This is a genomic window from Martinezella sp. CNPSo 3957 (assembly GCF_057784395.1).
In genome coordinates this window covers 400,394-456,791 of the sequence record NZ_JBXSOU010000001.1, presented here as the reverse complement: position 1 = coordinate 456,791, position 56,398 = coordinate 400,394, and the positions used below count along the sequence as shown (strand labels likewise).

Sequence of the window (56,398 nt, the reverse complement as noted above, 5' to 3'; positions counted from 1 at the left end):
TGGTCGTCCAGCCGGCATCGAGCAACTTCTGCAATGCCCCGGCGCTTGCCTCCCTCGGTCGGAAGACCAGAAGGTGGATGTGTTCGAGCGCTGCGCTGAGTTTTGGGTCCAGAAGATTTCGGCTCTCACCCGAAACCTCGTAAACGAGGCCCGGCTTGTCCTCACGCGATAGCGGGCCAGCCGGATAATGGCCGTATGGCCCGTGTGCATTGCCCCGATCTATTTCGGCGTCGATGACGGCAACGAGGGCGGAGCCATGGGGCTCATCCTGGAGTTTGGAAGAATAATAGCTCCTGATCGCGGCTGCCTTGTGCAGCCCTGCAACGAAGGCCGCGGCGGCGAAGCGCTCCGCCGGAGTGGCGCTTCCCCAATGTTCGGGTTCAAAAAGAGCCTCATAGCTCTTCTGCGCATTAAGGCGCGTCTCGGGCCGCTGCGCCCGAAGACCGTCAAGACGGGATCCTGGCTCTATCCCAGCGAGGAAGTCGATAATATCCCTGTTCTGCAAAGTCATGGTCGATGCCTTCTCTTCGGATGCTGCTATTCAGGCCTGCGCGGCGAAGCGACGTTCGTTCCCAGTGGCGCCTTGCGGCACCCAGCCGAGCGCGGGTGCGACATGAGTGGCGGTCAGTTCCAGTGAGCGCAGGATATATTCGTGCGGCGGATCGACGGAGTGCACCTGAAAGACCAGATCGGTGACACGCGCCAGGGCCGCATCTGCCTGAAGCGATTCAATAACGTCATCAGGGGTACCGACGTGGACGTCGAACGCTTTGATCAGGTCAGCCGTGGTTTCGCCCGGAATCGCAAACCCCGCTGCCTTGAAGTGCTCGACGATCCGCCTCAGGCCGAGATCGGCAAAATGAAGAGCTTCTTTTCTGCTGTCGGCGACAAAGAGGCTCCGCGAACCCAATATTCGCGGCTGTCGCCCGGCCGGCAGCGCTGAAAGATAGGCATCGATAATCGGGTTCTGCAGGTTAGAAAGCCTGGCGTCCGGTGTCTCGGGCGGGCGCGGCTGCGTCCTAGATAACATCAGCCCGTCGCCATCACGGCCGGCACGCAAGCCGCCGCCGACGGAAAATGTCGCCTGCCAGACATGGTCGCGCAGATGCGGCGCGGCGGGATAAAGGCGGTTGCCGCCCGTAAGCTCTCCGCCCGCCCAGGCATTGCGCACCAAAGCAAGATGATTGCCATAAACCTCCGTGCGCTGGCTGCTTTCCAGGCCGAAGGGAAGAAAGGCTTGCGGAGTGCCGCCAGTGCCGAAGCCGACTTCCAGCCGCCCATCAAGCAGGCTGTCGAGCACGGCGGTATCTTCGGCGACCCGGACAGCATTTTCCATCGGCAGCGTGATGACGCCGGTACCGAGGCGAATACGCGACGTCTGCGGGGCCAGGGCAGCAAGAAATACCAATGGCGCGGGCAAGCCGCCCTCATCGCCGTTGAAGTGATGCTGCGCCACCCAGGCGGAGTCGAAACCCTGTCTTTCGGCCTGGATGATCTGCTCGGAAACCAGCCCGTAGCGCGTTTTCGCATCTGTCTGATCGAGGACCCGGCTGAAGAAACCCAATCTCTTCGGTGATGTTAATGTATTCATGAGGATTATCCTGCACTGACGAGGGTCGGATCTGCTGCCCGCGGAAACTTTTTGCCCGGCACCGCATCGATCAGTTCGCGCGTGTAAGGGCTCTTGGGATTGCTGAAGACGTCTTCGACCCCGCCTGTTTCGACCAGCCGCCCACCGTTGAGGACCGAGACCGTGTCCGCGATCTGACGCACCACCGCAAGATCGTGGGAGACGAACAGATAGGTCAGTCCCAGCTCGCGCTGCAGTTCGTCCAAAAGATTGAGGATCTGCGCCTGCACCGTTACGTCGAGCGCGGAAACCGCCTCGTCGAGTACCAGGATCTGCGGATCGAGCACCAGGGCGCGCGCAATCGCCACGCGCTGACGTTGCCCTCCCGAAAGCGCGTGCGGCCGGCGTTGCAATAAGTCAGCCGGCAGTCTGACTTTTTCGAGAGTGGCCGCCACCTTCGCCAAGCATTCATGCCGGGGCAGCCGTTCGAAATTCAACAGTGGTTCCTCCACGATCCTTTCGATCGTCTGGCGCGGATCGAGCGAACCATAGGGATTTTGGTAGACGAGCTGGATCTTCTTGCGGAACAGCCTCAACGTTTCGCCACGCAGCGAGGACAGATCGAGCCCGTCGATCACGACCTGCCCGGAGGTCGGCCGCTGAAAGGCCGAAACGATCCTGATCGTCGTCGTCTTGCCGGAGCCGGATTCGCCGACGATCGCATGCGTGCTGCCGCGGCGAACACGAAACGACACGTCGTCCACCGCCCTGAAACGACCATCGCTGCCAGTACCGAAATCCTGCACCAGCCCATCCACCACGATGATATCGTCTGCCGGCGCGACGGATGCAATCGGGTGTGCCGGCGGGGCCTTCGACCGCGCATTCAACGATGGCGCGTCGGCGAGCAGACGGCGCGTGTAGCTGCTTTGCGGGTTTCTGAGAATATCGGCGGTGCGTCCTTGCTCCTGAATGCGGCCATGCTGCAGGACGATCAGCCGGTCGGATCGATCGGCGGCAATCCCGAGATCGTGGGTCACCAGAAGGACCGCGGTGCCATATTCGCGTCTCAGATCGTCGATCAGATCGAGTATGTGCCTCTGCACCGTCACGTCCAGTGCACTGGTGGGCTCGTCGGCGATGATCAGCGAGGGCTTCAGCGCGATGGCGATCGCGATCAGCACACGCTGACGCATGCCGCCGGAGAGTTCATGCGGATATTGCCTGGCGCGCAGTTCCGGCTGGCTGAGACCGACACGCTCCAGCAATTCGACTGCCTTGGCTCTAGCGGCAGCACCGGATGCCCGGCCGTGGACCGTCAGGATTTCGGCGACCTGCTCGCCGATCGTCCTCACCGGATTGAGCGAATTACCTGGGTCCTGCGGCACGAGGCTGATGATGGAGCCGCGAATGCCATCCAGCCGCCTTTGCGGCCAGCCGGCAATGTTCTCGCCGTTCAGGCGAACGGTTCCCTGCTGGAGCAGCCCACCTTCAGGCAGGAGGCCAATGAGAGCTTGCGCCGTCGAACTCTTGCCGGAACCGGACTCCCCGACCAGTGCGACGACCTCACCGGCGCGAACCTCAAAGTCAATATCGTGAACGACCGTGCGCAGGCCGCTCCTGTCGCGATAGCCTACCCTAAGGCCTGCAACATCGAGGATCGGCGCACCTTTTTCCGCAATTGTTCCAATGATTGGAGCCGTCATTTCCCGATACTCCCAAGCGCTCGGCTGATACGGTTGATGGAAATGACGACCAAGACCACGACAAGGCCGGGCGCTGCCGTTAGCCACCAGGCGGTTGCGATATAATTGCGTCCTTCGGCAATCAGCAGGCCCCACTCCGGTGTTGGCGGCGGTGCGCCGTAGCCGAGAAAGCCGAGGGTTGCGAGCTGCAGGATGGCCCAGCCGGCCTGCAGCGCCGCAAAGGCGATCACCGAGGTCAGCGAATTCGGCAGGATGTGGCGCCAGAGGACCTTGAGGAAAGTGCCACCACTGCCGAAGGCGGCCTCGACATATTCGCTTCGGCGCACGGTGACGACTTCGGAGCGGACCAATCGGGCAAATTTGGCGATCAGCGTGCAGCCGACCGCGATCGCGGCGTTGACGGTGCCGAATCCAAGCAGAACGATGATGCTGAGCGATAAAAGCAGATCCGGTATGGACAGCATGACATCGACCAGCCTCATGATGACCGTCTCGATCCTGCCGCCGAACGATCCGGCAAGAAGGCCGAGCGTCGTGCCGGCCACAAGCGCGATACCGACGGCGGCAAGCGCGCCCGAAAGCGAATGCACGGCGCCATAGACGATGCGGGCATAGAGATCGCGCCCGAGCGAATCCGTCCCTAGGAGATGAGCGGCACTCGGCGGCCGGAGATGTTGGCCGGGCAGGCCCTGTATGGGATCATAGACCGTGAAAATGCCAGGGACGAGCGCCCACAACACAGCCAATGCAAGAATGAGGCAGGCAAGGACGAGACCAGGCTGTATGCTCGGCAGCTGCCACGCAGCGCTGGCGTCCTTGCGAATATCGGCAGTCACCGTCACGGACGATGCTCTTTCTCCCTGGCTTGGCGCATCCGGTTCGGCATGCCGTTGCGCGGGTTCGATCCTTGCCATCATGCCGCTCCCAGTTTGATTTTCAGACGGGGATCGAGCACGGGATAAAGAAGATCGACCACAAGATTGATAATGACGAAGGCGGTTGCTGCAACGACGACGATTGCCTGGAGAACGGCGACATCCTGGCTGTCCACCGCATGCTTCGTAAGCCCGCCGATACCATTGAGGCCAAAGACCGTTTCGGTGATGACAGCGCTGGCGATCAACTCCCCGAACAGCAATCCGGCAACGGTTAAAACCGGCAGCAGCGTGTTCTTGGCGACGTGCCGCCACAGGACCTTGGCATGCGAGAGGCCTTTGGCTCGCGCGACGGGCACGAATGGCCTCGTCAGGACTTCATCTATGTTCTTCAGCAGGATTTGCGCCAGCGGAGCGGAAATCGGCACCGCGACGGTCAGGATAGGCAGGAAAAGACCTTCCCAGGGTCCGGGATTGATGACCGGAACGAGGCGGAGCCGGAAGGAGAATATCTGAATAAGCATGATGCCGAGCCAGAAGGTCGGCACCGATATGAACAGCGACGGTATGGACTGGATCAGGCCGCGCAGCCAGGCAAAGCCGGAAAGATTGCAGGCAATCGCGATTAGAACGGCAAGAAGCGTCGCCACCGCAAAGCCCAATGCTGCAAGCAGCAGCGATGGCGGCAGGTTGGTGGCAAGCAGTGAGCGCACAGGAACGCCCGCCTGCAGCGAATAGCCGAAATCACCCGTCAGGAAGCTCCAGACGGCATGGAGATATTGGTGCAGGAACGATCCGTCGGCGCCGTAAGCCGCCCTGATATCGGCAAGCTGTTCGGGGCTCAGTCCGTAATCCGGGTTCTGGAACTTGATCAGCACCGCGTCGCCCGGCAGCGACTGCAGCAACACGAACGAAACGGTGAAAGCCGCCCATAGGACGAACAGTGCCTGCCCGAACTTCGATAATATGTATCTTGCCATGCCAATACCACGTCTTCGCGTCGGGAAGGCCCGGCACCACGCCGGGCCAGCCCCATTTTTATCAGTGTTCAGCGAGCCAGGTGCTGTAGAAGGATGGGCGTCCCACGGCTTCGAATGCAATTCCCTTCACGTAAGGCGCGCCGGCAAAAACCTGCGGCTCCTCGAAGAAGGGAATGACATAGGCCTGATCGAGCAGATATTCCTGCGCCGCCTTGGCCGCCGCCAGGCGTTTCTCGCGATCCGTCTCGGAGGCGACGGTTTCCAGGATGCCGTTCAGCTTGTCATCCGAGAAACTCGCCTTAGTATTGAGGCCACCCTTCTGCAGCAATGCATCGCGGTTCTTGGGGTAGAACTGGCTCTTGATGACGTCGGGATCGGCACGGCCGACTTCAGCGACGACCAGAGGCGTCTTTGCCGGATCGACATTGTCGGTCACCAGATTTCCCGAGGTGCCGGCAAGAACCTGCAGCTTGACGCCGAGCTTGGCCCATTGCTGCGCGACGAGCTGCAGCACGGCCTTGTTCTGTGGCTGGGGCAGGGATTCGTAGACTGCAAGCGAAAGCGGCTTGCCATCCTTCTCGCGAACGCCGCTCGCGCCCTTCTTCCAGCCTGCTTCATCCAGGAGCTTTTCAGCAAGAGCCGGATCGTAGGTCAGCTTCGACGACAGATCCGCGTAGCCGGCCGCAGCCGACGAAATGACCGATTTCGCTTGCGGATAATTTGCCGAAAACAGCGTGTCGACGATTTCCTTGTTGTTGGTCGCATGCAGGAGCGCCTGGCGAACCTTGAGATCGGCAACGAGCGGATTGTCCGGCCGGAAGGCGACGCTGTCGTTCACGCCGCGGGTCGGCGCCGCATAGATCGCGAAACTCTGGTCGGAGACCTGCTTCTCGTCATAGGCCTGCAGCTGACGGATGAAATCGGCCTGGCCGGAAAGCAACGCGCCGATGCGCACGCTGTCCTCGCCGGTGATGATGTATTTGATGCCATCAAGATAGGCCCGGCCCTGATGCGCCGGCTTGCTCGGACCCCAGTTGTAGTCTGTCCGCGCCTTCAGCGAGAGCTGCTTGCCGAGCGTCTCGCTCTCGACGACGAAGGGGCCGGACCCGATGATCTTCGTCGCATCGCCAAGCTGGTCGAAGGGGAGCGCCAGCGTCTTCAACGAGACCAGGCCGGATCCGATGACGGATGTTCCCTGTAGAAAACCCGGAGATGATTTCTTGAAGTAGAACTTGACCGTATAGGGATCGACGACTTCGCTATGATCGTAATTGTTGATGACTTCGGAAACCGGCTGTTTCAGCTCCTTGTTGCCGAGGCCGAACGTATCGTAGTTCTTTGCGACAGCGGGGGCATCGAGCGGGGTGCCATCGGAAAAGGTCACGCCTTTACGGATCTTGAACGTATATTCCGTCGCCGCGTCGTTGACCGTCCAGGATTCGGCAATCCACGGCTCGATATCGAGCGTCTTCGGGTTTTGATAGGTCAGCTTGTCGGTGATCTGGTTGAGAATGCCGCCGTTCGGATAGAATCCGCCTGCCGGCGGATAGAGGTTCGTATGCGCCTGTTGTTCGAGATAAATCAGCGTGCCGCCTTTGACCGGCTGGTCATCGGCAAATGCCACCGGCGCCGCCAGTAGCCACACGGTCAGTAAACTTGCCGCTTTGAATTTGGCTTTGATGCCCATTGTGTAAGCCTCTGTAGGATAATGCGCATCAACCTATGGCAAACCCCCATCTATCTATAGAATTAATATTCTAATTTCGGCGTAAGTCGGGAAACGAACGCGACTATATTTTCGGGTTGAAGGGCCAGTCGGGCGGCTTGATGGGACAAGTATCCGCTAAAAATGAGCGGGCAATATTCGCGCATTCAGAAACGCCTCCGCAATCCAATGCGCTTCTACTCCTCAATACCCTTCAACCTTTTCTATTAGAATTGTTTTCTCCTACGGCCCGACTATTTGGCATTGCCGAGAATGGCTTGCCGCACCTACTACGCATATAATCCACTAAAATAATGGACTAATCGAACTTGGAACGCCTCCGATCGTTCATTCGGAAGAATCGATTTCAACGGGTGATGAAAATGACCAGACAGGTGATTGAATATGCCGGCATTCCGGTAGGCATCGTCGTTCCGGACAAGGGCGCGCTAAAGTTCATCGCAGTCAAGTTTCATGTCTATGATCTCGATGGCCAACATTTTGCCGCCGCTTCGGACGTACTGCGAGCCATCCATCGATTGGCGTCCGCGTCGACCGGCGACCTCGACCGCGCTGCATAAAGGAAGGCATATCATAAGCAGGCTGCATCTCTTCTTTCGGCTCTCCGCACAACGCGACGACCTATTTTCATGCCTTAACCTATCTCCATACAGAGAGTCCTCCATATGGCTGTTACTGCCCAACCTCTCATCCTCGATCACGCCGTCATCGGCGTTCTTGACCGGCTGGACGAGGCTGCCGCAATCTATCGCAAACTCGGCTTTGCGCTGACGCCACGCGGCTACCATACGCTGGGCTCCATCAATCATCTTGCCGTGTTCGGCGAGAACTATCTGGAGCTGCTCGGATTTCCGCCTGACGGTGACGGGAAACGCGCCGATCTCTGGTCTTATCCGGTCGGTTTGAACGGGCTTGCCTTTCGAACCACCGATGCGGCTGCTCTGCAGCGCGAATTGGGCGATGCCGGCAAACCCGTCACCGAATGGCGTGATTTCTCGCGCCCTGTCGACGTTGGAGGCGTAGAGAAGTCAGCCAGTTTCCGCACCTTCCAGATCGGCAAAGAGGCGATCTCCAACGGTCGCTTCTTCTTTTGCCAGCACAATACGCCGGAACTGGTATGGCAGCCGGGGGATCAGAGCCACCCCAACGGTGTTCTTGATATCGTCGATGTCTTCATCGTCAGCCGCGCTCCCCAGACGCTAACCGAACTGCTAGGCGGATTTGCCAATACCGTTGCTCCTGAAATCACCAGGGACGGCATTGCAATTCAGGCCGGCACCGTCACACTTCATATTCTGTCCGAGGCTGATGCTGCCTCCCGGTTCGGCTCGTCCATTCCGGCAGATTTTAACGGCAACGAAAGAAAAGTGGCGCTCGGACTGAAGGTGCGATCGCTTGAAGCAACCGCAGACGTGCTGGCGCAAGGAGGCTTTTCGCCTCGCACCTTCGAGGGCGGCCTGCTCGTTGATGCCGATGCCGCCAATGGAGTAGCGCTTTGGTTCAAGGAGTAGAAGAGCCGGTGCATACTTGAGGGTGGCGCACAAATAGTACGGCAGAAGCTCCCGAACGGCGGCAACTGAGATGCCGGTATCCGGCATTGCGATCGTTCAGCGCTTCGATATCGAAATCAATGCAAGGAACTCCACATGGCCAATCAGCCCGTCACCACCCGTATCGTGCTTGCCTCCCGTCCCGTTGGAAAACCGGTGGCGGCAAACTTCCGGCTTGAGCGGGAAACCTTGCGAGATCTCGACGAAGGCGAGGTTCTTCTGCAGATCCTTTATCTTTCCCTCGACCCCTATATGCGAGGTCGCATGGACGACGCGAAATCCTATGCCGCGCCGGTCGAAATTGGCGGCGTGATGGAAGGTGGAACCGTCGCGCGCGTCGTCAAATCACGCAATACGGAGTTCACGCCGGGAGACATCGTCCTCTCCCATTCCGGCTGGCAGAGCCATGCGATCTCAAACGGCGCGGGATTGCGCAAGCTGGACCCGAATGCGGCGCCGATCTCGACGGCACTCGGCATTCTGGGAATGCCGGGCTTTACCGCCTATGCGGGGCTGCGCAATATCGCACGACCCAAAGCCGGAGAGACATTGGTCGTTGCCGCTGCAAGCGGCGCGGTCGGCTCGGCCGTCGGGCAGATCGGCAAGATCTTTGGTGCAAGGGTGGTCGGCATCGCAGGCGGGCCGGACAAATGCCGCTATATCCACGACGAGCTTGGTTTCGATGCCGCGATCGATCATCGCGCGGACGACTTTCAAGCCCACCTTACATCGGCTTGTCCGAACGGCATCGACATTTATTTTGAAAATGTCGGTGGACACGTCTGGAATGCCGTGTTTCCACTGCTGAACGATTTCGCGCGCGTGCCAATCTGCGGACTGATCGCGCATTACAACGAAGACCCGTCCACTTCGCGCGGATCGGACCAATTGCCCGCGGTAATGCGCGCCATCCTCAGAAAGAGCCTGACCATCCGGGGTTTCATACAGCGCGAATTCGCCGATCAGCGCCCTGATTTCTATCGGGAAGCCGGGAAATGGATATCCGAAGGGCAGCTCAAATATAAGGAGGATATCGTGGACGGGCTCGAAAACGCTCCGGAAGCTTTCCTTGGCCTGCTAGAAGGACGGAACTTCGGTAAACTGGTCGTGCGTGTCGCACAGAGCTGACCACCAGCCGTCAGTCGGCGCATATCGGTCCTTCACCGCAATCTCTCCGAAATGGCCTCGGCGACCTTTCTTGCCTGCACACGAATATCCGGCACGGCGGTAATTTCCCAGAATTGGCCCGCAGTCAGCGCGCCAACGGCATAGATGATCGCTTCGCTGCCGCCCGAACCAGGGATGCGCGAGCGAGCATCGACCACCAGTCCAAGACGAAGCGGGTCTGCCTCGACCAGGCCTTGGCGCTGCATCTCCTGCAGCAATGGAGAATGGGCGATGCCTGCCCGCTCCATGCCGGTGCAATTCACGATCCAATCCGCCTCAATCGATGCGGTAGAGCTCTCGCCGCGCGGCCGGTAATGTACGGTCAAAGCCTTGGTTTTCTCGACATTCTGCAGATAGCCGGCGTGGACCGAAACCTGGCCGCTTTGCAGCATCGTCTCAAACCTCCGGAACACATCCGGCGCAACCCGATGACGATGAATGTTCCACCATGGCAACGCATGGCGCAAAAAGCGGCGGCGCTCGGCCTCCGGCAATCTCGACCAGAGAGCTTGCGTTTTCGGGCGCAAGCCATCCATGACTCTGCGCCAGTCCCCCGCATCTTTGCTTTCGCGACGGAGAACATGCAGGAGTTCACTCATCCTCGTGGGCAAGGCTCCGACGTCGATCTCGACCGCTGGCTTCGGATGACTGACGTGATCGTGCGGAACCAGACCCCGCCGCGACAACACGATTATCTTGCCGGTGAAACCGTGGGCAGACAGTGCCAAGACCTGATCGATCATCGTCAATCCTGAACCCAGGATACAGACCGTATCGGTCTTATTGACGCGCCTCAGCCATGACAGTCGCCATGGATTTTCGATGATGTGGGAGCGCAGGCCGGCGGGCAATCCGGTCAAATCGAAGGGCAGTTGGGCATTCCCCACTCCCAGACAAAGCACGACGCTTCGCCCGGCGATCTCATTGCCGTTGTCCAAAATAAAACCGAGCGCGGAACCGTAGCGCTCAACGCATCCGGTCGCCTTGGCCTTGATGAAATCAACCCGGCAACGCCGTTTCCGGTTGCGCAGCAGAGCAGCCAAACTGTCGCGAATATACAGGCCATAATCCTGCCTGGAGGCGAAATCTCCCGCATCCAACGGTCGCTTATGCTCCCGCAGCCAGTCGACAAAAGCATTCGGCCGGTCTGGGAAGAGGCTCATACGGCCGGCGGGCACGTTCAAGCGATGCAGATAGAGCTCGGTGCGATAGGCGGTTCCGCGGCCAAATCCGGGATCGTCTCCGACAATGGCGATAGACGCAGTTTCGGGAAGCAGTTCCACGAGGTTGCAGACGGTGGAGATGGCCGAAAAGCCGGAACCCACGACAACGGCATCATAGATCATGACTTGCCTTCTTCAATTTCGGGCGCTGCGGGAATTGCCAATAACTTCCTTTCGTCCGATTTAGGGCGGATGGATTTCGATCCAACATGCGACGATGGCTTGCCGGGAGATATCGAATGTCGCCCTACCTTCTTCCGCTCGTGACACGGCCGCGCGCCTGGCACGCTTTCCCGATAGGGCAAGACATTATCTATAAATCTCATAGATTAAAAGAATGGGTTTCCGCCGCCTTCCAGTGAAGGCAAATGAATTTCTTTGTCCTGCAGGTAGCTCTCCCCAGCGGCCGGCAGCGCATTTTCTTAGCCGCTTATTGTTCCAATGAAGGAACTCTGGGTGCCGACATGAGTTGGGGTCTTTCTTTCAAGGAGGATAGAGACATGCAAGTGAACGCAGCAATGACACGTGACGTGCGCGTCGCAAATCCCAACCATTCCATTCGCGAAGCTGCGACCATGATGGCCGATCTCGATGCCGGCATTATCCCAGTCGGCGAGCATGATAGACTCGTGGGCATGATCACGGACCGCGACATCGCGGTACGCGCAGTCGCGCAAGGGAAAGGACCGGAGACCAGGATCGGCGACGTGATGTCGGCAGAAGTCAAATATTGCTTCGAGGACGATGACGTCGATGATGTGATGATGAACCTGGGCGATATTCAGTTGCGGCGGCTACCCGTTCTCAATCGGGACAAGCGGCTGGTCGGCATACTCTCACTTGGCGACATTGCCGTTTCCATGGAGGACGGATCTGCCGGCCTTGCGCTTGCCGAAATATCCAGGCGCGGAGGAGCGCATTCGCAAAGCCGAACCGGCAATGAGTGAAGGAGTGACGCGATGTCTGCATTAAAAACAACGACGGATCACAGGCTGATCCGCCAATGGGTGGAATAAAGAGGCGGAAACCCATCCCGCGTGAAGAACGCTGGGGGCGATGGCGGCCTTTTGCGGATCGATTTCGGAGAGCCTTAGAAAAACCTGAAGGAAATCGGCTGGGACGAATTCTTCCGGATCTTCGACGAGAACAAGCTGGTATTCCTCCATCAGGAATAGACGGAAAACGTTCGCCCCACCCAGCCGGCCGAAGCTCTTGCGAACGCAGTGCGATTCGCGTCGTTGCCTGACGTTCGAGAGCCTTGCCCGTTCAGTAGGAAATTCGCCCATCGACGATCGGCGATGATCCTGAGGAAAGTTGTTGTTTCAACACCTGTCTCGCATCATCGCTGATGATCGACATGGGAGCTGCGACCGCGACTTTCGCCGCCGAGCCCGCCAGATCTGCGGTGCGCACGGCCGCCATGCCCACTCTATCCGCAAGCGAAACCTGTCCGGCGTCCAACGATTGCCCCGCCAGCCGCCGCCCTAGCAGCTGGACCATGTCGCGATTGTCCGCAAAGGTATTGTGGCCCAGCGCGTCGTCGGGCTTTACGGCGCTCGTATCGACGACCGTGATCCCGAGCTTGGCCAAGTCTGCCGCATAGGGTGTCGAATCGAAGCTGCCGACCCGATTGACACCACCGGAGAGCCATTGCGAAACCTGTAATGCCTTGTCCTTGGTTGAGGAAAAGATCGTGAAGTGCGGATGCTGCACGCCCATCTCGATCATCTGGCGGCGGAATACGTCGATATCGATGTCAGGCGATGCGAGGATGACATTCTTCACCTTTGACGGAATTGTCTTGTTGCGCATGGCAACGCCGCGCAACGCTTCCGCCGTCAACCATGATCCCATGGAGTGGGCAAGGATCGTCACCTCGCCGACATCGGGGCTTTTGGCAGCCTGCAGGATCATGTCTTCCAACGCCCGTCGCGAGAAATTCGTGCTTTCCTTGTCGTAGAGATAGTCGAAAACGTTGCCGCGCGAGGGCCAGGTGAAGAGGATCGGTGCAGCATCCGTTCCGGAATCATGCATGATCTGCGCGAAGCGGAAGACGGCGTCGGCATAGGTATTGTTGAAGCCGTGCACGAAGATGACGACCTGCCGCTTGGCATTGCGGTTCTTGCCAAACCACTCGAAAATGTTGCGCTCCGATGCCACCTTTCCGACCTTGAGGACAGCAAACTCCTTTTCGGGATTGGCCGGTACATGCGATGGCCATTGCACTTCGCCGATCTTGCGATTTCGATCGGGAGGAATGGAAACGACGATATCGTTGAGAGAAATCGCCGTTCCACGTTCGCCGGAATAAAGCTCACCTGGTTTGTCGGTCGGCTGGCGTGTCGTCGCCACCAGCATGTCCACGGTGCTGGTGCCTGGTCGCGCCGTTGCGACTGGCTGGAGAACATTCTCCAGCCGCCCCGCGCAGCCTGCCAGGACCGACAGGGAGATCAGAACGGAAAGACCAGACTGCTTGAAAGCAAATGAGGTCAAGCTGCGCTGTGCGCAGGCAACGGGATGAACGCTGCCGGCAAAGTCCTTTCGTCCAACCTTCTGCATCGGACGCCTCTTCAGTGTTGCATGTCGTCGCGAGGAATTCGGAACCAGGCAACATAGAGTGCCGGGAGGAAGAGCAGCGTCAGAACCGTACCGACGACGATGCCGCCCATCATCGCATAGGCCATGGGGCCCCAGAATATCTCCCTGGAGATCGGGATCAGCGCGAGCGTTGCGGCCGCCGCCGTCAGCATGATGGGCCGCATTCGATGCTCCGTCGCCTCGATGACCGCTTGCCAGGCCGGCACACCCTCGCTTCGGAGGTGCTCAATCTGCACGACAAGGATCACCGAGTTGCGGATCAAGATACCTATGAGAGCAAGTATGCCAAGGATTGCGACGAATCCCATGGGCGCGTTGCTGAAGAGAAGTGCTGCAACCACACCGATAAGCGCTGTGGGAGCAACAGCAAACACCAGAAACAGCCTGCTGAAGCTTTGCAGCTGGATCATTAGGATCGTCGCCATGATGAACAGCATCAGCGGCGCTACCGCCACGATCGGCCCCTGCGCTTTGGCGCTCTCCTCCACCGAACCACCATCGACGATGTGGTAGCCGCTTGGGAGTGTCTTGCGGAACTCGTCGACCTTCGGCTGCAATTCGTTGACGATCGTCGCCGGCTGCGTCGGTCCGACCACGGCAGCCTTGATGGTGATGGTCGGTATGCGGGTGCGCCGCCAAATCGTCGGCTGCTCCAGCTCATAGTGGAAATTCGCAACCGCGGACAACGGTACGGATTTGCCATTGGAACCGCCAAGCTGGAGGTTCTGCAGCGTCTCGATCGAACCTCGCTCGGAGGTCTGGGCGCGGCCGATCACGTCGACGAGATAGATATCATCCCGGATCTGCGTGGCCGACGATCCCTCGACGATGCTGTTCAGTGCCGTTGCAATGTCCTGCGAAGAGACTCCCAACTGCCGTGCCTTGTCCTGGAGGACATCGACCTTGACCACGCGTGAAGGCTCGTTCCAGTCGAAGGTCATGTTGGACAATAGAGGATGCTGACCGACGATACCGGCGAATTTCTGAGAGATATCCCTGACCTTCTGGATATCCGGCCCGCTGATCCGGTACTGCACCGGCTTGCCGACCGGGGGGCCGATGTCGAGCAGCTTCACGAATGCATCGGTTCCTGGGAAGGTCTTCGTCAGATAATCCTGCAGTTCGGCTTTGACCTTGTCACGAACGTCGAGCCCCTTGGTGACGATCACGGTCTGACCGAACGAGACATCGGGCGTCTGCACGTCAAAGGACAGGATGAAACGAGGAGCGCCTTGGCCGACATAACTCGTCCAGTGATCGATATCCTTGTTGTTGGCCAGCATCTCGCGTTCGAACCTAGCCATCTGCTTGTTCGTCTCCGAAATCGAGCTGTTCTGCGGCAGGTTCCAGTCGACGATCAGTTCCGGTCTGTCGGAGGACGGGAAAAACTGCTGCTGCACAAGGCTCATCCCGCCGATGGAAAGAGCGAAGGCTGCAACCGTTGCGGCGATCGTAATCCAGCGCCAGCGCAGAGCCACGCGCAAGAGCCAAGCAAAGGCCCGTGTAAAACGGCCTTTCTGCTCATGATGGGATTTCATGGTTTTCGGCAGGATCGAAACACCGAGCAACGGCGTAAACAGGACTGCAACGATCCATGAAACCAGGAGCGAAACGGCAATGACCACGAAGAGAGTGAAGGTGAATTCACCGGCGGCGCTGGTATTGAGGCCGACCGGGATGAAGCCTGCGACAGTCACGAGCGTACCGGTCAGCATCGGGAAGGCGGTCGAGGTATAGACGTATGTCGCCGCCTTTCTCAGATCATCGCCCACTTCCAGTCGGGCAACCATCATTTCCACCGCGATCATGGCGTCATCGACGAGAAGGCCAAGGGCGATGATCAGCGCTCCAAGCGAAATACGCTGCATGGAAATGCCGGTATATGCCATCACGAGGAAGGTGATCGCGAGCACGAGCGGAATGGAGATGGCCACCACGAGCCCTGCCCGGACGCCGAGGCTGATGAAGCTGATCGCAAGCACGATGATGATCGCCTCGAACAGCGCGCGCGTGAAGCCTGACACGGCCTCGTCGACGACGGCGGGCTGATCGGAAACGCGCTGGACGTCCACGCCGATGGGAAGATCGGCCGTGACCTGCTCGATCTCCTTGTCGAGCGCCTTGCCGAATTCAAGGAGATTCGCCCCAGTCTTCATGCCGATGGCAAGCCCGATCGCCGGCTGGCCGTTATATCTGAACAGCGCCGAGGGGGGATCGACATAGCCGCGTTTGATCGTCGCGACGTCGGTCAACGGGAAGAAGCGGTCGTTGACGCGAAGATTGATCGATCTGAGGCTTTCCTCTGATGTGAACTGGCCGCTGACCCGCAAGGCGATGCGCTCGGGACCGGCATCGACGAAACCGGACTGGGTGACGGCATTCTGCGCCTGCAGCGTGTCGATGACGGACTGTTGGTTAAGTCCGAGGGCTGCGATTTTTCGTGTAGAAAATTCGAGATAGATGGCCTCGTCCTGCGCACCGATGATGTCGACCTTGCCGACATTTGCGACCGTCAGCACCTTTGCGCGCGCAGTCTCGACGAGGTCGCGAAGCTGTCGCTGTGTCAGTCCATCGCTGGTAAAAGCGTAGATATTGCCATAGACGTCACCGAAAGTGTCGTTGAAAAACGGTCCGACAACACCGCTCGGAAAATCCCCCTTGATGTCGCCGATCATGTTGCGGACCCGCGTCCAGATGGCGTTGACATCCCTGGCTTTGGTCGTTGGCAGGAGCTCGACGAAAACGGTCGTCTTGCCGGCAACCGTCTCGCTCTTGGTATAATCGAGCGAATCCAGCTCCTCGAGCTTCTTTTCGATACGGTCGGTGACCTGTTTGGTCACCTCCTCGGCTGACGCACCAGGCCATTGCGCCTGAATGATCATGGTCTTGATGGTAAAGTCGGGGTCTTCTTCGCGGCCGAGACCAATATAGGAAAACGCGCCGGCCAGAATGAAGACAATCATGAAATACCAGACGAGCGAACGATGTTCGAGCGCCCAGTCGGACAGGTTGAATTTCTTCACGGGGATTTTCCTTAATCTACTCTGACGGCCTGGCCGTCGGCAAGCTTGTGAACGCCGGCAATAACGATGCGTTCGCCGGGGTTGATGCCTTCAGTGATCTTCACGGAGCCGCCCTCGACGAGATCGCCGTCGATCTTGATCGGCCGAATGGAGACCTTGCGAGCTGCGGTGTCGACCACCCAGACGTTCGGCTTTCCATCCTTCATCAGAACGGAGGACGACGGCAGCAGGACCATTGGATCTGCAACGACAGTCGCGGTCGCGGTGACGACGGAGCCGAGGCGAAACGTCGCCGGCGGATCGATGAGCGTGATTTTCGTGCGCCGCGTGCGAGTGGTCGCCTCGGCTTCCGGGGCGATCTCTCTCACGGTGCCGCTTGCGCGAATGGTCGGATCGAGCTGGAGGGCGATCTCAAAGGGTGATCCCACTTTGAGGCCGTCGAAGCTTGCCACCGGTATGTCGATGATGACATCGCGCTGGTCGGGACGGGCGACGGTGACGATGCTTTGCCCTGCGGAGACGACTTGCCCCACTTCGGCCGAAGTCGCGGTCACGACGCCATCGAATTCCGCACGAAGCTGCGCGTAGCCCAGCTGTTCCTCCGCCTTGTCCAAATTGGCCTGCGCCTTGGCAACCGAAGCACTCGCACTCTTGCGCCCAAGCTGCGCTTCTTCAAACGCCGCTTCACTTCCCGATCTGCTCTCGAGCAGGGATCGCTGGCGCTCCTCGGTGGATGCAGCATTGACCAACTGCGCCTGGGCATTCGAAAGCTCGGACTGCGAACTTTTGACGGCAAGTTCCAGCGAAAGCGGATCGATGGCGGCAACGATGTCGCCCTTCTTGACGATATCGCCGACGCTGACCTTGCGTGCGATGACCCGTCCCAGGACCCGAAATGCAAGCTGGGTCTCGATCCTGGCCTCGACCGTCCCCGGAAGGCTCAGCGCGGAGGCAGCGGTGGACTGGGCGACGACGGAAAGTACGGGGCGCGGCGGCTCGTAATGGGCTTCATCCTGCTTCTGGCAGGACGTCAGGAGCAGCAAGGCGAGGATCGCAAGGCCGCTTGTGGCTCGGATGTTCATTTTGCGGCTCCCTTGTCATACGCAACGGTCTGGCCCGGTCGCAGGAATTTCGCGCCGTCGGCGACGACGATCTCGCCCGGCGACACGCCTGTCCGTACTGCGAAACGGCCGGTTTCGTAGCTGGAAACATCGATCTGGCGCAGCGACACGCTTGATGAAGAGGGATCCACGACCCAGACGGCCGGTTTTCCGCTTTTCGAGGCCATTGCCGACCATGGCAATTCGATTGCGTCCCGAGCGGTTGACCGGAACAAGCCGATTACCGGAGCGCCAAGCTGCATTTCTGGCGCGCCTTCGAGCCCCACCTTGACCCTGATCGTTCCGGTCGACGCATCGATCGTGGGGGAGATTTCGCGTACGGAAGCCTCAACCTTATGCGATGGCGCCGAAAGGAGACTGACGGCGACCTTGTTCTCCAGATTGCGACCCAGATAAAGGGACTCGAAAACGTTGAAGACCGCGTCGCGGGGACCGTCATGAGCGAGCGTAAAGATCAGCTGCGCGGCTTGCGCCACCTGCCCGACTTCGGCATTCCTGGCCGTGATGACGCCATCGGCATCCGCGCGCAATTCCGTATAGGAAAGCGCATCCTGAGCCGTGTCGAGCTGCGCTTGTGCCGATTTCACGCTTCCCTGGGCGGTTAGCAGCGTTTCCTGGGCCTGATCAAGTGCGGCACGGGTCGTAACCTGCGTCCTGAAGAGGTTCTGCTGCCGGTCGAAGGCAAGCTGGGCCTGCGTTTGCTGGGCTAGCGTCGATTGCAGGTTGGCGGTGGCAACATCCAAGTCGGCCTTCTGCTCCTCGGCGTCCATCCGTGCAAGCACCTGTCCGGCCTTCACTGACGAGCCGACATCGACGAAGCGTTCGACGATGCGCCCGCTGACCCTGAAGGAAAGGTCGCTTTCCACGCGTGCGCTGATTTCGCCGGTGATGGCGCTGTTTTCCACGACCGGCGTGAGCTTGGCGACGACGGTTTCCACGTTCTTCGGCTTTGTTTCACTTTCAGCCTGCTTTTCGCATGAGGAGAGCGCGACCGCGCTCGCACCCAGCCATGCGATGACAAGGATAGTTTTCATGATCTGACCTCTTGCATCCGTCGGCGGGAGCAATATTATTGACTGACCCATTAGTCAATAGAATTTATCTTGACGTCAAACCGTCAATAACGCTCAAGGTGCGGCGATGACCGATCTAAAGAAGCTGACGCGCGCGGAGCAGAAGGCTCGCCGCCCCGTACAAATCCTGGATGCCGCGTTTGAGGAGTTCGTGGAACGCGGCTATGTCGCAACACGCGTTGAAGATATCGCCAGTAGGGTCGGCGTTACGAAGGGAACCGTCTATGTTTACTTCGAAAACAAGGAACAGCTTTTCGAAGCGATGATCCGGCACATTTCGGAACCCCTCGAAAACCTGTTGGCAAGCGCGAATGAACTGAAAGGGACCGCCACTGAGCGGCTTCAGCAAAATATCGACCTCATCTACGATCTTATCATCAGGGACCGTAAATTGCGGGAATTGATGAGGTTCGTGATCGCCGAGGGCACGCGGTTCCCGCAGATCGTCGACAGGCACCACGACATATTTATCGATCCACTCGAACGGCAGATGCAGTCCCTTATCGACGAAGGGGTAAAGCTTGGGGAATTCCGTCAGGCACCGGCGGCATTCTGTGATGCGGTCGTCGCGCCGGCCATCGCCTTTCTATTCTTCAAGCTGCTTTTCGACGAGCGGCGAACTCTGGACAAGGCAAGCTATGTGAAGGCGCATATCGATCTCGTCCTGCATGGGCTGCTTGAGCGGCGTTGAACGTGCAACGCTCTTTTTCCTTTTGCCGGGCATAGGCCGCAAAATCCACAACCGCCCGGCAGGTCGCTGCAGTTTCGTTTCTTCGTCTTCGGTCTAAATTTAGCACGCCAAATAATAAAATTTACGCGCGTTACCTTTTATGACGGCGCGAAACGCGAAAGAACTTGCCCGGACCTTACGTTTCCGGTTGCGCTCTCTTCCCTGCAGACGCATAAGGCGTCTGAGATGGGTAACAGGAAATGGCCGAGGTTCGATGGAAAAACTGACGCACAAGACCATGGAGGACTTCGCAAAGTCCTGCGGCGTCTCTCGCCCTACCCTTTCCAAGTATTTTGACGATCCGACCAGCGTGAAACCGGCGACTCGAGCGCTGATCGAGGCGGCACTTCGTTCATCGGATTATCAACCCAATCTGTATGCACGAAACCTCAATCGCAAGAGAACGCGCAATATCGGCATTCTGGTTCCCGCCCTCACCGATCCCTTCTATGCCGAAATGGTCAATCGCCTGGAATTGCGGCTGCGCAACGAGGGTTATTGGCCGATCGTGTTCTCATCGCACGGATTACCCGAACTGGAAGCAGAAGCCGTCAATACGATGTTGTCGTTGAAGGTGGCCGGTGCGCTTGTCGCACCATTGGGACAGAAATCCGACCCGCGCACCTTTGAAAAACTCGCGCAGAACCTGCCGATCGTCTACTTCGACACCTATATCGAAGGGAGCACGCCGTTCATCGGCAATGACAACTATCAGAGCGTCGCAACGATCGTCGAATATCTCTGTCGGTCCGGGGAAGCGCCGGCCTATCTCGATATACCGCATGTCAATCACAATTCACCCGAAAGACTGGCAAGCTACATCGCCACCATGGAGGCGGTGGGCTGCGAGCCGCTGGTGATCAGCACCAATGCCGACTACACTTGGGAGTTCGAGCGGATCGGTTACGAGCAGATGGATAGCCTGCTCCGGGCAAAGTCTCTTCCCCGCAAAACCATTCTCTGCGCGAATGATCGCCTCGCCTTCGGCGTGATGTCGGCCGCATTTGCGCATGGGCTCAAAGTAGGGCGTAAAAAGGGTGATCACCTGCGCATAGCAGCCCATGATGACCATCCCTTGAGCCGGTACACCTGCCCGCCGCTGACGACGATGGCGCAGGACTTCGCCGCGATGACGGCAAGCGGCGTCAATACGCTGCTGACATTGCTCGGAGACGCGAGTGCGCCGGTTCAGGCGATCCCGCACAAGCTCAGCCTGAATGGAACGCTTGTCATGCGACAATCCGCCTGAAGCCGCGCCTGCTGTTCATCTACCCAGAGTTAGCCTCGAAGCTGTGCCAGGCTGCCACGGCTGCCTCCACGGCCCGCCGGGCCTCCGCCACGTACCTTCCCATCGACACGAAGCCATGGATCTGTCCCGGCCAATGACGATGCACCATAGGCACGCCTTCTTCCCGCAGCCGCTTGGCATAGGCCATGCCTTCGTCGACCAGAATGTCATGCCCGGCCGTTGCGACGAAGGCCGGCGCCACCCCGGCGAGGAGGGTTTCAGCCCGTAGCGGCGAGACCCTCCAATTGGTGATATCGGCTGTGGTGCGGACGTAATGATCGCGAAACCATCTCATCGTAGCGGCAGTCAAGCCGAAGCCCTCGGCATAGCGATAGTAGCTATCAGCCACCTGGGTGGCGTCGGTGTTGGGATAGATGAGCAGCTGGGCCGCAATCGGCGCGGCTTCGCCGCGGCGTGACATCAATGCCAGCACGGCGGCCAGATTGCCGCCCGCGCTATCGCCGGCAACGGCGATCCGCGCGGGATCGATGCCGAGATCTGCAGCAAATCGCACCGCGAATGCCAATGCCGCGGCGCAATCGTTCACGCCGGCGGGGAATTTGTATTCCGGCGCCAGCCGGTAATCGGGGCAGATCACGGTGCATTTGCCAATATTGGCGAACCATCGACAGATTTCGTCGTGCGATTCGAGATTACCGATTACCCAGCCGCCGCCGTGAAGATAGATCAGGCCCGGACCATCCTTCAAAGGCGCGCCGATGCCGCGATAGATGCGCAAGGTGATCGGACCATTCGGGCCGACAATCCCGCGATCTTCCACCGAAGCGACTGCCTCTCTTGCACCTTGAAGCGTTGGGCAAGCGGTATTGTGGTCGATACGGGCCTCTTGAGGTGTACCCGTTTCAAATGGCCGATCGTTTGATCCGCTGGTCACAGCGAGCACGCGCCGGGCGCTTTCATCCAGCTTTTCCATTGGATTGTCCCTCCTCTGCAACGATCAGGCGAGAAAACCGCGTGCTTCGTCTTCATCAAGACGCGAGGGCGGCGTGAATTGCGTGTCGATATTGACCGACTGCCGACTTTCACCCGACCGGAGGATAGCCTCCATAATCTCAAGGACATGAAGGGCCAGCTCTCCCGACGCGCGCGATGGCCGGCCCTCCTGCAGTCCCAGCGCGAGGTCGGCGACGCCGAGCATGCGGTAATTTGCCCGATCCGGAGAGTCAAAAGGCCAGTTTTTAGCACCGTAAAGTTCGCCGTCGCTTTCGAAATCGCGCCAATCCGCGCCCCGCTCGGACAGCGACACCGTTCCGCCGAACGTGTCCGGGTCGGGCAAACGCAGCGAACCTTCGGTGCCGTGCAGCTCGATTGGATGATTGGAGTGACGAAAGACGTCCCAGGAGGCACTGAAATTCACCGTCGCGCCTGATTGGAATTCCAGAAGCGACAGAATGTTTGTGGGCGTGCCGACCTTGAAGCGCGTGTTCTTGAACGGGCCGTCGGCGGTGATCAGGCGCTCTTCCTGGCCTTTCGTCGCCATTGCCATGACCTGCACGACCGGGCCAAGCAGGTTTACCATCATCGTCAGATAATAAGGACCCATGTCGAAGACCGGGCCGCCGCCCGGCTGGTAATAGAATTGCGGATTGGGATGCCAGTGCTCCATGCCGCGCCCCATCATGAAGGCAGTGCCACTGACCGGCCGGCCAATCGCGCCCTGATCCATCAGGCGCCGCGCCCGGCGGCCGGCCGCACCGAGGAACGTATCGGGCGCCGATCCCAGCCGCAATCCGCGCCGCTTCGCCTCCGCCACAAGAACCCGGCCATCGGCTGCCGATGTTGCCAGTGGCTTTTCCGTGAAGACATGCTTGCCGGCCGACAAGGCCGACATCGTCACGTCGAAATGGACGGCGGGAACGGTGAGATTGAGCACGAGGTCGACTTCGGGATCGGCCAGCAGTTGGTCGACGCTGAGCGCGCGAATGCCATATTCGCGGGCACGCAACGCGGCGGCGTCGGCGGATATATCAGCGCAAGCCCGCAATTCGACGCCGGCAAACAGCGCCGCATTGCGCAAATACGTCATCGAGATGTTACCGCAGCCGATAACGCCGATGCCGAGTTTAGCTTTTGAATTGCCAGCCATATTACCCATTCCTCCCTATCCACCGCATCTGTTCGCCGCGCTTCGGCTCATCCGAACGATGACTCCCGGATCGATTTAAAGCATCTTATTTCTTGACGCGCGACAAATTTTTATAAAACATATGCGAATACCGGCGCGGAGGTTTGGAGGTCGCCGGTCTTCCTGGGAGGGAAACATGACAGATATCAAGAAGACGCCGGCTCACGCCGAGAGTGCCGGACAATCGATAATGCTTGATCGTCGTCAGCTGCTGTTGGGTGCCGCCGGCACCGCCATCGGTACGGCAATGCTTGGTGTTGCCTCAGGCCTCGGCATCCGCCCGGCACGCGCTGCGGATCGGACGGAAATCAGCTTTGCCAGTGCCAGCTTCTTCGGCAAGGAAGGGCTCGGCGATCTCGTCAAGGCATTCAACGAGTCGCAAAGCCGCATCACCGTCAAGTTCATCGAACTGCCGCCACCGAGCTCATCGACGGAAGTCTATCAGGGCCTGGTTCAGCAACTCGCCCGCCGCAACGGAACGCCCGACGTCTTCAGCCAGGACGTCATCTGGATCGCCGGTTTTGCGTCTGCCGGCTGGGCGCTGCCGCTTGACGAATATTTCCCGAAGGACAAGCGTGCAGATTATTTCCCCGGCACGGTGGCGGCCTGCACCTATGGCGACAAGCTGACAGCCCTGCCATGGTTCGTCGATTCCGGCATGTTCTACTACCGCAAGGATCTGGTGGAAAAGCATGGCGGCAAGGTGCCGGAAACCTGGGCCGACATGGCGACGATGGCGGCAGAGGCGCAAAAGGCCGGCGACGCCAAGTTCGGTTATCTCTGGCAGGGCAAGCAGGCCGAAGTACTGGTCTGTGACGCCGTGGAGATCATCGCATCCAACGGCGGCTCCATCCTGTCCGCCAATGGAAAGTCTTCCGTCATCGGCGACGATGCCGCCGTTGCCGCGATCCAGTTCCTGTATGACACCATCAACAAGACGAAGATCAGCCCTCAGAACGTGCTCTCCTGGGACGAGGAGCCATCTCGCCAGCCGTTCACCTCGGGTGAGGCGATGTTCATGCGCAACTGGTCCTATGTCTATCCGATTGCGCAGGACCCGAAAGCCTCGCATGTCGTTGACAAGGTCGCCGTCGCGCCGCTGCCGCATTTTGCCGGCGGCAAGAGCTCGGCCTGCCTTGGAGGCTACCAGTTAGGCGTCAATGCCAACTCCAAGAAGCGGGAAGCTGCGATCGAATTCCTGACCTGGATGTCTTCGCCGGAAACCCAGACCCGGCTTGCGCTCAATTTCGGTCTCGCGCCTTCGCGGCCCGCCATCTTTCAGGATGCGAAGCTAAAGGCCGAGCAGCCGTTCATGGCGAGTCTCCAGAACGTCTTCACCGGCGCCACCCCGCGACCGATTACGCCGCAATATGCCAAGGTGACGCTGGCATTGCAGTCCAGCATCTCCAAGGCCCTGGTCAGCGGCAACGTCAAGGCGGAACTGCAGGCTACCGCGGCCCAGATCAACAAGATTGTCGGCTGACATGGTAGTAACCATGACGGCTGCCGTTTCCGAGCAAACCCCAGGCAAGTCGAGGGCGCCGTCAAGCGCCCTCTGGCCCTGGCTGTTGCTGCTGCCGGCATTCCTCTCGCTGGCATCGGTGTCCTTCTATCCGATCGTCAATGGCGTTTATCTATCCTTCACCAACCGCTCGCTGATCACCCAGGACAATGATTTCGTCGGCATCGCCAATTATGCGCAGCTGCTGGCCGATCCGCCATTCTGGAATGCCTGGTGGCACACGATCTGGTTCACGCTGATCTCGACGTTGCTCGAGACCTTCATCGGCCTGGCAATGGCGCTGATCCTCTGCGAGACCTTCGCCGGCCGGGGCATGGTCCGCGCCGCCATGCTCGTGCCCTGGGCCATGCCGACCGTGGTGACGTCGAAAATGTTCGGCTGGCTCTTCGACGGCCAGCACGGCATCATCAATTTCATCCTTCTGCATGGCGGATTGATTGACCAGAACGTCAACTGGTACGGCTCTCCCGATACGGCGCTGACGACGATCATCCTTGCCGATGTGTGGAAGACCACGCCATTCATGGCGCTTCTGTTGTTGACCGGGTTGCAGACCGTTCCGAAATCGCTGATCGAGGCGGCATGCATCGATGGTGCCGGAGCCTGGACGATCTTCTGGCATGTTCGCCTGCCGCTCCTGATGCCGACGCTGCTGATTGCAGGCCTCTTCCGTGCGCTCGATGCGTTCCGCGTCTTCGACCTGGTCTATGTGCTGACGGGCGGCGGGCCGGCCGATTCCACCGAGACGCTTTCGACGCTGTCCTACAAGGTGCTCTTTTCGACACTTCAGTTCGGCTACGGCTCGGCTGTAACGACCGCCATGTTCCTCACCGAGGGGCTGATCGCCATCGGCTTCTGCGTCTTCCTCGTGCGCCAGATCAGGAGGACGACATGAACCAAGAGCGCTCCGTCTTCCAGAACATCCTCATCTATCTTGGCGCCCTGTTCATCCTCATCTGGTCCGCCGGCCCGTTCATCTGGCAATTTTCGACATCGCTCCAGCTCGACAAGGCACTGACCGAGGGGACGCCCTCGCTCATACCGAACCCGTTTACGCTGGAGCACTACTACAACGCCTTCGTCGAGAAAGGCCTGCATCACTATGTGCTGAATTCGCTCGTCGTTTCCCTTGCGACCACCGCCCTATGCTTGATCGTCGGTTCGCTCGCTGCCTTTTCGCTGTCGCGTCTCGATGTGAAGGGGCGCTTCGGCATCCTGACGGTCATCCTTTCGGTCTCGATGTTTCCGCAGATCGCGCTCGTCGGACCTCTCTATCTTGTCGCCTCCGATCTCGGGCTGCTGGATACCTATACCGCGCTGATCATCACCTATCTCGCCCTCGGACTGCCGCTGGTGACCTGGGTCCTGTTCGGCTATTTCGAAACGCTGCCGCGCGAGATCGACGAGGCGGCCCGCATAGACGGCGTCGGCCCCGTCGGCCTGCTTTGGCATATCATCCTGCCGATGTCATTGCCGAGCCTGGTCACGACCGGCTTGCTTGCCTTCATCACTGCCTGGAATGAATTTCTGTTCGCACTGGCCTTCACCTCGGACAGCGACAGCCAGACGATCCCGGTCGGCATCGCCAATTTCACCAACCAATATTATGTGCCCTGGGGAGACATCGCCGCCGCATCGGCTGTCGTCACCGTGCCGCTCATCATTTTGGTGCTCTTCTTCCAACGACACATCATCGAAGGCCTAACCCAAGGCGGAATCAAGGAATAACGGGAATGCGCAAGGACATAAAAGTCGGCTGCCAGACATTCACATGGGAAATGCTCGGCAATGCCTGGACAGGAACGGCTGATGATCTGCTCTCGGCGATTTCCACTGGCGGCTATTCCGGCATCGAAATCACCGACACCATGATCGGCCGCTATGCGGCAGACCCGCATGCTTTCGCGAATGCATTGAGGGATCGCGGCCTGACGCTCGTCTCCTTCGCCTTCGGCTCGAAGAGCGGCTTTACGGTGGCCGACGCGATGAACGATGACCTTACGACGGCCAAGCGCTGGATCGATTATGCCGCGCATTTTCCGGGCGCACTCGTTTCCATCGGCTCAGCAACCGTCGTTACCGACGGCCCACGAGACGAGAAGTTCGCCATTGCCGGCGAGTTCTACAATCGCGCTGGAGAACTGGGCAAGGCCGCCGGCGTCGAGGTCGCCGTGCATCCGAGCTCGCATCATAATACGCTGCTGTTCGACCGTGCCGATTACGACCGCATCTTCGCTTTGCTCGACCCGAACCTGGTCGGCTGGGTGCCGGATACCGGCCATATCCTGCGGGGGCATGCCGACATGCTTGACGCGATGCGCACCTATCAAGACCGTATCCGCTATCTGCATCTGAAGGATGTCGATGCGCAGGGCCGATGGGCGATGCTCGGCGAGGGCGTTCTCGACACGCCGGCGGTGATCGACCTGATCTCGACAGCTCCGCTCTTCAATGGCTGGCTAGTGCTGGAAGAGGAATCTGAGATCGCCGGCGCTGACCCTGCCGCCGCGGTCAAAGCCAATCGCCAAACCATGCGCGGCTATGGGGCATAAGGAAGAAGACCATGATCGAAAAGGAAAGTCGCCGTCTTCGCGTGGGAGTCCTCGGCTGCGGGCCGATCGCACAGTTCGCGCATCTGGAATCCTGCGTCAAGGCGAGGAATGCCGATCTCTACGCGATCTGCGACGCGGCCCCCGATCTTCTGGCCCGCATGGGCGCGACCTACGAGCCGCAGAAGATGTACGGCGATTATGACGCCATGCTGGCCGATCCCGAGCTGGAGGCCGTAATCGTCGCGACGTCCGACGCCTATCACGTGCCGATGTCGATCAAGGCGCTCGAAGCCGGAAAGCATGTGCTCTGCGAAAAGCCGATCGGTGTGTCGGTCGAGGAAGGGCAGCAGCTTGCCGAGGCCGTGCGCCGATCCGGAAAGATCCTGCAGGTCGGCCATATGAAGCGCTTCGATCCGGCACTCGAGGCGGCCCGCGATTTCGTGCGCGATGACATAGGCCAGATCTTTGCGATGAAGGCCTGGTATTGCGATTCCACTCACCGCTATACCAATACCGATGCGGTACAGCCCCTGCCCGTCACCAGCAAGCTTGCGCGCAAACCATCGGGCAATCCCAAGGCCGATCTCAGACAATATTTCATGCTGGCGCATGGCTCGCATCTGGTCGACACCGCACGCTTTTTCTGCGGCGAGATCATCGCCGTTCGCGCCCGGCTTCTGGAACGCGCCGGTGCCTATTGCTGGTTCGTGGAGACCGAGTTTGCCAACGGCGCCCTCGGCCATCTGGACCTGACCGTTGCCGTGCGTATGGATTGGCATGAAGGCTTCCAGCTTTACGGCGAAAACGGCTCGGTTCTCGCAAAGACCTTCAATCCCTGGTATTTCCGCTCGAGCGAAGTGGAAATCTTCCACGAGAAGGATGCAACGAGCCGGAAGCCGCTCGGCGCCGACGGCCATTTCTTCCGCCGGCAGCTGGAGGGGCTCGCCGATACGGCGTTGAAGGCCGCGCCGATGCGCGGCGCCAATGTCGAGGACGGCCTGGCCTCCATCCGCGCAATGGTGGCGATCGCCCGATCGGTGGAACGGGGCGAGCGTGTCGAACTCGCATCGGTTTCGGGAGCGGTCTGATGCAAATCGGCATCTTCGCCAAGACCTTTCCCGGAACGGAGCCGCTCGGCGTTCTCTCGGCCGTGCGGGATAGCGGTTACGCATGCGCGCAGTTCAATCTCGCCTGCTGCGGGCTCCCGTCTATGCCCGATACCGTTTCGAAAGAAACGATCGCGGCGATCCGGGCGGCCGTCGAAGCGACGGGCATCTCACTTGTAGCCCTGTCGGGCACCTACAACATGGCTCACCCCGATATTGCCGTTCGCCGATCGGGCCTCGCCCGGATCGCTGTCATCATCGAAACGGCGGCCGCACTCTCGATTCCGCTGGTGACGCTTTGCACCGGAACGCGCGACCCGAACGACCAATGGGCACATCATCCCGACAATGGCGATGCTTCCGCCTGGGCCGACATGGCGGCGGAGATGTCAAAGGCCCTGGAGTTGGCGGAGCGGCATGGCATCGATCTCGGTATCGAGCCGGAGCAGGCCAATATCGTCACCTCGGCACGTGATGCCCGCCGGCTGATCGGCGAGATGGGAACGCGACGGCTGCGTATCGTGCTTGATCCGGCCAATCTCTTTGAACAGGCGACGCCCGCGCAAGCGCGGGCGATCGTCGCAGAGGCGGTCGAAATCTCCGCCGGTCATATCGCCTTGGCGCACGCCAAGGATCGTCACGGCGACGGCCGTTTCGCGACCGTCGGGCAAGGCGTGGTGGATTTTGCCGATTTCATCGCGCGACTGCGCTCGGTGAATTTCGACGGGCCGCTCGTGACGCATGGCCTTCCAGCATCCGAAGCGGCCGGCGTCGCCGGTTTTCTCAAGGCATTGATCTGATGGGACAGAAATCGTTCAAACGTGACGATGCGGAACTTGCCGTCCATGAGGACGGGAAAGGACTTCCGGTTGTCTTCCAGCATGGTCTTGGCGGCGATGAGATGCAGGTGGCGCAGAATGTTCCCGCTTCGGCAGGCATTCGCCGACTGACGCTGGAATGCCGTGGACATGGTGCATCCGCGCTCGGCAATGCGCGGCCCTTTTCGATCCGCATGTTTGCCGAGGACGTTTTGGCCGCGGCCACCGAATACGGGTTTGATCGTTTCATCATCGGCGGCATTTCGATGGGCGCGGCCATTGCCCTGCATCTTGCCCATCATCACGCCAATCGGGTCGCTGGCCTCGTTCTCGTACGCCCCGCCTGGACCTTCGAGGCATCGCCCGACAATCTCGCGCCGATCCGCGCTGTTGCGGCCCTGATCCGTTCGCACCCGATCGAGGAGGCCAAAAGGCGTTTCGTCTCCTCCGAAATAGGGCGACAGATCGCTGCGGAGGCGCCGGACAACTTCTCCTCCCTGCTCGGCTATTTCGACCGACCGGATGCTCTCGCATTTGCCTCTGTTCTGGCTGACATCGCCGCAGATGGACCGGATGTGCCACAGGCAGCAGCCGCAGCCCTCGCCGTACCTACACTTGTTATCGGCAATCGGCAGGATGCGATCCATCCGCCCTCCTGCGCGCAGACGCTCGCCGACGTCATTCCCGGCGCAAGCTTTGTCGAAGTTACCGCCAAGGCCATCGACAAAGACAGGCATTTTGCCGAGGTCCAAGACGCCATCGCGCATTTTCTCGCATCCCAAACACTCCGGAGCTTCGTTCCATCATGACGTCCAGACCCCTTTCCGGCCCGGCAGCCATCGCAGCGCTTCCCCGCAACAGGCTTCTCGGCGAATTCTCGCTCTGGTCGGCCGATCTTGCCAATATGGAAACCGATCTCAAGCGCATAGAGCCTTATGTCGACCTGCATCACATCGATGTCGCCGATGCGCGCTTTACGCCGGGCTTCCTGTTCTTTCCGGATTTTGTCGCGCGCATCGCCAAGTCGACCGCCAAGCCGATTCACGTGCATCTCATGGTCGAGGCTGAAATCGTCGAGGAGCAGACGCGCCAGTTCATCGAGGCAGGTGCGGATTTGATCAGCGTCCATGCTGAAAACAGCGATGCCGGCTTGCGGGCCATTGCGCTCGCCAAGGAGCTTGGTGCTGAAGCCGGCGTGGTGCTGCGGCTGGAAACGCCCGTATCGGCGATCGAGCCTTTCATCGATCATGTCGCCTTCGTGACGCTGCTCGGAACCTCGATTGGGGTCAAGGGACAAAGCCTTTCCGAAAAGGCCTGCGACCGGCTGATCGAAGCGCGTTCCCTGCTGAGGAAGGCAGGCCGCGAAGATCAGATCATACTCGCCGCCGATGGCGGCATTCGCGAACAAACAGTGCCACTTCTGCGCCAAGCAGGCGCGCAGACGGTCGTTCTCGGGTCGCTGGCATTCGGCGATAAGAACCTTGGCGACCGGATCGCCTGGCTGCATGGACTGGAGAGCCGGGTTTCGTGAAAAAGGTCGCTCTTGCATTCGATCTCGGTGGAACGGAGCTGCGCGCCGCGCTTATCGATGATGCGGGATGCCTTCTGTCGTTCTCGTCGCTATCGACGGACGCGGCCGGTGGCCCCGCCGCCGTCATCCGCCAGATCGAACAGCTGGCCGAAACGGTGCTGGCGGAAACGCCTGGTCTTTCGCCGATCGGGATCGGGATCGGCGCGCCCGGCCCGCTCGATCCGGACGCCGGTATCGTGATTGCCGCCCCGACGCTCGTTGGATGGCATGAGGTTCCGTTGGCGGACATTCTCCACGGCCACTTCCGGCTGCCTGTTCGGCTCGAAAATGATGCAAACGCGGCAGCGCTCGGCGAATGGCGATATGGCGCCGGTCGCGGGGCAGATTCGATGGTGTTCATCACGGTATCGACCGGTATCGGCGGCGGCGTGATTGCTGATGGCCGGATTCTGCATGGCAGGCGCGGTCTGGCTGCCGAGATCGGCCACATGACGATCACAAACGAGGGCGAACGTTGCTTTTGCGGAGCGGTCGGCTGCTTTGAGGCCGTCGCCTCCGGCACGGCACTCGGCAGGCGGGCAACAGCCCGCACCAGGCCGTCGGACGGATCGGTGCTGCGCAAGCTCGCCGCCAACGCCGATGTAACCGGACGACACGTCGTTGAAGCCGCGCGAGAGGGCGATGCTGATGCATTGGCGCTGCTGACTGACGAGGCGCGCTTGCTGGGGATCGGCTTCACGAACCTGCTTCACCTCTATTCGCCCGACGTGCTTGTCATGGGCGGAGGAATTTCGCATGGCTTCGATCTTCTGCACGATCAAATGGTGATGACAGTTCGCGAGCGCGCCATGCCCGCCTATCGCGACGTGCCGATCGTTGCCGCACAACTCGGGCGCCATGCCGGCTTGATCGGCGCGGCCAGCCTCATCTTCGACGGCTAGCTGCTGGCAGACAGCTTGCTATCCAAGAAATAGCTCATCGGATCTTCGGCGCGAGCCGCCCGCATCGTGCACTTCCTATCGGTTGGCCAATGCAACAACGCGATCGGCAGCCGCTGAAAAGCCTTGCAGGGACACCTGGAAGCCCAAGGCATTGCCGCCATCGGCAACAACCTTGAGATTCAAGCGGGAGCCGGTTCGCAATTTGGCAAGTGTCGGAGCGTCGATCGGAAGCAAGGCTATGCAGCCGTTCGGCAGGCACGTGCGAAAGCGCACCGGCTTCAAGGGCGGCTGATCGTCGATATTCGGCGTGACGCCCGAGTCGAGGACAATTCCGAACGGCAACAGCAGCGTCGCAAGTGCACTGCCATCGGGACGCATCTGCATTTCGACAGCGAGCAATCTTTGACCATTCTGTTGGGTTTGATCCTGCGAGAGCGCGCAAGAAGGTGCCTTGTCACGTTGATTGCACGCAACATGCCAGTCCTGATAGGTCTCCTGCAGGCTGGATGCGCCGTTCGGCAGAGCCGATTGGGCAAAGGCCGAAGGCGCGGATGTCAGAACAAAGCCCGCGCAGATGAAGGCGAGCACCGCATAAGAAATGCGGCCGATTGTCCGAAGCGAAATGAATGCGGAATTTGACAAGGGATAAGATCTCTCAGCTTTGAAATGCGACCTTATGCAATCGTTTCCGCAAAGGCCAGGATGAAGAGCTAGCGTCGGCAACCACCCTTCGACGCGAACCGGCGCGCCCAAGGACGATCTCGCGCGGAAGCGCTCACGTGCATACCCACTCCCGCACACTGCAGCGGGAGCCGGAGCCCTCGCATGCCTTGAGCGCGAGATCTTCAGCTTCGCGGCGTGTCGGCGCCGAATTCGCACCCCACGGCGTGAGGCGCTTGCCGCCTTCCTTGCCGATGGCAAGCGCGCCGCAATGATTGTATGGAAAGCCGGTCTTATCGTCGTCATCCCAGTGGCGATGATTGCGGAAGACACTGACGACGACGCAGCTCTTGCCCTTATCCCGCTCGCAATGCTTGAGGGCGATATCCATGGCCTCCTGGCGCTTGTCGGCGCCCCAGAAGAAGCCATATTTTTCATCAGGTGCGGAATAGGCGATGGCTGCCCATATGCCGCGCTCCTCAGGCGGGGGAGCCGGCGGCTGCTCTGTCGTGAAGAGATCGGCAGCCCACGGATGGGCGGCGGAGACAAGAAGCATGCCTATCGCTGAAATCGCGGATTTCAATCTCATTTTTAGCTCCCTTGCTTTCCTGCTGCCGAAGCCACGGAAATGACGACGCAGCCGCTTCCTGTCGGCAAAAGCATGGCATCGCCACCATCGTTGCCGAGCTGGTAGACACCGACCTGATCGAGATTGTTGACGAGCTTGCTTCCGTTCGGAAACTTGGCCGAAACTTCCGGGCAAGACATTGTGAACGGTGCGACGCGAACCATCGCTCCTTCGCAGCCGGATGCGACCGGTGCTGCAAATACGATGCCGGCGGCCGGACCGCTATAGCCCTGCGTGGCATAGTTCATGCCCACAAGTGCCTGTACGGCATGCTTGTCGGCTGCCTCCTTGTTCCACACCGATTGGACATTGTACTGCGTGCCGTTGGTCAACAGCTGCCCGAGAACCGGGAAAATCGTCGAACAGGAATGCAGTCCGGCCTGCTTGGCGTGCTGCAGGAACGGCGTATCGGGCAGCACCTGATTGGCGTCGTTCGCTGCAGCGACCGCCGGCTGGGAGAGAAGATTACCCAGGAGATCATATCGGACGGCGGCATAGCCGCCAGCGGCGACCATTGCGATCGCCAGCATTGAAAGGGCGGCGGTCTTTCGCCAGCTTCGCTTCGGCTCGGCTTGCTCGACCGCCAGGTTCTGGATTGTGGCATCCTTGGTGTTTCGCGACATGATGCGATCGTGAATTGATTGCTGGGTCATTGAAATCCATCCGTCACTTTATCGCCTTCACGGCTGTGGAAAGGCCTTTGAGATTTGCAGTCACGCTGATCGTTCTCCCATCCGCTGTCGGATAGGAAACCGTTGGCGCGGTATTCTTGGAAATCTGCTCGCGCAGGACGGGTCCGACCGGCAGCATGCCGACGCACACCGTGGCGTTGCAGCCGTTGAACGGGACCTGTATCGGCTCCTTGCGGCCCTCGAATTGCAACAGGATACCGCTGTCGCTTTTGGCAACCGGGGCAGCGCGCAAGATCATATAGGGGTCGCCTTTCTTCGTCGCGGCGAGCGACCAGCTGAATGCGACCTGTCCGGCCTCGTTCTCGATGATCTGGGTGACGTTGCAGACCCGCTGGCGGATCTTGAGATTTTCGTCGCAAATCAGCGTCCAGTTCTCGAAGGGACGAATGGTCCGCTGATAGTCGCCAAGCTTCACCTCGCCGGGAACAACGACCTCGGAAGGTTTTATACGAAACGCGGGAGAGGCAGCATCCTGTCCGGCTGCCATCGAGCCGAACAGGAGAGTGCACATCAGGAACGTCGGGACGCCGAAAAGCGCTCCTTTGACCATGACAGCCTCAATTCAGAGTGAAGCTGACGCCAGCACCGACACCGACGTGTCCGCCGGCGGCCGTACCGGACAAGTTCGCCCGGACGCGGCCGTTCTCGCTGGTGTAACCGGCGCCGAAGGCCACCGCGCCCTCGCCTCGCCAGACACCGCCACCGAGAGCCACGCTTGCCTTGCCCGGACGGTCATCATAACGAAGCGATGCCGCTGCAAGTCCGATTGCGGCCGCCTGCCTTGCCTCGGAACGGACGTCCCCAAGTTCCTGGTTCAGCTGGCCGAACTTCTGGTCCGTGTAGTTGTTGGCGGAGGCCAGTGTGGTGGCGGCAGCCGTATCCGTATAGGATTTGACCTGGGTGATGCTGTCGCCCAACTGGGCAACGTTCACCGCATCCGTGGGTGCGACACCCTTGCCGACGTTGGAAATCACCACCGGCGCATTCACATCACCGCCCTGTAGTGTAATGCTGTTCTTCTTGCTGCCATCGGGATTGAGATCGTAGGTGACGGCGTTCTTGGTGATCGTTCCGACACCCGTCTGCAGGCTGTCGATCGCCTGATTGGTCGCATAGAGCTGCGATCCGTTGATGGCATCGGTGCTGTCGGAGGAAATACGGCCGGCGGCGACGTTCGTGATGGTTCTTTCGGCGCCTGCAGCCCCCACACTGACGGTGCCGACTGGCGCGGTTCCGGCAAAGTCATAGTGCTGACCTTGAATGGTGGTGCCCGAGGTACCGACGGCCGCCTGTGTTGTGGAACCGGAGCCCAAGGCCACATCATTGGCATTGTTGGCCTGCGCCCCCTGGCCGAGGGCAACCGCACCCTGCCCTGTCGCCGTCGATCCAAGTCCTGCTGCCAGGCTGCTCACGCCGCTGGCGACACTCTGCGGACCGATCGCAACGCTATCGGTGCCTGAGGCCTGGGAGTCTGCGAGCGTCGAGTTCGCATGGAAGTACTTGATGCCGCCGCCATTGGTGATGTTGGTCAATGTGTTATCGACCGCACCGAAGGCATCATAGACCGTATTGTAGTTGTTGCCCTGGATATTGTAGGTCGGACCGGTGATCGATCCATCCGGATTGACCGTCGTGTTGCCGCCGATCAGGTTGGTAACGTTGGTGCCGAGCCCCTTGAGCTGGCTGACATTCACCGCATCCGTATCAGCCGAACCGGCCGCGAGATTTGTCAGCTTGCGCTCCGAACCAGCCGAGCCGATCGACACTTCACCGACGGAAGTCTGCGGGGCTGTGAGGGCAAAGCCGGTATAGCCGGCTTGAGCACCCACGGTCGTTACGGATTGTGCACCGAGAGCAACGCTGTTGATGTTGTTGGCTTGCGCGCCGGCACCGAGCGCCACCGATTGGACGCCCGCAGCCAGCGAATTCGTACCAAGGGCAACGCCATCGGCCAACATGACATGGGCATTCTGGCCGATGGCCGTGCCGCCCGGAGCAACCTGGTCGACGACGGCGCCATTGCCGATGCCGATGCCGTTGTCGCCGTTGACGACGGTTGTCGGGCCGACGGCCACCGACTCTGCGCCGACAGCAAGCGAGTCGCCCGCTGCCGAGTTGGCATGGAAGTATTTGCTTGGTGTTGCCGCCACCGAAGCGATGGCTCCCTGGAGCTGGCGAACCGTGACGGCATCCTGTGCGCTGCTACCGTCAGCCACATTGGTGATCTGGCGATAGGAGGTGCTCGAGCCGACCGAAACGGCGCCCAACAGGGTCTTGTCCGTCGTATTGTACTGGATGAAGTTCGTCGGACCCGCGGGCAGCTGGCCGGTGGCCGGTGCCAGAGCGCGATCGGCAACCGATCCCGAACCAAGCGCCACGCCGCCGACGATGGTGGATTGGCTGTTCATACCAAGCGCGAGCGCATTGTCGGCGGTCGAGGTGGCATTATAGCCGACCGCAGTGGAGCCGACGCCCTGAGCCGAGGAATCGCTGACGGCAAGCGTGCTGTCATTGGTGCGCACATATCGGATACCCTTACCGTTTGCATCGGTATAGGTCGTCGATGTGTCACCGGCGAGATTGTTGATCGTATTGCCGAGATTGGTCAGGTTGCCGCCGATCGTGGTGACCGTCGTGTTAAGAGTGTCGACCGCCTGGTTGGTGGCAAAGAGCTGCGAGCCGTTGACGGCATCCGTCGAACCATTGTTGAGCCGGCCCGCCGCGACATTGGTGATGGTACGCTCGGCACCAACAGCGCCAACGCTGACCGTCGAAGCTGGAGTGGTGCCGGCGAAGTTATAGGTCGTCCCGGCGATCACCGTACTAGCGGTGCCGACCGCGACGTCGGTCACCGAGCCAGAGCCAAGTGCCACGTCGCCTGCGTTGTTGGCGACGGAAAGGGCGCCCATCGCCAGCGCGTTCTGAGCGCCGGCTTTCGCGCCTAGGCCGAGAGCGGTGGACTGAAAGCTGTTCGCAAGCGAGTTCTGGCCGATCGCCGTGCTGGACGTGGCTGTTGCATTGGCATTGGGGCCGATGGCGGTGCTGTAGTCACCCGTGGCCTTCGATATGAAGCCCAAAGCCGCTGAGTCGAGGCCGGAGGCGGTCGCATTGGTGCCGCCCGCGATGGCATTCGCTCCCCCCGCAATCGAGAGAGGTCCGATCGCGACCGAGTCCGTACCGGTCGCCGACGAGTCCGTCAGCGTCGAATTGGCATGGAAATATTTGATGCCGCCGCCGGTGTTGATGTTGTTGACCGTCGTGCCGATGGCATCGACCGCCTGGTTGGTGGCGAAAAGCTGCGAACCGTTGACGGCGTCGGTGGACGATCCGCTGATCCGGCCCGCGGCGACGTTGGTGATGGTGCGCTCGGCGCCAACCGCGCCGACGCTGACCGTCGAAGCCGGATTGATGCCCTGATAGGCGTAAGTCGTGCCGTTGACCACCCCGCTGGCGGTGCCGACCGCGACGTCGGTCACCGAGCCAGAGCCAAGCGCCACGTCGCCTGCGTTGTTGGCGACGGAAAGGGCGCCCATCGCCAGCGCGTTCTGAGCGCCGGCTTTCGCGCCTAGACCGAGAGCGGTGGACTGAAAGCTGTTCGCAAGCGAGTTCTGGCCGATCGCCGTGCTGGACGTGGCCGTTGCATTGGCATTGGGGCCGATGGCGGTGCTGTAGTCACCCGTAGCCTTGGATATGAAGCCCAACGCCGCTGAGTCGAGGCCGGAGGCGGTCGCATTGGTGCCGGCCGCGATGGCATTCGCTCCCGCCGCAATCGAGAGAGGTCCGATCGCAACCGAGTCCGTACCGGTCGCCGACGAGTCCGTCAGCGTCGAATTGGCATGGAAATATTTGATGCCGCCGCCGGTGTTGATGTTGTTGACCGTCGTGCCGATCGCGTCGACCGCCTGGTTGGTGGCAAAGAGCTGCGAGCCGTTGACGGCATCCGTCGACGACCCGCTGATCCGGCCCGCCGCGACATTGGTGATGGTACGCTCGGCACCGACCGCGCCGACGCTGACCGTCGAAGCCGGGGTGGTGCCCTGATAGGCATAAGTCGTGCCGTTGACCACCCCGCTGGCCGTGCCGACCGCTGCGGCGGTCACCGAGCCAGAGCCAAGCGCCACGTCGCCGGAGCTTGCCGTCGCCGTAGCGCCATTGCCCAGCGCGACGTTGCCGACGAAACCGGAAGCGCCCGCGGTTGAACCGTTGCCGAGCGCCACCGAGCCCTGGCCGATCGCCTTGTTGTTGTTGCCGATCGCAACCGCGCCGTTGGCCATATTGGCCGCGCTCGCGCTCGTCGTGCCATCGCTGTTGGCGATGTTGTTGGCGCCGCCGGTGAAGGCGCCCGTGCCGCTCGCATAGCTCGGATCGCCGATGGCGACCGCGCCGTCGCCGTAAGCAGTATTACCCTCGCCGATGGCGACCGACTCGCCGCCATCAGCTATTGCGCCCGTGCCGATAGCTACGGAATTGTCGGTGAGCGAGCCGGCGGAGGTGCCCAGGGCGACCCCATTTACGCCGAGTGTGACTGCACCCGTTCCAAGCGCTGTCGAGGCTGCCCCTTGCGCGACAGCCGTCGTGCCAATGGCAACGGCGTCATCACCCGAGGCCGTAACTGACCGGCCACCCGCGAATGCACGGGCACCGGTGGCCTTGGCCGCTGTTCCGATCGCAGTTGCGTAATCAGCTCCACCGTTCGCGTTGATGCCCAAAGCGATCGCCTGTGCTCCGCTGGCGACCGACCCGCCGCCGATTGAGGTGCTGTTCACACCGCTGGCTGTGGAGGATTCGCCCAACGCCAAGGTGTTTGCTTGGCTCGCGACGGCGTTCGCGCCGAACGCTGCCGCATTGATAGCAGTCGCTTTTGCATTGTATCCCATGGATGCGGCTCCAGTCCCCGAGGCATTAGCCCCGGCGCCGACCGCGGCGGACAAATTGGAGGCGGCACTAGCATTATTGCCAACCGCGACGCCAGAGGTCGCTCCGCTTGCGACGACTGCGCCCGAGCCTATCGCAACAGCACCGCCGTCGGCGATTGCCTGCGCCTGGTTACCCAAAGCCACACCGAAGGCTCCCGACGCAACGGTGGTAGGGCCGATGGCAAGCGAATTGGTTCCCGATGCGGCAGCATTCGTGCCGAGAGCGATGGTGTCCGTGTTGGAGGCCTTGGCCAGATAACCCATGGCGGAACCTCTTAGGGCGGAAGCCGCTGCCCCATTGCCGATCGCCGTAGTTTGGTTTGCCGTTGCGGCGGCCGACGTGCCGAAAGCGCTAGATCCTGTCCCCGTCGCAGACGAACTCGAACCTACGGCATTCGCCCATGCTCCCGTGGCCGTCGCAGCGGAGCCTAACGCAACAGACTCGAACGTGAAGCCGGAAGGAGCGGTGCCGCTTGCATTGGCATTCGTACCGATGGCAATCGGAGAGCCGCCACCTGTTCCAGCGTTGGCCTTGGAGCCTACGCCCATGGCGATAGCGGAACCGTTTGACGATGAGGCGTTAGAGGACAATCCAACCGCTATCGAGGCGCCCCCCGAAGCGGTAGCGGTCGAGCCGAGGGCAAGCGCGTTGGCTCCGTTTGCAGTGGTATTGACACCAAAGGCTGACGCTCCGCTCGCCAGTGCCCGAGCGTTTCCGCCGACAGCAAGAGCATTGACGCCGGTGGCGTTCGCGAAGACACCCATGCCTATGGCGTTGAGGCCATTGACAGCCATCGAATAGCCGATGGCGATCGAAGCATCGCCCGTTGCGCTGTTGGAGGTACCCAACGCCACGCTCTCCAAGCCATTGGCTTGGGTACCGTTACCGATGGCGACGGCGTTGGCGGCTGACGCGGTTCCGCCGCCAGCGGCATATTGCGCCTGCGCAGGCGAGAAAAGGCCAAGCGCGGTGAGCGTGGCGAGGCCGCCGATCACGCCTGCCGAACGCAAGCTCCCGCCGGCGCCTAACGAACCGGGGCCTATGTCCTTGCGGCGCATGCCGAGAATACGAGAGGCCATCCGCAGTACGGCCATCAGGCGACGGCGAAGCGACCGATCGGTGCGATCGGCCGAAACGAAGCTTTCAACAAACCCGCTACGAGATTTAGTCTGCAGATGGTCCCCAACGCACTCGTTCATGCTGCTTTCTCCTCGCTGCTATCTGGACGACCAAGCACGCGTGAACCCGCATCTGCGGCTGCGTCGTCGTTGAAATTATGCGCTTGCAGAAGCGCACGACCCATTTTGGCTGCCTGGCTTTCGAGCTGCTCGCGGACGGTATCGGTCCATGGCTGCGTCAGCTCCGGAACGGAATACAATGCAGCGTCCGCCCGATCGGGGGGAAGCTTCATCGTCACCAAAGCGCGGCAGACATCGAAATGGAAAAGTGGCTCCCCATCCCCGTAGGCCGGAGACGTCAAACCGTAGATCAGGCAGGCAAATAGATAATCGACCTCCGCGCCGCTCAAGCGGCTGGCATATCGGTCTTGCAAGGCAGTCCAGGCTACCTCGATCTTCGGAGCAAAGATTTCAAATTCAGGGAATTGAATGTCCATAGCGCACCGGATAGTTACCGTCCGGGAACATGGCCTTATTTCAGCGCAAGCGTATTTTATAAAATTCCGGATTTTTTTTAGAAAATTACGGTTTTTGCCTAGCCGGCTGCGGGTGTAGCCACTTTGCCACACTTACCTGTGGCTGTTTCATTTTCGCGCAGAGGTTTTCCCGGTCGGAAGCTGTTCCGCGTTGTTGCTGCGAAAAATAGCGGCCTGAAGACGGACTTCGCGAGGAAGGATGTTTCAGACAACGCGGAGGTCAACGTCGGTTGCATACGATGACGACAATACGCAAGCTCGGCAGGTTAACGCTCGAACCGCAGCTCTGTCGGCGTCCTGCCGCGATATCGTTTCATTGTTGTCGCCAAATGGCTTTGATCCGAAAATCCGGTCAGGTAGGCAATTTCCGCAATGGGGATTTCACCCTCGACGAGCATCCTTTCCGCGAAATCCAGCCGCAGGTTTATAAGGTAGCGGTGGGGCGGCATCCCGAATGTCTTGGCAAATCTTACGATGAAATGATTGGGTGAAATGCCCGCGACAGCTGCCAGTTCAGCGACGTGAACCTTTTCCGTAAAATGTTCACGGAGATACTCTTCAACGCGACGGGCGCTCTTGGCGGAGAGCCCGCCCCTTGGCGACGGAAGCTGTTTCATATTGCTTGCATAGTTGCGGATGAGATGGGTACTAAAGAGCGTAACCAATGAATCCAGAAAGAGTTCATTCGGAGTTGCTTTCCCGGTTAATTCGACAGAAATCCTCTGCGCAATATCGAGCGCTATCGGATCGACGGTTCCGAAAGCAGGTGGCCGGAGTTCTATGTCGGCGAGATCGAACTCCTGAAGTGCCAGTTCTGACAGAGTGTCGGGAGGAATGGCGACGACAAGATTCTTCCTGGTTTCGGACCAGGCGAGGCTGCTGTCCACGCCGGCGGGATTGATGATGAGACATCCAACGGGCGCATCATATTGAGTGATTCGGTCGCTACCGAGAGAGGCTCGCAGGCCGCGCATGGGAGCCAGTACGATCCCCATCGCATGCTCTTTGGCCAGAAACGTCTGCGATCCGGGCTTGCGTACGGAATTGATAACGCTCCCGCGGGCGGTCGTCCTTCTCGGTCCTGCATATTCAGGAATTATATCGAACACATATCGTTCGGCCCGTTCCCGGACCTCACCCGCATAGTTCATTCTTCATCGCCCCGCCCGAACGAAGTCCTGCAAATACTAACAGGCAGATCAGATCCCACGTTCATTTGAGATCTCATTTTCCCAACTCTGCCCGCCGCTTGCCGCCGCAAGTCAGCTTATAGCGCAAGATTAAATAGTATAAATCGCCAAGTTTGGAAGGGGAGATAGCCATATAGCTAAGAAATGGTATGGCATCAGACCATTTCATCCTACAGTTGAGATGAAATCTACCTCAAACCAGCTGAACGTGTAGTTAAATTTTAGGCCATATTTCCCTTAAAAGTAGGGAAAAGACTGCGATCTATGCGACCTTAGGTTTTTCCCCGGCCCTTTTCATATAGATCCCATGCAACGTCCACCATCGCCAGAAGCACGTCTTTTTGGTTCCATCCCGCCGCTGCTGCAGCCTGAACAATTTCACTGACAATAGGCTGCAATTGGCGTTGGCACTCGCTTGAGAGGTCCTCCGCACTTCCCTGAGGTGGCTCGCTAAATTTGAATTCTACCATTCTCACTCTCGCAGTCGTAATATATGTCAGCTATCACATTCCCAACGCAAAATAAATCTGAAAGGATGCTCGGGGATTTTCAAGAGCCCACGTGAAATCACACTATCGCTATGCTGTAAGCAAGGCAAAATTGATTGCAGTCATTAACTCTATATCATTGGTCAACTCCTCGACCGAGCCGTAATAGATACAAGAAAATCGGAAGTTATTCTGCGGTCCTAGACAAGGGACTTCAAAGCACCCCGGCAAATCTCTGATGCTCATCGACCGCCAGAAACAGCCATAAATAAGGCCACAGCATCGCCGTGCCGACGATTGATGCAAGTCGACGCGATCGGATGCGGGAAAGTCAACCAATCCGCGAACGTCTATCGCCGAGATCAAGCGCGCGCCCAACGCTATGCGTCCGATGGATTGAGGTGAACTGCGAATCGCTGGCAATCATGCCACGCTGCGACTGGCAAGATGCAAAGCAGCCGATCTCCGGATCATCAGCCAAGCCCTTGCCGACTGATGTTATCATCGGTAGCTGGCGGCGGCCCGGAAAGGCGATGGATGTGTCTCTACGGATCAAGCGAATTTACGAACCCGCGGACGACGGCGACGGCAAGCGTATCCTGGTCGACCGTCTATGGCCTCGCGGCATCAGCAAGAACTAGGCCGGCGGTGTCACGCCGCGTCAGGTGCAGCGCTCGATGGTAGCGATAACTGCCTCCGCCGTATTCAGGCGACCACAGGTGCCGGAATGTCCTTCGTCGACAGGAGCCGTGCCATGGCGCTCAAAAGATCCGTCTGCGATATCAGACCGAGAACGCGCCGGTCGGCATCGACGACGATGACCGCATGCGTTCGTCCGTCCGTCAGAACGGGCAACAACGACAAAGCGGGATCGGCAGCATCGGCAACAGCCGGTTTCGATAGGGCCTGCGCGATGGTGTCGAGGCCTGCCGAGAGCTCGCGCAACCCGATCGTACCGATCAGGCGGCGTTCGCGGTCCTTCACCGGTAACGTGCGAATATTGTGTTTCAGCAGAAGATGCCGTGCGTGCTCCGGCTCTGCGTCCTCGTCAATGGCGATGACATCGCGCGACATGATGTCGGCGCAGCTTATATCTCCATGCGATCGTACCGCTGCCTGCAATTCGACCTGCCGCAAAAGGCGGCTGAGGTCGGCGCGATCGATGTCGAAGGTCTCGTCCAGCACGCCGAGGGCGGCATCGACGTCTTCCTCGCGAAAGCCTACCCGCAAAGGCGGCGGCAGATCGCGCGTCTGATGGGTATTTTCGGTTGGTTTTGCGGCGACATGCGGATAGTTCCGCCTGGAGAGCTTGTGAAACACCAGGCCGAGGCCGACGAGTATGCAGGAATTCAAGGCAACCGGTACGAACGGAAACAGAAAGCCCCAGCCCGCAACGACCGGGCCGCCGAGAACGGCGGTCAGCGCCGCCGCGCCGCCCGGCGGATGCAGGCATCGCGTAAATGACATTGCCCCGATTGCAAGCGAGACGCCAATCCCGATCGCGATGATCGGATCGTGGATCAGATAGGCGGCAATGATGCCCATCATGGCCGAAATAGTATTGCCGCCGATGATCGACCACGGCTGGGCGAGCGGACTTGCCGGAACCGCGAAAAGCAGCACTGCGGATGCGCCCATCGGCGCGACGATGAGCGGAAGATGCGGCCCCTGCCCGAAGAGATAGCCGCTGATGACCCCGGTAAAGCCAATGCCGATCAGGGCGCCAAGGCAGGCGATCAGCCGTTCGCGCAAGGTGGCTCCGGCGAGGATCGGGGAAAATAGGCGGAACCGGCTGGAACCGGCCTTTTGGGGCTCTGAATGCTGCATGATGGAACCAGTTTAAGGAAGAATCTCTCGAGGATGAACGGCAGGACGCCGGCTAGTTCGGCAACGACGACACGCTCTTTCCCTTGGTAGCGCTGAGGACTTCATGAAACGCATCGAAGGAACTCGGGCGATCGGTTTTGCGAGAGATCAGAACCGTATCGACGATGGCGAGCTGATGCGTCGCCGAGGCCACCGGCCAATGCATGAGATTGAGAACCGACCTTGGCATGACGCCCGCTGCATTGCCGGTCGCTACGCTGGCCAGGATGGCATGATAGGAACCAAGTTCGGTCGTCGGCAAAGCGCTCGACCTGCGTGCCCAGCCCTCTGCAATCTTGCGATAAGTGCATCCGGGCTCCAAAGCGGCAATCGATCCGACCCGCAAATCGGCGGCGGATCGGATCGCAGGATGCCCGGATGGCAACAGCAGCAGCAGATCCTCGACGAATACCGGTTCGGCTTCGAGCTGCCTGAGTTCAGCCGCGAAATCTGGATCCTCATCCAGCATCGCTTTCGGCGGCCGGGCGATCAACGCGCAATCCAGAACATTGTGCAGAACATCTCGAGCAAGATCGCGGGAAGCGCCCAGCGCCAGCTGAAGCGACACATCCGGCCACATCTGATTGAACCTGCTGAGCGCCGCGGGCAGCCGGCTTGCAGCCGTGCTCTCCATCGTTCCCAAGCGCAAGGTGCCCGTTGGGCGCCGAGGCCTGACCGCCTGGCGCGCCTCAAGAGCAAGTGCCGAAAGGCGATTGGCATAGACGTGGAACGTCTCGCCCTCTTTCGTCAGCGTCATCTTCTTGCCGTCGCGGCTGAAGAGCAGGACGCCGAGGTCGTCCTCCAACTGCTGGATGCGCGTCGTCACGTTCGACGGCACGCGTCCTACGGCCTTCGCAGCCTTGGTCACACTGTGATCGCTTGCGACCGCCAGAAATATCTCGATCGATGAAAGGTCCAACGAAAAGATCTCGATTCAGGAATTAAGCTGCCTTATCATTCCCTATATAAAAATCATTCTCGCAGCTCAAGCATGTTGGCCTGCCCGGACCGGGAGCATTGGAACGCATGGCAAAATCGTCTCGGTTATGGCGGCGGCTTTTTCGACAGAACCCTCGCCGCTCTCGAGCGCAAGCCTTTGGTCATCGGCGTCGGCTTCGAATCGCAGGTGCTCGACACCATCCGTCCGCTCGCTCACGACATTCCGATGGATGTGATCGTCACGAAGGCGGGACCGCGCTATCGATGATCTCCGCTGCGCAATAACCGGTTCGCTCGGCATATGTCAGACCGATCCGCGCAGCAGCCTCATTCAACATCCAGATCAAAGAAATGCTGGGTCGCAAGGGCGGCAGCCCCCCGCGCCCACGAACCTGGCACCCAGTCAGGAAGTATTTCCGGCGTATTCAAGAAGACATATTTCGCCATCGAACGCCGTATCGGCTCGAGAATCGCTTCACCGAACTGCATGGCTTCGCCGCCGGCAATGAGAACCTCGGGATCGAACAGGTTCACCAGATCGGCCAGATGGCGCCCGATCAGCTCGCCCGCTTCCGCCATGACCTGGAGAGCCGCCGGATCGCCGCCATCGATCGCCGCTGCGAATTCGTCGCGATTGGCCTTTGCGCCTCTGTGCCGGCCCCAGTCCTCAATCATCGCAGCCTCGGCTGTGTGAGCCTGGAGGCAACCCCGTCTCCCGCATTCGCAAAGTCGGCCGCCCGGAACCGTAATGACGTGACCGAGCTTTCCTGCCAAGCCGTGGCTTCCGTGATAGATCTCCCCTCCCATAACCAGCGAAGACCCGACACCGGTACCAACGGCGATCGTTGCAAAATTGCTGTAGTTGCGGCCCGCACCGAAGAGCCGCTGCGCGACGGTGAAGGCGCTGATGTCGTCGTCGATCCAGACCGGGACATGGACCCGTTCACGCAGCAATTCGGGAAAGGCAAGATTGCGCCAGCCAAAGCGCGGGCTCTGGACGCAGATGCCGTTGACCGCATCCACCTCGCCGGGAATGGAAACGCCAACCCCCATGACCGGAGACCCGGTGCGGCCGGCATCGGCAAGAAGCTTCGGGATTGCCGCCACAATCGCCTCGACCATCGTGTCCGGCAGCGTGTCCGGCACGGGCATCTCGAATGAAGCGATCGGCGTTGTGGCGAGGTCGGTGAGGACACAGTCGATGCTGTCGTGGCGGAGCTTGAAGCCAACAGCCAGGTGTCCATCATAATTGATATCGACGGGCACGGGCCGTCGTCCCGTCGCGCCGGTCTGCGCTTTTCCCTCGACGACGAGCCCTTCCTCGACCAGTTCCGTGACGACGAAAGTCACCGCCGCCGGGCTGAGGCCCGTCACCGTGGCGATTTCGGCACGCGGCATCGCTCCACGGCTTCGCAGCAGGTTAAGAATGAGCCGCCGGTTGAGGGCTCGGGAGGTACCAGGGTTGCCGCGCACGATGATCCTTAAATTAATTTTGTAAATTAACTATTGTCGCTTCTCGGAAGATACGGTATGCAATAGCACATGGCAATGGAGGAATGTCTGCTTGTATCAGCACAAGCGGAATTGCCGGTTTATTGCGTAATTTCTGAAGGTTAGCGGCTGCCCATATCTATGGGCGGGCCTGGATTTGATGTGCCTAGGGAGGAAATAGATGGCATCGAAGAACGAACTTTCACTCGTCAATGCAATCAAGGCGTCTCGGCGCCAGTTCATGATCGGCACCGGGGTGGCCTTGGCGACCACGGCGCTTTATCGCCCGGCAATTGCCAATGGCGGCGAAGTGACGATCATTTCGGATATCGGCAATGCCGGACAGCGGGCCGTCCTTGACCGCATCGCGGCTGATTTTACCAAGAAGACCGGGACGAAAGTCACCATCAACAATATGGATCACGAGGCCCACAAGACGGCCATCCGTAGCTATCTCGTCGTCGGCGCTCCCGATGTCTGCTTCTGGTTTTCCGGCAATCGCATGAAGGCTTTCGTCGATCGCGGACTGTTCGACGACATTTCCGACCTCTTTGCCAAGGAGGGCTACAGCGACAAGCTCGGTGCCACGATGACGGCAGTTACCGTCAACGGCAAGCAGTACGGTCTGCCGCTTGGCGGCATTCTCTGGGGTCTTTTTTATCGCAAGGACGTCTTTGCTGAGAAGGGCTGGACAGCGCCGAAGAACTGGGACGATTTCCTGAAATTCGGCGAAGCGGCGAAGTCCGCCGGCATGACACCGATCAGCATGGGCACGAAGGAACTCTGGCCGACCGGAGGCTGGTTCGACCACATGAACCTGCGCATCAACGGTCTGGACAAGCACCTCGCCCTGATGGAGGGCAAGATCCCCTATACCGACCCGATGCTGAAGCCGGTCTTCGACAAATGGGAAGAGCTCATCAAGGCCAATTTCTTCTCCGCAAGCGCCCCGTCATTCGGCTGGGAACAGGCGGGCGCGGCTCTCGCGCAGAAGAAGGCCGCGATGATGGACCTCGGAGGCTTCATCAAATCCGCCTTCCCGGCAAGCGACGAAGGCCAGATCGCTTTCGCTCCCTTCCCGGAAATCGTCCCCGGCGTCGAACGTTATGAGGATTTCTCGGTCAACTCCGTGCATATTCCGGCCAAGGCGAAGAACCGCCAAGGTGCACGCGATTTTCTCGCCTATTTCTATCAGCCTGACAATCTCGGCGCCTTCCTCGAAGCCGAAGGCACCATTCCGCCACGCAACGATTGCCCGCCGAGCAAGGACCCCTTGGTCAACATCGCCGTGGAATCGCTCAAGAGCGTGAAGGGAACGTCGCAATATTACGACCGCGACACCGATCCGGACATGGCGCAGGACGGCGTCAAGGGCTTCCAGGAATTCATGGTCAAGCCCGAGCGGCGCGACCAGATTCTGGCAAGGCTCGAAAAGACCCGCACGCGCATTTTCAAATAGTCCTCCCGGACCAAGGCTTGGCGGGGTGTCGGCTTTATGCGCTGCCCCGCCGCGCCGCCTTGAAAAGCCCGCACCTTCCGAAGTGCCTTGAATTATCGAACCAAGAAGTCTGAGCCATGTGGAAAAAACACAGGAACTGGCTAACGCCCGTCCTCTTCATTGTGCCGGGATGCATCCTGTTCGGAACGATCATCATCGCTTCGTCGGTGGAATCAGTCTGGATTTCGTTCTTCGATTGGGATGGCGTCGGGCAGAAGAGCTGGGTGGGATTGGCAAACTATTCCGAACTTTTTGCCGATCAGCAATTCTACGTCTCGCTGAAGAACAACATCATCTGGCTCGTCATGTTCATGGCGGCACCACCGCTCGGACTGGCGCTCGCGCTGCTCGTCAACCAGCAGATCGCCGGCATGCGGATCCTGAAGTCGCTTTTCTTCATTCCGCTGGTGCTCGCCACAGTCACGGTCGGCGTCGTGTTCGGCTGGGTCTATGATCCGAATTACGGGCTTCTTGCCCTCATCTTCGGTCTTTTCGGCGCGACAGCGCCTGCCCTGCTTGCCGACGAACATTTCGTCACCTTCGCCGTGGTCGCCGCCGCGCTCTGGCCGCAGATCGCCTTTTGCATGGTGCTCTTTCTTGCGGGCCTCAACAATTTGAGCTCCGATATCATCGGGGCCGGACGCGTCGACGGCGCCCGCGGCTGGAACATGCTCTGGCACGTCGTGCTGCCGCAATTGCGCCAGGTGGGTTTCATTGCCCTTGCCGTAACGGTCGTCGGCGCATTGCGATCCTTCGACATGATCGCGGTGATGACATCGGGCGGGCCCTTCGGCTCATCGGAAGTGCTGGCCTATCAGATGTACGAGCAGTCGATCTTTTCCTATCGCTTCGGCTATGGCGCTGCCATCGCCACTGTCCTCTTTGCAATCATGATCGTTTTCATCACCTGGTATCTGCGCGTCATGGTGCGCATGGAACGGGAGACTCGCTGATGTATCCTCGCCCAATCCCTGAAGAAAAGCCCGCGCTTCGCGGCCTTTATGCCGGCTTCGTCGGCCTGATCCTTATACTTTGGCTGCTGCCGCTCGTCGCCGTCATGCTGACGGCGGCCAAGACGGCCGATGAGATCATGGCAGGCAAATACTGGACATGGCCCGAGCATTTCAATCTCGTCGAGAATTTCCAGGCGGTTTTCCAGCAGACCAACATGTGGGGCTATTTCATCAACAGCCTCATCATCACCCTGCCTTCGGTGCTGCTGGTCCTCGTATTCTCGACACTGACCGGCTATGTGCTCGCACGCTATAATTTTCGCGGCAATGCCCTGCTCTTCTCGCTCTTCGTCGGCGGCAACTTCCTACCTGCGCAGATCATGATGATCCCGGTGCGCGATCTCATGGTTTCGGTCGGCCTATACGACACCTATTTCGCGCTGATCATCTTCCATGTCGCCTTCCAGACCGGTTTTGCGACCCTGTTCATGCGCAATTTCATCGCGGCCCTGCCGGACGAATTGTTCCAGGCAGCGCGCGCAGAAGGCGCCTCCCCCTGGCAGACGATGCACCATGTCGTCATACCGCTGATGCGGCCTGCCCTTGCCGCGCTTGCGATCCTGATCTTCACCTTCGTCTGGAACGACTATTTCTGGGCGATCGTGCTGACGCAAAGCGATGTCGTCAAACCAGTGACAGCGGGCCTCAACAACCTCAGGGGCGAATGGACATCCGCCTGGAATATCGTGGCAGCGGCAACTCTGTTCGTCGCCGTTCCACCGGTCCTGATGTTCTTCCTGATGCAAAAGCATTTCATCGCGGGCCTGACCATGGGCGCCGTCAAGGGCTGACATGCCCCGCACCGCGCGAACAGATTTGGAGTATCACTCATGAGCCATGTACAGCTGATCGATATCGACAAACATTATGGCGGCTATCATGCCCTGCGTTCGGTCAATCTTTCCGTCGACAAGGGCGAGTTCATCGTCATGGTCGGCCCATCAGGCTGCGGCAAATCCACCACGCTGAAGACGATTGCCGGGCTTGAAAGTATCAGTTCGGGCGAGATCTGGATCAACGGCCGCAACGTCACGCGCGAGGAGCCAGGCGATCGCGGCATTGCCATGGTCTTCCAGTCCTACGCGCTTTATCCGCATATGACGGTTGCCGAGAACATGGGCTTCGGCCTGAAGATGGCGAAGCGGCCGCAGGTCGAAATCGACGCTGCCGTCAAGCGGGCCGCTGATATCCTCAGAATATCGGACCAACTCGACAAGCGTCCGAAGCAGCTTTCGGGCGGCCAGCGCCAGCGCGTCGCCATCGGCCGCGCCATCACCCGCGCGCCGGAAGTCTTCCTCTTCGACGAACCGCTCTCCAATCTCGACGCCGCGCTGCGCACGCAAATGCGCGTCGAGCTTTCGACGCTGCACCAGCAGCTCGGCTCAACGATGATCTATGTGACGCACGATCAGGTCGAGGCGATGACCATGGCGAGCCGCATCATCGTGTTCAACAAGGGTATCATCGAACAGGAAGGCGCGCCGCTTAGTCTCTATCACAATCCGGCAAACCAATTCGTCGCCGGCTTCCTCGGCGCGCCGCGGATCAACTTCGTCAACGCAAAGCTCGTTTCGCTTCGCGACGGCATCGCTGAAGTCGCGCTCGAAGGCGGCGGCACGACGGTCCGCGTTCCGGTGGGCGATGTCGGCGATCTTAAGGCTGAGTCCCACCTCACCCTGGGCATCCGGCCGGAATCGCTGAAGATTGGCCCCTCCACCGACGATGTCGCCATCTCCTTGGACGGCAAGGTCCGGCTGGTCGAACAGCTCGGTCGCGAGACCATCCTCTACGTCGATGCGGGTCCGCTTGCCACGATCGGCTCGGAAAGCGGCACGCGCAATTTCACCGTTCAGCTCGGCAACGCGACCGCGTTTTCGGCCGGCGAGCAGATCAAATTGTCCGCCTCGACATCCTCCCTCTACCTCTTCGGTCCCGATGGCAGAACCCTCAGCCGGCCGAAACCCATCATTGCCTCTCTGTAAAGAAAGCTTGTGACCTCATGAAAGTTTTGGAAAGAAAGCCGCTCTCTGTCTGGCGGACGCTCAATCTCGACGGCTTCATGGTCGGTGTGCCGCATTACCCCGAACATGTCGACGAGAGCTATTGGGACCGCGATGCCGAACGTATGGCGGCTGCCGGTTTCAATACCGTTCGCATGGCGGAATTCGCCTGGCATATCATGGAGCCGCATGAGGATCACTTCGATTTCTCGCTCTTCGACAAGGCGATTGCCGTCTTGGCCAAGCACGGCATCAAGACCATCCTCTGCACCCCGACGGCAACACCACCCCGCTGGCTGACGGCAAAATATCCGGAAGTCCTGCGCGTCGATGCAAACGGCAGAGAGGCAAGCCATGGATCGCGCCAACATTGCGATACGACGAGCCCGGTGCTGCGCCGGCACAGCCAACGGATTACCCGCGCGATGGCCGAGCATTATCGCGACAATCCGGATGTCATCGGCTGGCAGACGGACAACGAGCTCAATACGACGACCTCCGAAAGCTATTCGCCATCGGCGCTCATCGAGTTCCAGAAGTTCTGCCGCGCGAAGTATGGCACGATCGAAGCCCTGAACTTTGCCTGGGGCGGCGATTTCTGGGCAACGGCCTACCAGACCTTCGACCAGATCGTCTTCCCGCAGCCGATGAACCCGTCCTTCTCCAGCCCCGGACATGTGCAGGACTATCATCGCTTCCTCGCCTTCGCGACAGCCCTCTTCCAGCACGATCAGGTGGACATCCTGCGGGCGACCAATCCCGCATGGTTCATCTTCCATAATCTCGGCGGCCTCGTGGACATCGATTTCCGCGGCCAGTTCGGCCAGGATCTCGATTTCATCGGCTTCGACATCTATCCGTTCCTCTATGACGAGATGCGCCGTGGCGGCGGGCATGCGATCACGCAGGCCTTCCATCTAGACCAATGCCGCGCCTATTCCGGCAATTTCATCGTTCCGGAACAGGCGTCCGGCCTTGGCAGCCAGCCGGGCTTCTCCTCCTCCGTGCCGGAGCCCGGCGAGATGCGCCGCATGGCGATGACTTCGGTGTCGCGCGGCGCTGACGGCCTGATGTTCTTCCGCTGGCGGCCGGCGCATTTCGGCGCGGAGATCTACTGGAACGGCATTATCGACCACGATGACGTTCCGCGCCGTCGCTACGAGGAAGCCAAACAGTTCGCATCCGATATCCGCAAGATCGAGGACAAGCTGCTCGGCACCACGGTTCGTATGGATGTTGCGATCGCCGGCGCGGATTTCGACAATCAGGAGGCCTACAAGACCTATGCGATCGGCCTGCCAAGCCCGATGCAGGATGCAGCCCATCTGCACCGCGCATGCTATCAGGCCGGCATTGCCTGCGGTTTCATCCATCCGGAAGATGATCTCTCGCGCATCAAAGCACTCTATGTTCCCCATTGGGTCATGTGGAAGGAAGAGTGGTCGGCGGCGGTGGAGAGGTTTGTCGCTGACGGCGGCACGCTCATCTTGTCGGCAATGACGGGCACCCGCGATGACAACAACCACATCATCCGCACCCAGGCGCCGGGCACCGCACTTTCCAAGCTTTCCGGTGTCAGCGTCTACGAATTCGGACCCGTCTCCGCTCCGGGGGCGGATGGGTTGTTCAGCGGTTTCCGCGAGGGCGGTATCGGCAGCCATCAGCCGTCCCCGCGTCCGCCGGCATCCTCGGCCTCGCGCAAATATGCCTATACGATCGGCAATCGTCAGCTCGAAGCCGGACACCTTTACGAGAAGCTGGAAACGACCGCCGATACCGAGATCGTCGGCCGCTGGTCCGACCGCTTCCTGGAAGGCACGCCGATGCTGACGCGCCGCCGGCATGGCAACGGGCAAGTCTATTATCTCGGTACCTACCTCACCCCGCCACTTGCAGAGGTCATCGGGGAGATTCTCGTCAGTAACGGCGTTGCCGCACCGCTGGTAGAGAACCTGCCTGCCGGGGTCGAAGTGTCCCTGCGCGAGGGCAACGGCAGGAAGCTGCTGTTCGTGCTCAATACGGAACATGAAACGAAAGTCGTCGATCTGCCTGCAGGGGTCGATCTGCTGACCGGCGAAACGATATCGGGACGAAGCGAACTTCAAGGCTACGGCGTGCTTGTGATCGAGCAATTCGCCTGACGCGATCCTTAAAGCCCGGCGCCGAGGGTGAAGCCTCGGCGCAGCGGCTCGGCCTCGATCAGCCTGCCTCGTCACCGTTTGCCAACGGCACGAACAATCCAAGCTTGACGTCGCGCAGCACCACATTCGTATGCATTCGCCGGATCTGCGGATTTTCCGCCATGATTACGGCGGCGATATCGTCATAATGCTCGACATCCCGCGCAGTGACGATCGCGATGAGATCGACAGCGCCCGTGACATAATAGACTTGCTGGATATGGTCCTGCTTTTCCGCCCAAAGGCGGAATTTCGCAAGCGCATCGTAATTGTCCCGCTCGATCTCCATGCCGACGATGAACACCATCGGCGTCCCGGTCGCCTTGCGATCGACAACAGCAATTTCCGCCTTGATGATACCATCTTCGCGCAGCCGTTTCAGGCGCCGTTGCACCGCTGACGTCGAAAGCCCGACCTCCTCGGCGATCGCTTCGGCCGTGAGCTGGCAATTGCGCTGGACGATATCGAGAATATCGCGATCAAAACGATCCGGACTTTCCATTTCCCCACTCCTTTAGGCGCGATGAAGTCAGGCGGCGACATCTCTATTCCATCATAAAAGATGCACAAGAAATACATTTTTGCTTTTTTTATGCAAATTGATCGGAAATTGCGCGCAAATTCCGCCGCTCTTCGCGATATTCTCCGCAAATTGTTTTTCATCGGAATTATATATGACAGAGCTGCCCTCCCAGGCTCTTTGTGTGGAAGATCTCCACAAGAGCTTTGGGTCACATCAGGTTCTCAAGGGCGTCTCAGCGACCGCCAAACAAGGGGACGTGATTTCCATCATCGGCTCGTCCGGCTCCGGGAAAAGCACGTTCCTGCGGTGCATAAACCTGCTTGAGATGCCCGATCGCGGCCGCATCGTCGTCAACGGCGAGGAAGTGGCCTTGAAGCGCGGGCGCCATGGACTGATGCAGCCGAAAAGCTGGCGTCAGATCGAACGCATGCGCAGCGGATTGGGCATGGTATTCCAGAGCTTCAATCTCTGGGCGCACATGACCGTCCTGGAAAATATCATCGAGGCGCCGGTGCATGTCCTTAGCGTTCCTCGCCGCGAGGCGATCGAGAAGGCAGAGGCTCTTCTCAATAAAGTCGGGCTTTACGACAAGCGCGATACCTATCCGGCCTTCCTGTCCGGTGGACAGCAGCAAAGAGCCGCGATTGCCCGCGCGCTTTGCATCGATCCGGCCGTGATGCTCTTCGACGAGCCGACATCGGCGCTCGATCCCGAACTGGTCGGCGAAGTCCTCAAGGTCATCCGCGACCTTGCCGAGGAGGGACGAACCATGCTGCTGGTCACCCACGAGATGCGCTTTGCCCGAGACGTCTCGAACCATGTTCTCTTCCTGCATCAGGGACGGATCGAGGAGGAAGGGCCGCCCCGGCAGATCTTCGACGCCCCGATCAGCACCCGCTGCCGGGAATTTACCGGCATGCTGACGACCTGATCCACATCCAATTCGCAGACAACACCATTAGGAGAATCTTTTATATGAGACTGATTTCCACATTATTCGCCGGACTGGCCTTCGCGCTTTCCTCCATGACGGCGCAGGCCGAGGTTCGTTTCGGCATCATGAACGAATCCTACCCGCCATTCTTCGCCAAGGATGCCGCCGGCAAATGGCAGGGCTGGGAGATCGACTTGATGGACGCCGTTTGCGAGCAGATGAAAGAGAAATGCTCGATCGTCGAGCTTTCCTGGGACGGCCTCATCCCTGCGCTTCAGAGCAAGAAGTTCGACGTGATCTGGTCGTCGATGTCGAATACCGCCGAACGCTCGAAGATCATCGATTTCACCGACAAATACTATAATACGCCCAGCACGCTGATCGGCCCGAAGGATCAGAAGACGGGGGCGACGGCAGATGACGTCAAGGGCAAGACCATCGGCATCCAGGTGTCGACCATCCAGTCGGAATATTACAAGAAGTACTTCGCCAAGGTCGCGGATGAGAAGACCTACCAGACGCTCGACGAGGCGTTTCAGGATCTCGCTGCAGGCCGCATCGACTATGTCTTCGGCGATTCCCTTGCGCTTGACGCCTTCCTGAAGAGCGATAGCGGCAAGGATTGCTGCGCCAAGATGGGTGACGTCGCCGACGACAAGGAGGTCCTCGGAGCCGGCGTTTCCGGCGGCCTTCGCAAGGAAGACACCGAGCTGAAGGCAAAGCTCAATGCTGCAATCGCCGCGGTGCGCGCAAGCGGCAAATACGACGAAATCACCAAGAAGTATTTCAGTTTCGATATCTACGGCGCCAAGTAAACGATCGCGACGATGGCGACCTCCTCACAAGGCATTCTGGACCTGCTCTCCCCCTATCCTCCCGGATGGGGTGGAGTGCTCTTGACCGGGGCTGCCTCCACGGTCGCCATCTCCGCCGGCGCTTTTCTGATAGGCCTCTTGCTCGGCACGGGCGGAGCATTGGGCAAGCTTTCAGGCATAAGGCCGCTCCGGCTACTGCTCGAACTCTACACGACCACCGTCCGCGCCGTTCCCGAGCTGATCCTGATCGTCGGGCTGTATTATGCGGGCATGGATGGCCTCAATCGGCTCCTCGCCGCGCTCAATCTGCCGGCCTTCGAGCTGAACGGCTTCGCAGTCGCGGTCGCCGTGCTCGGTTTCGTGCAGGGCGCCTATATGACGGAAGTGCTGCGTGGTGCGATCCTGGCGATCCCCGTCGGACAGATCGAGGCGGCGAAGGCATTCGGCATGGGGCCGCAGCTGCGCTTCCGCCGCATCATCCTGCCCGCCTTGCTGCCCAATGCCCTGCCCGGCCTTGCCAATCTCTGGATGTCCGTCACCAAGGATAGCGCTCTCGTCGCAGTCGTCGGCTACCAGGAACTGGCTCTCGCCACGCGTCTCGCCGGTGCGAGTACCAAGCACTATTTCATCTTTTTCCTGGCCTCCGCCCTCATCTATCTCGCCCTCACACTCGTTTCCAATGCCCTGTTCAACCTGTTGGAGCGGCGTGTGCGGCGCGGCCAACCGAAGCTGGCCTGAGGAGTGTTGGCATGACCTTCTCATGGATATCCGCCTATTGGCCGCTTCTGTTGACGGGAGCCGTGCAGACGCTGTCGCTGCTTGCGATTTCCGTCGTCTTCGGCTTCATCATCGCCATCGGCCTTGCCTTCGCTCAGGTCAGCGGCGGCCCCATCCTGCGCGCCCTTGCCCGGGGCTACTGCACCTTCTTCCGCGGCACGCCACTGCTGATACAACTCTGGCTGCTTTACTATGGTGTCGGCTCGCTTCTGCCTGTCATCCCGGGTATTCGTCAAAGCCTGTTCTGGCCCATCCTGCGTGAAGGCTTCTTCTTCGCGGCCGTCAGCTTCACGCTGAACTATGCGGCCTATGAGGCAGAGGTTTTGCGCGGCGCGTTGCTTGCCGTTCCGAAAGGCGAATTGGAAGCCGGCCGCGCATTCGGCATGCGGCCCCTAACGCTGACCCGGCGCATCTGGCTGCCGCGCGCCATCCGCATCGCATTGCCGACGATCGGCGGCGAAATCGTCATGCAGCTGAAGGCCACTCCGCTCGCCTTCACCGTCACCGTGATGGACCTTTACGCCGTTGCCACCAAAGTTCGCCAGGACACACTTCTGGTCTACGAACCGCTTGTTGTCGTCACCGTCTTCTATCTCATCATCACAGCCATCATCGCGCGAAGCTTCCGTTTCCTGGAAGCGCAGGTGCCGGTGCGGCGCTAACCCACGGCACGAAGGAGAGATCGAACCTCTCCGCAGATCCGAGCCATTCTGGAGATCCCATTCATGAGCAAACCCTTGATCCTCGACGGCGGCATGAGCCGCGAACTGCTGCGTCTCGGCGCGGAACTGAAGCAGCCGGAATGGTCGGCGCTCGCGCTCGTCGATTCGCCGGAGATTGTCCGGCAGGTGCATGACGAATTCATCGCAGCCGGCTCGGACGTTGTG

The 56,398-nt window shown here is 59.8% G+C and carries 51 protein-coding genes and 3 pseudogenes (2 of these 54 cut by a window edge); 29 read left to right on the top strand and 25 right to left on the bottom strand.

The genetic code is table 11. From position 1 onward, the window contains the following. From AC13QE_RS02145 to AC13QE_RS02120, 6 genes are all read right to left on the bottom strand, one after another. A protein-coding gene (locus AC13QE_RS02145; protein WP_488482377.1) for a CMD domain protein crosses the window boundary here: on the bottom strand, positions 1 to 511 show its 5' portion. 119 nt of this gene lie to the left of the window's left edge; 511 of the gene's 630 nt are visible here — the first part of the coding sequence; it begins with the start codon at positions 509 to 511; its stop codon lies beyond the left edge, outside the window. 30 nt (positions 512 to 541) lie between these two features. Continuing rightward, positions 542 to 1,591 (bottom strand): putative FMN-dependent luciferase-like monooxygenase, encoded by a 1,050-nt coding sequence (locus AC13QE_RS02140; protein ID WP_488482376.1) that lies wholly within the window; start codon positions 1,589 to 1,591, stop codon positions 542 to 544. A 5-nt stretch (positions 1,592 to 1,596) separates the two neighbouring features. Then, complete coding sequence (locus tag AC13QE_RS02135) at positions 1,597 to 3,276, bottom strand: dipeptide ABC transporter ATP-binding protein (protein WP_488482375.1); 1,680 nt, start codon at positions 3,274 to 3,276, stop codon at positions 1,597 to 1,599. Then, a complete protein-coding gene (locus AC13QE_RS02130; protein ID WP_488482374.1) occupies positions 3,273 to 4,190 on the bottom strand; it encodes an ABC transporter permease in 918 nt (305 codons plus the stop codon). Before AC13QE_RS02130 ends, AC13QE_RS02135 begins: the two co-directional genes overlap by 4 nt. Then, positions 4,190 to 5,131, bottom strand: a complete 942-nt coding sequence (locus AC13QE_RS02125) for an ABC transporter permease (RefSeq protein ID WP_488482373.1) — start codon at positions 5,129 to 5,131, stop codon at positions 4,190 to 4,192. The genes AC13QE_RS02130 and AC13QE_RS02125 overlap by 1 nt, the downstream gene beginning before the upstream one ends. Positions 5,132 to 5,192: 61 nt before the next feature. After that, a complete protein-coding gene (locus AC13QE_RS02120; RefSeq protein WP_488482372.1) occupies positions 5,193 to 6,818 on the bottom strand; it encodes a TIGR04028 family ABC transporter substrate-binding protein in 1,626 nt (541 codons plus the stop codon). Between the two features lie 401 nt (positions 6,819 to 7,219). Here AC13QE_RS02120 and AC13QE_RS02115 point away from each other — a divergent pair, with 401 nt between their 5' ends. From AC13QE_RS02115 to AC13QE_RS02105, 3 genes are all read left to right on the top strand, one after another. Then, positions 7,220 to 7,417 (top strand): hypothetical protein, encoded by a 198-nt coding sequence (locus tag AC13QE_RS02115; protein WP_132717742.1) that lies wholly within the window; start codon positions 7,220 to 7,222, stop codon positions 7,415 to 7,417. Positions 7,418 to 7,522: 105 nt separating this feature from the next. After that, entirely contained in the window at positions 7,523 to 8,368 is an 846-nt protein-coding gene (locus tag AC13QE_RS02110; RefSeq protein WP_488482371.1) for a VOC family protein, read from the top strand. 135 nt (positions 8,369 to 8,503) lie between these two features. Further along, a complete protein-coding gene (locus AC13QE_RS02105; RefSeq protein ID WP_488482370.1) occupies positions 8,504 to 9,535 on the top strand; it encodes an NADP-dependent oxidoreductase in 1,032 nt (343 codons plus the stop codon). A 32-nt stretch (positions 9,536 to 9,567) separates the two neighbouring features. On the opposite strand, the gene AC13QE_RS02100 is transcribed toward AC13QE_RS02105, so the two are convergent. Next, positions 9,568 to 10,878, bottom strand: coding sequence for an FAD/NAD(P)-binding protein (locus AC13QE_RS02100; RefSeq protein WP_488482864.1), 1,311 nt, complete (start codon positions 10,876 to 10,878; stop codon positions 9,568 to 9,570). Here AC13QE_RS02100 and AC13QE_RS02095 point away from each other — a divergent pair. From AC13QE_RS02095 to AC13QE_RS02085, 3 genes and pseudogenes are all read left to right on the top strand, one after another. Continuing rightward, positions 10,762 to 11,064, top strand: coding sequence for a hypothetical protein (locus tag AC13QE_RS02095; RefSeq protein WP_488482878.1), 303 nt, complete (start codon positions 10,762 to 10,764; stop codon positions 11,062 to 11,064). The two genes, AC13QE_RS02100 and AC13QE_RS02095, sit on opposite strands and share 117 nt — an antisense overlap. Before the next feature lie 233 nt (positions 11,065 to 11,297). Continuing rightward, positions 11,298 to 11,744: a CBS domain-containing protein gene (locus tag AC13QE_RS02090; RefSeq protein ID WP_132717738.1), complete on the top strand. Its 447-nt coding sequence runs from the start codon at positions 11,298 to 11,300 to the stop codon at positions 11,742 to 11,744. A 12-nt stretch (positions 11,745 to 11,756) separates the two neighbouring features. Next, positions 11,757 to 11,972: pseudogene (locus tag AC13QE_RS02085) on the top strand (hypothetical protein). 91 nt (positions 11,973 to 12,063) lie between these two features. Here AC13QE_RS02085 and AC13QE_RS02080 read toward each other — a convergent pair. The 4 genes from AC13QE_RS02080 to AC13QE_RS02065 are packed head-to-tail and all read right to left on the bottom strand — an operon-like array spanning position 12,064 to position 18,573. Beyond that, positions 12,064 to 13,356 (bottom strand): alpha/beta hydrolase, encoded by a 1,293-nt coding sequence (locus AC13QE_RS02080; protein ID WP_488482369.1) that lies wholly within the window; start codon positions 13,354 to 13,356, stop codon positions 12,064 to 12,066. A gap of 11 nt (positions 13,357 to 13,367) precedes the next feature. After that, a complete protein-coding gene (locus tag AC13QE_RS02075; RefSeq protein WP_488482368.1) occupies positions 13,368 to 16,418 on the bottom strand; it encodes an efflux RND transporter permease subunit in 3,051 nt (1,016 codons plus the stop codon). Positions 16,419 to 16,429: 11 nt separating this feature from the next. Next, positions 16,430 to 17,500: an efflux RND transporter periplasmic adaptor subunit gene (locus AC13QE_RS02070; RefSeq protein WP_488482367.1), complete on the bottom strand. Its 1,071-nt coding sequence runs from the start codon at positions 17,498 to 17,500 to the stop codon at positions 16,430 to 16,432. After that, the gene (locus AC13QE_RS02065; protein ID WP_112414372.1) at positions 17,497 to 18,573 is read right to left on the bottom strand and encodes an efflux RND transporter periplasmic adaptor subunit; all 1,077 of its coding nucleotides are present in this window, start codon (positions 18,571 to 18,573) and stop codon (positions 17,497 to 17,499) included. Before AC13QE_RS02065 ends, AC13QE_RS02070 begins: the two co-directional genes overlap by 4 nt. Positions 18,574 to 18,679: 106 nt before the next feature. Here AC13QE_RS02065 and AC13QE_RS02060 point away from each other — a divergent pair, with 106 nt between their 5' ends. Together AC13QE_RS02060 and AC13QE_RS02055 are read left to right on the top strand one after the other, a co-directional pair. Beyond that, the gene (locus tag AC13QE_RS02060; RefSeq protein ID WP_488482366.1) at positions 18,680 to 19,303 is read left to right on the top strand and encodes a TetR/AcrR family transcriptional regulator; all 624 of its coding nucleotides are present in this window, start codon (positions 18,680 to 18,682) and stop codon (positions 19,301 to 19,303) included. A 253-nt stretch (positions 19,304 to 19,556) separates the two neighbouring features. Further along, entirely contained in the window at positions 19,557 to 20,591 is a 1,035-nt protein-coding gene (locus AC13QE_RS02055) for a LacI family DNA-binding transcriptional regulator (protein ID WP_488482365.1), read from the top strand. 19 nt (positions 20,592 to 20,610) lie between these two features. On the opposite strand, the gene AC13QE_RS02050 is transcribed toward AC13QE_RS02055, so the two are convergent. Further along, a complete protein-coding gene (locus tag AC13QE_RS02050) occupies positions 20,611 to 21,564 on the bottom strand; it encodes an alpha/beta hydrolase (RefSeq protein ID WP_488482364.1) in 954 nt (317 codons plus the stop codon). A 24-nt stretch (positions 21,565 to 21,588) separates the two neighbouring features. Beyond that, entirely contained in the window at positions 21,589 to 22,737 is a 1,149-nt protein-coding gene (locus tag AC13QE_RS02045; RefSeq protein ID WP_488482363.1) for a Gfo/Idh/MocA family protein, read from the bottom strand. 175 nt (positions 22,738 to 22,912) lie between these two features. Between AC13QE_RS02045 and AC13QE_RS02040 the strand changes: the two genes are divergently transcribed. From AC13QE_RS02040 to AC13QE_RS02000, 9 genes are read left to right on the top strand one after another with little or no spacing between them, the layout of a single operon-like run. Next, complete coding sequence (locus AC13QE_RS02040; RefSeq protein ID WP_488482362.1) at positions 22,913 to 24,259, top strand: ABC transporter substrate-binding protein; 1,347 nt, start codon at positions 22,913 to 22,915, stop codon at positions 24,257 to 24,259. 13 nt (positions 24,260 to 24,272) lie between these two features. Beyond that, positions 24,273 to 25,193 (top strand): carbohydrate ABC transporter permease, encoded by a 921-nt coding sequence (locus tag AC13QE_RS02035; RefSeq protein WP_488482361.1) that lies wholly within the window; start codon positions 24,273 to 24,275, stop codon positions 25,191 to 25,193. Beyond that, positions 25,190 to 26,026 carry a carbohydrate ABC transporter permease gene (locus AC13QE_RS02030; RefSeq protein ID WP_488482360.1) on the top strand — a complete coding sequence of 279 codons (837 nt, stop codon included), beginning with the start codon at positions 25,190 to 25,192 and terminating at the stop codon, positions 26,024 to 26,026. The genes AC13QE_RS02035 and AC13QE_RS02030 overlap by 4 nt, the downstream gene beginning before the upstream one ends. Before the next feature lie 5 nt (positions 26,027 to 26,031). Then, positions 26,032 to 26,850 carry a sugar phosphate isomerase/epimerase family protein gene (locus AC13QE_RS02025; RefSeq protein ID WP_488482359.1) on the top strand — a complete coding sequence of 273 codons (819 nt, stop codon included), beginning with the start codon at positions 26,032 to 26,034 and terminating at the stop codon, positions 26,848 to 26,850. A gap of 11 nt (positions 26,851 to 26,861) precedes the next feature. Further along, a complete protein-coding gene (locus AC13QE_RS02020) occupies positions 26,862 to 27,938 on the top strand; it encodes a Gfo/Idh/MocA family protein (RefSeq protein WP_488482358.1) in 1,077 nt (358 codons plus the stop codon). Continuing rightward, positions 27,938 to 28,756, top strand: coding sequence for a sugar phosphate isomerase/epimerase family protein (locus AC13QE_RS02015; protein ID WP_488482357.1), 819 nt, complete (start codon positions 27,938 to 27,940; stop codon positions 28,754 to 28,756). The genes AC13QE_RS02020 and AC13QE_RS02015 overlap by 1 nt, the downstream gene beginning before the upstream one ends. Then, entirely contained in the window at positions 28,756 to 29,583 is an 828-nt protein-coding gene (locus AC13QE_RS02010) for an alpha/beta fold hydrolase (protein ID WP_488482356.1), read from the top strand. Before AC13QE_RS02015 ends, AC13QE_RS02010 begins: the two co-directional genes overlap by 1 nt. Continuing rightward, the gene (locus tag AC13QE_RS02005; protein ID WP_488482355.1) at positions 29,580 to 30,305 is read left to right on the top strand and encodes a ribulose-phosphate 3-epimerase; all 726 of its coding nucleotides are present in this window, start codon (positions 29,580 to 29,582) and stop codon (positions 30,303 to 30,305) included. The genes AC13QE_RS02010 and AC13QE_RS02005 overlap by 4 nt, the downstream gene beginning before the upstream one ends. Next, on the top strand, positions 30,302 to 31,246 hold the full coding sequence (locus AC13QE_RS02000; protein WP_488482354.1) for an ROK family protein: 945 nt from the start codon (positions 30,302 to 30,304) through the stop codon (positions 31,244 to 31,246). Before AC13QE_RS02005 ends, AC13QE_RS02000 begins: the two co-directional genes overlap by 4 nt. A gap of 75 nt (positions 31,247 to 31,321) precedes the next feature. Here the strand turns inward: AC13QE_RS02000 and AC13QE_RS01995 are convergent, their stop codons facing one another. From AC13QE_RS01995 to AC13QE_RS01960, 8 genes are all read right to left on the bottom strand, one after another. Next, complete coding sequence (locus tag AC13QE_RS01995) at positions 31,322 to 31,888, bottom strand: invasion associated locus B family protein (RefSeq protein ID WP_488482353.1); 567 nt, start codon at positions 31,886 to 31,888, stop codon at positions 31,322 to 31,324. A gap of 133 nt (positions 31,889 to 32,021) precedes the next feature. Continuing rightward, entirely contained in the window at positions 32,022 to 32,495 is a 474-nt protein-coding gene (locus AC13QE_RS01990; RefSeq protein WP_488482352.1) for a DUF4189 domain-containing protein, read from the bottom strand. Between the two features lie 2 nt (positions 32,496 to 32,497). Continuing rightward, complete coding sequence (locus AC13QE_RS01985; protein WP_488482351.1) at positions 32,498 to 33,187, bottom strand: hypothetical protein; 690 nt, start codon at positions 33,185 to 33,187, stop codon at positions 32,498 to 32,500. 13 nt (positions 33,188 to 33,200) lie between these two features. Beyond that, positions 33,201 to 33,776, bottom strand: a complete 576-nt coding sequence (locus AC13QE_RS01980) for an invasion associated locus B family protein (RefSeq protein ID WP_488482350.1) — start codon at positions 33,774 to 33,776, stop codon at positions 33,201 to 33,203. A gap of 7 nt (positions 33,777 to 33,783) precedes the next feature. Further along, positions 33,784 to 39,342, bottom strand: a complete 5,559-nt coding sequence (locus AC13QE_RS01975; protein ID WP_488482349.1) for a YadA-like family protein — start codon at positions 39,340 to 39,342, stop codon at positions 33,784 to 33,786. After that, on the bottom strand, positions 39,339 to 39,890 hold the full coding sequence (locus AC13QE_RS01970) for a hypothetical protein (protein WP_488482348.1): 552 nt from the start codon (positions 39,888 to 39,890) through the stop codon (positions 39,339 to 39,341). The genes AC13QE_RS01975 and AC13QE_RS01970 overlap by 4 nt, the downstream gene beginning before the upstream one ends. 173 nt (positions 39,891 to 40,063) lie before the next feature. Next, positions 40,064 to 40,948 carry a helix-turn-helix domain-containing protein gene (locus AC13QE_RS01965; RefSeq protein ID WP_488482347.1) on the bottom strand — a complete coding sequence of 295 codons (885 nt, stop codon included), beginning with the start codon at positions 40,946 to 40,948 and terminating at the stop codon, positions 40,064 to 40,066. A gap of 311 nt (positions 40,949 to 41,259) precedes the next feature. After that, entirely contained in the window at positions 41,260 to 41,457 is a 198-nt protein-coding gene (locus AC13QE_RS01960) for a hypothetical protein (RefSeq protein WP_488482346.1), read from the bottom strand. Between the two features lie 551 nt (positions 41,458 to 42,008). Here AC13QE_RS01960 and AC13QE_RS01955 point away from each other — a divergent pair. After that, positions 42,009 to 42,110: pseudogene (locus tag AC13QE_RS01955) on the top strand (DUF488 family protein, N3 subclade); the annotation flags it as partial. 70 nt (positions 42,111 to 42,180) lie between these two features. Here AC13QE_RS01955 and AC13QE_RS01950 read toward each other — a convergent pair. Both AC13QE_RS01950 and AC13QE_RS01945 read right to left on the bottom strand, forming a co-directional pair. Next, a complete protein-coding gene (locus tag AC13QE_RS01950; RefSeq protein WP_488482345.1) occupies positions 42,181 to 43,302 on the bottom strand; it encodes an HPP family protein in 1,122 nt (373 codons plus the stop codon). A 52-nt stretch (positions 43,303 to 43,354) separates the two neighbouring features. Beyond that, a complete protein-coding gene (locus AC13QE_RS01945) occupies positions 43,355 to 44,260 on the bottom strand; it encodes a LysR substrate-binding domain-containing protein (protein WP_488482344.1) in 906 nt (301 codons plus the stop codon). A 117-nt stretch (positions 44,261 to 44,377) separates the two neighbouring features. Here AC13QE_RS01945 and AC13QE_RS01940 point away from each other — a divergent pair. Beyond that, positions 44,378 to 44,548 (top strand): annotated as a pseudogene (locus AC13QE_RS01940) (5-formyltetrahydrofolate cyclo-ligase); the annotation flags it as partial. 59 nt (positions 44,549 to 44,607) lie between these two features. On the opposite strand, the gene AC13QE_RS01935 reads toward AC13QE_RS01940, so the two are convergent. After that, positions 44,608 to 45,753 (bottom strand): ROK family transcriptional regulator, encoded by a 1,146-nt coding sequence (locus tag AC13QE_RS01935; RefSeq protein WP_488482343.1) that lies wholly within the window; start codon positions 45,751 to 45,753, stop codon positions 44,608 to 44,610. A 199-nt stretch (positions 45,754 to 45,952) separates the two neighbouring features. Here AC13QE_RS01935 and AC13QE_RS01930 point away from each other — a divergent pair, with 199 nt between their 5' ends. The 5 genes from AC13QE_RS01930 (at position 45,953) to AC13QE_RS01910 (ending at position 52,423) form a co-directional block, all read left to right on the top strand. Further along, complete coding sequence (locus tag AC13QE_RS01930) at positions 45,953 to 47,230, top strand: ABC transporter substrate-binding protein (RefSeq protein WP_488482342.1); 1,278 nt, start codon at positions 45,953 to 45,955, stop codon at positions 47,228 to 47,230. 116 nt (positions 47,231 to 47,346) lie between these two features. After that, the gene (locus AC13QE_RS01925; RefSeq protein WP_132721344.1) at positions 47,347 to 48,222 is read left to right on the top strand and encodes a carbohydrate ABC transporter permease; all 876 of its coding nucleotides are present in this window, start codon (positions 47,347 to 47,349) and stop codon (positions 48,220 to 48,222) included. Beyond that, positions 48,222 to 49,073 carry a carbohydrate ABC transporter permease gene (locus AC13QE_RS01920; RefSeq protein ID WP_488482341.1) on the top strand — a complete coding sequence of 284 codons (852 nt, stop codon included), beginning with the start codon at positions 48,222 to 48,224 and terminating at the stop codon, positions 49,071 to 49,073. The genes AC13QE_RS01925 and AC13QE_RS01920 overlap by 1 nt, the downstream gene beginning before the upstream one ends. Before the next feature lie 39 nt (positions 49,074 to 49,112). Beyond that, positions 49,113 to 50,264: an ABC transporter ATP-binding protein gene (locus AC13QE_RS01915; protein ID WP_488482340.1), complete on the top strand. Its 1,152-nt coding sequence runs from the start codon at positions 49,113 to 49,115 to the stop codon at positions 50,262 to 50,264. Between the two features lie 17 nt (positions 50,265 to 50,281). Further along, the gene (locus AC13QE_RS01910; protein WP_488482339.1) at positions 50,282 to 52,423 is read left to right on the top strand and encodes a beta-galactosidase; all 2,142 of its coding nucleotides are present in this window, start codon (positions 50,282 to 50,284) and stop codon (positions 52,421 to 52,423) included. A 58-nt stretch (positions 52,424 to 52,481) separates the two neighbouring features. Here the strand turns inward: AC13QE_RS01910 and AC13QE_RS01905 are convergent, their stop codons facing one another. Next, positions 52,482 to 52,964: an Lrp/AsnC family transcriptional regulator gene (locus AC13QE_RS01905; RefSeq protein WP_015342384.1), complete on the bottom strand. Its 483-nt coding sequence runs from the start codon at positions 52,962 to 52,964 to the stop codon at positions 52,482 to 52,484. A gap of 172 nt (positions 52,965 to 53,136) precedes the next feature. Here AC13QE_RS01905 and AC13QE_RS01900 point away from each other — a divergent pair, with 172 nt between their 5' ends. From AC13QE_RS01900 to AC13QE_RS01880, 5 genes are all read left to right on the top strand, one after another. Continuing rightward, the gene (locus tag AC13QE_RS01900) at positions 53,137 to 53,916 is read left to right on the top strand and encodes an ABC transporter ATP-binding protein (RefSeq protein ID WP_488482338.1); all 780 of its coding nucleotides are present in this window, start codon (positions 53,137 to 53,139) and stop codon (positions 53,914 to 53,916) included. A gap of 44 nt (positions 53,917 to 53,960) precedes the next feature. Then, positions 53,961 to 54,734: a transporter substrate-binding domain-containing protein gene (locus tag AC13QE_RS01895; RefSeq protein ID WP_488482337.1), complete on the top strand. Its 774-nt coding sequence runs from the start codon at positions 53,961 to 53,963 to the stop codon at positions 54,732 to 54,734. A gap of 12 nt (positions 54,735 to 54,746) precedes the next feature. Then, on the top strand, positions 54,747 to 55,472 hold the full coding sequence (locus AC13QE_RS01890; protein ID WP_488482336.1) for an ABC transporter permease: 726 nt from the start codon (positions 54,747 to 54,749) through the stop codon (positions 55,470 to 55,472). Between the two features lie 11 nt (positions 55,473 to 55,483). Beyond that, positions 55,484 to 56,173 (top strand): ABC transporter permease, encoded by a 690-nt coding sequence (locus AC13QE_RS01885; protein ID WP_488482335.1) that lies wholly within the window; start codon positions 55,484 to 55,486, stop codon positions 56,171 to 56,173. 63 nt (positions 56,174 to 56,236) lie between these two features. Then, positions 56,237 to 56,398 carry the 5' portion of a homocysteine S-methyltransferase family protein gene (locus tag AC13QE_RS01880; RefSeq protein WP_488482334.1) on the top strand. Its footprint extends 756 nt past the window's final position, so 162 of the gene's 918 nt are visible here — the first part of the coding sequence; the start codon lies at positions 56,237 to 56,239; its stop codon lies off the right edge, out of view.

What these genes read in the sequence shown, in the direction of transcription:
- AC13QE_RS02140 (WP_488482376.1), bottom strand. Translation starts at nt 1,591, where the DNA reads ATGAATACATTAACATCACCGAAGAGATTGGGTTTCTTCAGCCGGGTC.
- AC13QE_RS02135 (WP_488482375.1), bottom strand. Translation starts at nt 3,276, where the DNA reads ATGACGGCTCCAATCATTGGAACAATTGCGGAAAAAGGTGCGCCGATC.
- AC13QE_RS02130 (WP_488482374.1), bottom strand. Translation starts at nt 4,190, where the DNA reads ATGGCAAGGATCGAACCCGCGCAACGGCATGCCGAACCGGATGCGCCA.
- AC13QE_RS02125 (WP_488482373.1), bottom strand. Translation starts at nt 5,131, where the DNA reads ATGGCAAGATACATATTATCGAAGTTCGGGCAGGCACTGTTCGTCCTA.
- AC13QE_RS02120 (WP_488482372.1), bottom strand. Translation starts at nt 6,818, where the DNA reads ATGGGCATCAAAGCCAAATTCAAAGCGGCAAGTTTACTGACCGTGTGG.
- AC13QE_RS02115 (WP_132717742.1), top strand. Translation starts at nt 7,220, where the DNA reads ATGACCAGACAGGTGATTGAATATGCCGGCATTCCGGTAGGCATCGTC.
- AC13QE_RS02110 (WP_488482371.1), top strand. Translation starts at nt 7,523, where the DNA reads ATGGCTGTTACTGCCCAACCTCTCATCCTCGATCACGCCGTCATCGGC.
- AC13QE_RS02105 (WP_488482370.1), top strand. Translation starts at nt 8,504, where the DNA reads ATGGCCAATCAGCCCGTCACCACCCGTATCGTGCTTGCCTCCCGTCCC.
- AC13QE_RS02095 (WP_488482878.1), top strand. Translation starts at nt 10,762, where the DNA reads ATGCAGATAGAGCTCGGTGCGATAGGCGGTTCCGCGGCCAAATCCGGG.
- AC13QE_RS02090 (WP_132717738.1), top strand. Translation starts at nt 11,298, where the DNA reads ATGCAAGTGAACGCAGCAATGACACGTGACGTGCGCGTCGCAAATCCC.
- AC13QE_RS02080 (WP_488482369.1), bottom strand. Translation starts at nt 13,356, where the DNA reads ATGCAGAAGGTTGGACGAAAGGACTTTGCCGGCAGCGTTCATCCCGTT.
- AC13QE_RS02070 (WP_488482367.1), bottom strand. Translation starts at nt 17,500, where the DNA reads ATGAACATCCGAGCCACAAGCGGCCTTGCGATCCTCGCCTTGCTGCTC.
- AC13QE_RS02065 (WP_112414372.1), bottom strand. Translation starts at nt 18,573, where the DNA reads ATGAAAACTATCCTTGTCATCGCATGGCTGGGTGCGAGCGCGGTCGCG.
- AC13QE_RS02060 (WP_488482366.1), top strand. Translation starts at nt 18,680, where the DNA reads ATGACCGATCTAAAGAAGCTGACGCGCGCGGAGCAGAAGGCTCGCCGC.
- AC13QE_RS02055 (WP_488482365.1), top strand. Translation starts at nt 19,557, where the DNA reads ATGGAAAAACTGACGCACAAGACCATGGAGGACTTCGCAAAGTCCTGC.
- AC13QE_RS02050 (WP_488482364.1), bottom strand. Translation starts at nt 21,564, where the DNA reads ATGGAAAAGCTGGATGAAAGCGCCCGGCGCGTGCTCGCTGTGACCAGC.
- AC13QE_RS02045 (WP_488482363.1), bottom strand. Translation starts at nt 22,737, where the DNA reads ATGGCTGGCAATTCAAAAGCTAAACTCGGCATCGGCGTTATCGGCTGC.
- AC13QE_RS02040 (WP_488482362.1), top strand. Translation starts at nt 22,913, where the DNA reads ATGACAGATATCAAGAAGACGCCGGCTCACGCCGAGAGTGCCGGACAA.
- AC13QE_RS02035 (WP_488482361.1), top strand. Translation starts at nt 24,273, where the DNA reads ATGACGGCTGCCGTTTCCGAGCAAACCCCAGGCAAGTCGAGGGCGCCG.
- AC13QE_RS02030 (WP_488482360.1), top strand. Translation starts at nt 25,190, where the DNA reads ATGAACCAAGAGCGCTCCGTCTTCCAGAACATCCTCATCTATCTTGGC.
- AC13QE_RS02025 (WP_488482359.1), top strand. Translation starts at nt 26,032, where the DNA reads ATGCGCAAGGACATAAAAGTCGGCTGCCAGACATTCACATGGGAAATG.
- AC13QE_RS02020 (WP_488482358.1), top strand. Translation starts at nt 26,862, where the DNA reads ATGATCGAAAAGGAAAGTCGCCGTCTTCGCGTGGGAGTCCTCGGCTGC.
- AC13QE_RS02015 (WP_488482357.1), top strand. Translation starts at nt 27,938, where the DNA reads ATGCAAATCGGCATCTTCGCCAAGACCTTTCCCGGAACGGAGCCGCTC.
- AC13QE_RS02010 (WP_488482356.1), top strand. Translation starts at nt 28,756, where the DNA reads ATGGGACAGAAATCGTTCAAACGTGACGATGCGGAACTTGCCGTCCAT.
- AC13QE_RS02005 (WP_488482355.1), top strand. Translation starts at nt 29,580, where the DNA reads ATGACGTCCAGACCCCTTTCCGGCCCGGCAGCCATCGCAGCGCTTCCC.
- AC13QE_RS01990 (WP_488482352.1), bottom strand. Translation starts at nt 32,495, where the DNA reads ATGAGATTGAAATCCGCGATTTCAGCGATAGGCATGCTTCTTGTCTCC.
- AC13QE_RS01985 (WP_488482351.1), bottom strand. Translation starts at nt 33,187, where the DNA reads ATGACCCAGCAATCAATTCACGATCGCATCATGTCGCGAAACACCAAG.
- AC13QE_RS01980 (WP_488482350.1), bottom strand. Translation starts at nt 33,776, where the DNA reads ATGGTCAAAGGAGCGCTTTTCGGCGTCCCGACGTTCCTGATGTGCACT.
- AC13QE_RS01975 (WP_488482349.1), bottom strand. Translation starts at nt 39,342, where the DNA reads ATGAACGAGTGCGTTGGGGACCATCTGCAGACTAAATCTCGTAGCGGG.
- AC13QE_RS01965 (WP_488482347.1), bottom strand. Translation starts at nt 40,948, where the DNA reads ATGAACTATGCGGGTGAGGTCCGGGAACGGGCCGAACGATATGTGTTC.
- AC13QE_RS01960 (WP_488482346.1), bottom strand. Translation starts at nt 41,457, where the DNA reads ATGGTAGAATTCAAATTTAGCGAGCCACCTCAGGGAAGTGCGGAGGAC.
- AC13QE_RS01950 (WP_488482345.1), bottom strand. Translation starts at nt 43,302, where the DNA reads ATGCAGCATTCAGAGCCCCAAAAGGCCGGTTCCAGCCGGTTCCGCCTA.
- AC13QE_RS01930 (WP_488482342.1), top strand. Translation starts at nt 45,953, where the DNA reads ATGGCATCGAAGAACGAACTTTCACTCGTCAATGCAATCAAGGCGTCT.
- AC13QE_RS01925 (WP_132721344.1), top strand. Translation starts at nt 47,347, where the DNA reads ATGTGGAAAAAACACAGGAACTGGCTAACGCCCGTCCTCTTCATTGTG.
- AC13QE_RS01920 (WP_488482341.1), top strand. Translation starts at nt 48,222, where the DNA reads ATGTATCCTCGCCCAATCCCTGAAGAAAAGCCCGCGCTTCGCGGCCTT.
- AC13QE_RS01915 (WP_488482340.1), top strand. Translation starts at nt 49,113, where the DNA reads ATGAGCCATGTACAGCTGATCGATATCGACAAACATTATGGCGGCTAT.
- AC13QE_RS01910 (WP_488482339.1), top strand. Translation starts at nt 50,282, where the DNA reads ATGAAAGTTTTGGAAAGAAAGCCGCTCTCTGTCTGGCGGACGCTCAAT.
- AC13QE_RS01905 (WP_015342384.1), bottom strand. Translation starts at nt 52,964, where the DNA reads ATGGAAAGTCCGGATCGTTTTGATCGCGATATTCTCGATATCGTCCAG.
- AC13QE_RS01900 (WP_488482338.1), top strand. Translation starts at nt 53,137, where the DNA reads ATGACAGAGCTGCCCTCCCAGGCTCTTTGTGTGGAAGATCTCCACAAG.
- AC13QE_RS01895 (WP_488482337.1), top strand. Translation starts at nt 53,961, where the DNA reads ATGAGACTGATTTCCACATTATTCGCCGGACTGGCCTTCGCGCTTTCC.
- AC13QE_RS01890 (WP_488482336.1), top strand. Translation starts at nt 54,747, where the DNA reads ATGGCGACCTCCTCACAAGGCATTCTGGACCTGCTCTCCCCCTATCCT.
- AC13QE_RS01885 (WP_488482335.1), top strand. Translation starts at nt 55,484, where the DNA reads ATGACCTTCTCATGGATATCCGCCTATTGGCCGCTTCTGTTGACGGGA.